Raw genomic sequence first — 56,511 nt, 5'->3', positions numbered from 1 at the left:
GGCGGATGTGGTGCTGGTGGCCGTGTCGCGCGCCGGCAAAACGCCCACCTGCGTGTATCTGGCGCTCCACCACGGCGTGCGCGCGGCGAACTATCCGCTGACCGAGGAAGACCTCGAGCACGACCGCCTGCCACCGCGCCTGCGCGCGCATCGCAACAAGCTGTTCGGCCTGACCATCGACCCGGTGCGTCTGGCGCAGATCCGCCAGGAGCGCCGGCCCAACTCGCGCTACGCGCAGCTGGAGACCTGCAGGCGCGAAGTCACCGCCGCCGAAGCGCTGTTCCGGGCCGAGCGTCTTCCGTCACTGAGCACCACGCACACCTCGATCGAGGAGATCTCCAGCAAGGTCATGTCGACGCTGGGCATCGAGCGGGTGATGTACTGAGGGCCTGCGGCTAGCGTTCTTTTCGGCTAGGCGGGGCAGGGCCGGGCCGGCCGCCCAGGATCGGTTGCCTGCAACAGGCAATTGCCGATTCCAGCCCCATGCGACTTGCCACAGATGGGGGCGTGGACCCGCGATCCCCATCCCCGGACCGCGTGGTGTCTGCTGCCCGATTCATCGCCGCGGATGTAGCATCGGTCCATGCAGAAAGTCCTGACCCGCCATGCCAGACCTCCCACACTGGGCCGCTTCGGCTGGCTGATGGCGCTGTATGCGGAAAACCACGAACGCGCGGTACGCATATTTGATCCGGCGAGCCTCGCGCCCGGTCGATACCGTTCCGACGTGCCGGGCACCTTGCCGGTGTTGCTGGACGTGATCGCGCAGCACCCGTACACGACCGAGTTGCGTCTGAGCTACGCGATGCTCGATCCGGTGACCGGCGAACCGGACCCGTCCGCGCATCTGCGTCTGTACCGCGATGCGGGCCAGGTCGAAGCGACGCATTGCTATGTCGGACGCCGCTGGCAGGACGTCATCGGCATGTTTCCGCCGCCGGTCGAGGTCGTCGATCACCGCCTGCGCATGAACACGTTTCTGGGCAAGTGGCTGCAATATCTCGAAGACCAGAAACACGGGCTTGCATCTTTGCGTCCAAATCCGGAAGATGCGCGCCTCGATTGCAGCGAGGCCGGCGCCACCGGCTGAGACGTCCTCACCGACGGCACGATGCGAACGGCGGGAATGCGAAATTCCTTGTTGACGTTTCTGAAACGCAACACTAGAATTCGCGCTCCCAAACGTGGGGCCATAGCTCAGCTGGGAGAGCGCCTGCATGGCATGCAGGAGGTCGGCGGTTCGATCCCGCCTGGCTCCACCAAAATTTGTCCGGTGGTCGTTTACGGCCTGACCATCGGGATGACGCAAGACGGTTTTCAGCGTCCCCATCGTCTAGAGGCCTAGGACACCACCCTTTCACGGTGGACACCGGGGTTCGAATCCCCGTGGGGACGCCACTTTACAAACAGACGGGCAGCTCGCGAGAGCTGCCCGTTCTGCTTTCGTCCGGTCGAAAAAGTCTGTGGATGCGAGGCGAGGGCGGGGCATCGGATCCGGCCTCTCACGTCTTGCGCTGACCGCACGTGTTCAATGCCGTGGTGTCCGGGCGAAGATGCGCTGGACGGTGCCGGTTCCAGAGCACAGGGGTCAATCCGCGTGATTGCACGCGTCGCGTGCTGCCGCCGGACTGCGCAATACAAGTCCACGGTCGACGGATCCGGATCATCCGCTAGACGAGCGTGGGATCGCAGCGTTCACCATCCGATGACCATGCGTTTCCCCGTTTCGAGATGACCACGCCTTCGCGACTGCCGCCTGCGATGGGCTGGCAGCGCTCATCCGATTCCAGGCGTCGTTGCATGCCCGGGCCCACTGCGGGCTCGGGCGTCCGATTGCGGTACTCGTAGATCACGCGTTGCACGGGCGGGCCTTGAACCTGTGCCGCACGCAATTGCGCCGCATGATCGTTCGCCGTCACTCTGCTGGACAGGAACCACGCAGCGTTCGTCAGCGCCAGGAGACCTGCGAGGATGTAGGTCCACGCCTGATACGCGTTGCTCTGATGCTTCCTTGCTGCCACCGATCTCTCCTTGCCGGTTCTGGTTGCGTTCGAGGGAAGGCAAACGCTTTCCACGTGCGACTAGCCTCATCATTGGATACGTCGCCGATGACCTGCGTGCCGATGTACATGCCGCGTCCTCGATCTTACGGGACCTCTCGAAATTTACATAATGTACATTATGCGAAGTCGTGATTTCATAGCACTGCCGCCCCCGTGCGGCTCTGGGTTGTCCAGCGGCTGCAACCGCTGGCAGTAATTGCCCGGATGTTGGTGCGAAAAGCCGGTCGGCAGAAAGCGGACATGCCTACTGCTGACCGGCCCCTAGCGCGGGTCCGACCGCTAGGAAGAAGCGGCGCATCCATGCGCCATAACCGCAGGGGCGCAGCCCCTGCACCCCAATCCTGACGCTTGACGAAATAGCCAGGTCGAACGGTCATTCCGGGCCACCTGTTGAACGCGATTGGGTGTCGCCGTCGAAGTCGATGCCGGGTCGCCCGCCTCGCGGCTGGCGCCCGGCAACGGCATCGGCGGCAGCGCCACGGACGCGGTGTCCATGCCCGCCGCGGCGAGCAACGATCGACAGTTCGGTGTGGAAATAATCAGCGAAAGCTTGAAGAGAACGCCGCGCATCGGCATAAGCAATGCGATCTTCAAGGGTCGGAGATTTGTTGTCGGCATGCACGCTATCGAGTGCGTCGACAACCTCAAGGGCCCGGAGGTAAGCAGCCCGGAGATACTCAGGGTTCGACTGCCGACGCCTCATCGCGGCTCTCCCGTCAGGTCCACTCCGGATGGCAAACCTTCGCCTTTTTGCCACTCATGCAAGGGCATGACTCGTTCCGACCAACCCGCCTTTGCAAGACGGGTTCGGCTTTTCGATGTGGCATTGCCGACTGCGCCTTTGTGGCTCGCGGGAGAGATGGCTTGGGTACGTTCTTCTCGAACTGCTCCACACCCTTCATCGCGTACGGCAGGTAATTCCGGATTGCCAGCAGGCATGCCGCATTGAGCGACACGCCCACGCTGTCCGCGTAAATCTGCAGCTGCTGTTTCAACTCGGGCGGAAGCCGGAGGTTGAGCTTGTGTATCTCTGGCTTGGGTGCGTTCATGGCCCCATTCTGGCCCCATAAATGGGCCAGTGCAATAGGAAGAATTCAAGCTAAACCACTGAACCGGAAAGGCGGTCAGAGAGCGCGGACCACTTGTTGAAGAATAGACAAGCCCAATGGGGCCAGCGGCCGTCGCGAGACCGTCGCTTCGCTCCGTTACCGCTCCGGCCTCGACCCCAGCGGCAGTCAGTTCGGCGATACGTGCACGCAGCTTCTGGACCTCTTTAGCCAGGTCAGCAGAGAGGTGAGCACGCGCGACGAGAAGGCCCAACCACTGGCCCTCATGAGGCCCAATAGCGCGCCCCTCAGGAGTCCAGAGCATGCCTCGGGAGATCTTCCATTCGGACCAAGCAGGGTCAATCAAATCGCCATGGCGAAGCACACGAAGAAGCTTGAAAGCCGAATAGGGAACGCGGGTTTTGCCGGTCTCCCAATGGCCTACGGTGCGAAGTCCGACGCAGAGAAATTCGGCGACCTCTTCGCGGGTGAAGCCACCGAACACACGCGCATCTCGGAATTGCTCAGCGGTAATGAGGGGCCGAACCGCCCTCTTCTTCAAGCCCTTGTTTTTCAAAGGCTTTTTGTACATTATGCGAAATTCTGGATGTCGTAATGTGGCCATCTGTGTCCTCCCATATCTCCGAAATGCTTCTGCATAAGGCCTGCCATCATCCGCTCCTGGAACGACTCGACATCCAGCCGATCATCCAGTCGCCCATGGCGGGTGTTTCCACGCCAGCGCTTGCGGCCGCGGTGTCGAACGCCGGCGGCCTGGGTTCGATTGCGATCGGCGCCAGCGATGTCGCAGCGGCGGGCCGCATGATCGAGCAGACCCGTGCGCTGACGGGGCGACCGTTCAACGTCAACGTGTTCGCGCATGCACCCGCTGTACGTGATGCCGCCCGCGAAGCCGCGTGGATCGAACGGCTCCGCCCGCTGTTCGAGGCATTCGGAACCGCACCGCCCGAGGCGCTCCACGAGATCTATCCGAGCTTTCTGGCCGACGAAACCGTGCTGTCGCTGCTGCTCGACGCGCGTCCGGCGGTCGTCAGCTTCCATTTCGGCGTGCCGCCGCGCAGCTGGGTGGACCGGTTGCGCGATGCCGGCATCCTGACGCTCGCGACGGCGACGTCGACCGGCGAAGCAGACCGCATCGCGGGAGCGGACATCGACGCGATCGTCGCCCAAGGCATCGAAGCTGGCGGACACCGCGGCATGTTCGACCCGCACTCGCCCGATGCGCAGCTGGGCACCGCCGTCCTGGTGCGGCTTCTGTGCGCGCATTCGCCGCTGCCGGTGATCGCGGCCGGCGGCATCATGGACGGTCAGGGCATCCGCGCAGCGCTCGGCCTGGGTGCGTGTGCCGCGCAGCTCGGCACGGCGTTCGTGCTGTGTCCCGAATCGGCCGCAGGGCCGGAGTACCGGGCCGCCCTGGCCAGCGAGCGCAGCCGGACCACGCGACTGACGCGCGTGCTGTCGGGACGACCCGCGCGCGGGCTGGTCAACCGGCTGATGGCACAGTTCGATGCGTCCGACAGTGCGGCCGCGCCCGACTATCCGGTCGCCTACGATGCAGCCAAACAGCTGCATACGGCGGCGGCGCGCCACGGCGTGTCCGACTTCGCGGCGCAATGGGCCGGACAAGGCGCACCGCTGGCGCGCGCACTGCCCGCTGCGGATCTGGTCGCGGTGCTGCTCGAGGAAATGCGCGGCGCGCCCTGAGCCCTCGAGCGTCCCGTCGCGCACCAGATCGATGCGACTGCGCGATGGACTTGAACACCCTGCCCCAAGTTCGTGATCTCGCGTCAGCCGGCAGGACCCCGCGTGTGATTGCAGTGCTCGGAGCGCAGCCGCGCGTCGCCGGCCAGCGACTCGATGTTGCGATGGCGGCGATTGCCGTTCGTGACCGCTCTCGCAATGTCGCAGGCCGCGTCGGATTTGTAGCTGCCGTCGCTGTTCTGCGGGCGCCCATAGCTGCGCGACAGACCTGGATCACGCGACGTCGTGCTCGGCACGAAGTTCCGGACCACGCGGCCGTCGATCTCGATCTCGCGATTGGTGTCGTAGACGCGGTCGATCCGGTCGCGGTCGCTGCAGCGCTCGGACTGGTAGGTCACAGCGCCCTGCCAGTTGACACGTTTATAGACGTGCTGGGCCGCCGCCGGGGCGGACCAAACGGCCGCGGCCGCCAGCAGCACGAGCTGCTTCGCTTTCGATTCCATTCGATGACGCTCCATCCCCTGTGCGTCGAAGTCTACGTCGCGGATCTGGTGTGTCGAGACGTGTGGTGCGACCCCTTCCAGAACCGGAACGGACGCCACAATGTCCCAATTGCGACAGCTGCTGTCGTGATCGCGCAGGACGGACCTGCCCGATCGGCCTAGCCTGCACGTCCCCACACTGCCTGCGGTCGCGGTGACGCTGTACGCCGCTGCTCCTTTCGATGTCGCACTCCCCTGCTCCGCCCCTCCCCGCTACCGACACGCCCACCGCTCCCCAGGGCTTCGCGATCCGCGTCGTCGGCGCGGCGGCGTTCGCGCATCTGCTCAACGATCTGATCCAGGCGATGCTGCCGGCGATCTTCCCGATGCTGAAGGCCGATTTCGAACTGAGTTTCGGCCAGATCGGTCTGATCGCACTGGTCTACCAGATCACCGCCTCGCTGCTGCAGCCCTGGATCGGGCTGTACACCGACAAGCATCCGATGCCCTATCTGCTGCCGGCCGGCATGGCCGTGACTTTCGCCGGCATCGCGACGCTGGCGCTGTCGCACAGCTATCCGATGCTGCTGGTGTCGGCGGCCATCGTCGGTGTCGGCTCGGCGACCTTCCATCCCGAAGCCTCGCGCGTGGCGCGCATGGGCTCGGGCGGCCGTTTCGGCACCGCGCAGTCGACGTTCCAGGTGGGCGGCAACACCGGCTCGGCGATCGGGCCGCTGCTGGCGGCCGCGATCGTGATTCCGTACGGCCAGCCGGCGATCGGCTGGTTCCTGCTGGTCGCGGCGCTGGCGATCTTCGTGCTGTTGCGGCTGACGAAGTGGTCGGTGCAGCACGGTCAGGCGCGGCTCGCGAATCTTGCCGGGCGTCATGGCGCCGGTCTGCCGAAGGCGAAAGTCGTGCAGGCGATCGCGGTGGTGTCGGTGCTGATGTTCGCGAAGTTCGTCTACATCGCCTCGTTCACCAACTACTTCACGTTCTATCTGATCCAGCGGTTCGGCGTGAGCGTGCAGCAGAGCCAGGTGCACCTCTTCGCCTTCCTCGGCGCGATTGCGCTCGGCACCTTCATGGGCGGTCCGGTCGGCGATCGCATCGGCCGCAAGGCGGTGATCTGGATTTCCTTCCTCGGCGTCGCGCCGTTCGCGCTCGCCCTGCCCCACGTGGGCCTCGTCGCGACGACCGTGCTGTCGATCCTGATCGGCCTGGTGATGTCGTCGGCGTTCGCCGCGCTCGTCGTCTACGCGCAGGAAGCGGTGCCGGGCCGGGTGGGCATGGTGTCGGGGGTGATGTTCGGCCTGATGTTCGGCATCGGCGGCATCGGCGCGGCCGCGCTCGGCGAGCTGGCCGACGTGCGCGGCATCCTGTGGGTCTACCAGGTCACCGCGTTCCTGCCGCTGCTCGGTCTGGCCACCGCGCTGTTGCCGCGCACCAGTGGCGGGAAGATGTAGGTCTTCGATCGCGCGCGCGTCGATCTTCGAGCGCGCACGCCATGCAGCCTTCGGATGGTGGAGCGCAGCGAGAATCCATTTCCCGTGCGCGGCAATGACCGGTTTGGCCGTGCTCTACTCACCCTGCGAAGCCGAATGTCCGGGACCGGCCTACCGGAAGAATTCGGTCGGCGTCTGTCCGAAGCGCCGTTTGAACATCGCAGTGAACGCGCTGGGACTTTCGTAGCCCAGCGACAGCGCGACATCGATGACCTTGCCGCCGACCGCCAGCTGCTCGAGCGCGCGCAGCAGACGGGTCTGCTGCCGCCAGCGCCCGAATGTCATGCCGAGTTCGCGCGCGCACAGACGCTGCACCGTGCGCGCATCGACTCCCAGGCGGGCGGCCCAGTCCTGCAGCGACATGCCGTCATCGGGCCGTTTGTCCCAGTAGCGCTCGATCGCGCGCAGACGCGGATCGTCCGGTTCGGGCAGATGCAGCGGCAGCGCCGGCAGCGTCGAGAGTTCGTCGAGGATCAGCTGCATCAGTCGACCGTCGCGCGACTCGCGGGCATACGGCGCCTGTACCGTCGATGCGGCCTGCAGCAATGCTGCCAGCAGCGGCGTGACCGACACTGCCGACGCGGTTGCCGGCGCATCGGCGATCGCCTCCGGGAGGATGTAGACGCTGCGCATCTGCACCGCACCGATGCAGCTGACCTGATGGGCGATGCCCATCGGCATCCAGATCGCGCGCGTGCTCGGCACGACCCAGCGCCCGGCCCCTGCCCGCACGACGAACACGCCGGACGCGGCGTAGACCAGCTGGTGCCGGTCCGGATGCCGGTGCAACGGAATCACGTGGTCGGGGGCGTAGTCGCGGGCCTGGCAATAGACCGGCGTCTCGGGGCCGGCAGGCAGCGGCACGTCGTGTCCGGCGGGTACGGGCGTGTCCGGTTTGCGACGGGGCATGCCGACATCATGCAATCCGGGCAGGCCGGACACCAGTGACTTGCCGACGTTGCCGGCAGGAATCAGATCGGCTCGGCGGCGATCACGTAGTCGTGTCCATGGCGCAGACCGCCGTGTTCGGCGATGTGCATGTGCGCGTGCATGCGCAACGCATCGACGTGCGTCTGCAGCGACGCGGCCAGGGCGCGATCGTCGAGACGTTCGAGCACGCGCGTGCACATGTCGAGCTGGCCGTCGACGAAGCGCGTGCCGAAGCGGATCGGCACCTGTTCTGCATGCAGCACGCGGAAGCCGGCGCGTTCGATCTGGCGCAGCGTCCACGGCGCCGGATACTCGCGATACGGCCGGTCGCCCGCCAGCAGCAGGCAGGCGTCGCGCAGGCGACCGATCCGCGTGACCAGGCTGCCGGCGGCATCGAGCGTATCGGGCAGCTGCGGCACATAGGGTTCCAGACCGACGACGTACAACCGCCCACCGGGCGCGACCAGTCCGTGCAGGCGTTCGAACAGGCGGTCCTGCCAGTACGGTGCGAAGCCCTCGATCGCGCCGAGCAGATAGTCGGCGAGCACGGTGTCGTAGCGTTCGCCGGCCAGCAGGTCCGGGTCGGTCCAGTTGCCGACGACCAGCCGGTCCGCGTCACGCGTGCGGGTGCCCAGTTCGGTCTCGACCTGACGCGCCATCGAAGCGGCGCCGGTCACGGCGGTCCAGCGTTCGGTCTCCAGCGACAGCAGCCAGCGCATCGAGTTGCGACCGGTGCCGGCGTCGAGCATGGCGCCCCAGGGGCGATCGCCCTGCAGATCGGCGATCCGTTGAAACAGCGACATCGGGCCCTGCGCGTGCGAATCCGGGACGCGAAAGTTACAACATAACAATCACCGCACCAAGCACCCGCCGCTTCAATGGAAATCGCGCGAGGGCAGCTGCATGCCGCCGAGCATCCCGCTGAGGTCTTCCAGATCGCCGGCGATCAGATGCGCCACGCCGTCGACGCGCTCCCAGCGGCCGCGCACCGCCATCAGCCGCGATTCCAGCAGCGCACGGCGGCGCCGCAACGCCAGATGCGGCCAGACGATGACGTTGATCATTCCGGTCTCGTCCTCCAGCGTGACGAAGATCGTGCCCTTGGCCGTTGCGGGGCGCTGCCGCTGCGTGACCAGCCCGGCGACATGCACGCCGCTGCCGTGGCGCCGCTGCTGCAGGTCCTGCAGGCCGATGATCCGCCGCTCGCGCATGCGCGGCCGCAGCAGCGACATCGGATGCGGTCCCAGCGTCAGGCCGGTACTGCGGTAGTCGGACAGGATCTCCTCCCCTGCCCGCGGCATCGGCAGTTCGATCGCATCCTCGTCCGGACTGCCCGGCAGCAGGGGCCGCTGCCGCTCGATGCCGGCCATCGCCCAGCGCGCCGCATTGCGATGCCCGGCCAGCGATGCCAGCGCGCCAGCTTCGGCGAGCACGCTGCGGGCCTTCTCGTCGAGTCCGGCCCGCAGACACAGGTCCTGGATGCTGGCGAAGGGACGCTGCGCGCGCGCGGCGACGATCGCCTCGGCGCAGTCCTTCGACAACCCGGCGATCAGGCGCAGGCCCAGGCGAATGTCGGGCTGCCTGCCCGGCGCGTCACCGCTGCGCCAGGGCACGCCGCCGACCAGCGTGCAGTCGCGGTCGCTGTGCATGACGTCGATCGGCAGCACCGTCACCGCATCGCGATGCAGGCTGCCGCGGCGCGCGTCCTGTACGATCTGGCTCGGCGAATAGAAGCCCATCGGCTGCGCGTTGAGCAGCCCGCAGGCGAAGGCCGCCGGTTCGTGGCGCTTGAGCCAGCAGCTGGCGTAGACGAGTTTGGCGAACGAGGCCGCGTGGCTCTGCGGAAAGCCGTAGGAGCCGAAGCCCTTGATCTGCTCGAAGATCTGTTCGATGAACTCCGGCGCGTAGTCCTTCTCTTCCATCAGCTTGCGGATGCGCGCGCGATGCGGCTCCATGTCGCCGCCGCGCCGCCAGGCGGCCATCGAGCGACGCAGGCCGTCGGCCTCGTCGGCGCTGTAGCCGGCGTGGATCACCAGCTCCATCACCTGTTCCTGGAACAGCGGCACGCCCAGTGTCGGGCCGAGAATCTCGCGCACGCCTTCGGACGGATACGTGACCGCTTCGTAGCCCTGCCGGCGCCGCAGGTAGGGATGCACCATGTCGCCCTGGATCGGGCCCGGCCGCACGATCGCGACCTCGACCACGAGGTCGTAGAACTCTCTGGGCTTGAGCCGCGGCAGCATCGCCATCTGCGCGCGCGATTCGATCTGGAACACGCCGACGGTATCGGCGATCTGGATCATCTCGTAGGTCTGCGCGTCCTCACGCGGCAGGGTCGCGATCTCGAACCGGCGCCCGCGATGGCCACGCACCAGATCGAGCGTCTTGCGGATGCAGGTCAGCATGCCCAGCGCGAGGCAGTCGACCTTGAGCAGCTTCATCGATTCCAGATCGTCCTTGTCCCACTGGATGATCGTGCGGTCGTCCATCGCCGCGTTCTCGATCGGCACCAGATGCGACAGCGGTTCGTTGGAGATCACGAAGCCGCCCACGTGCTGCGAGAGATGCCGCGGGTGGTCGCGCAGCATCTCGGTGACGACGAGGATCCGGCCGATCAGGGGATTGTCGAGATCGAAGCCGGCCTCGGTGATGCGCTGCTCCATCGGCGTGCCGCCATTGCCCCAGCCGTAGCAGCTGGCCAGCAGCGCGATCTGGTCGGGCGGCAGACCGAAGGCCTTGGCGACGTCGCGCACCGCGCTCTTGCCGCGATAGGCGATGACGGTCGCGGCCAGCGCGGCGCGTTCGCGGCCGTACTTGGCGTAGACGTACTGGATGACTTCCTCGCGCCGTTCGTGTTCGAAATCGACGTCGATGTCCGGCGGTTCGTTGCGGTTCTCCGACAGGAAGCGCGCCATCAGCAGGCGGGTGTCGTCGGGATTGACCGCAGTGATGCCGAGCGCGTAGCAGACCGCGGAATTGGCCGAGGACCCGCGGCCCTGGCACAGGATGCCCTCGCCCCGCGCGAAGCGGACGATGTCGGCGACGGTGAGGAAGAACGCCTCGTACTTGAGCTTGGCGATCAATGCCAGTTCGGTCTCGATCAGGTCACGCACCTTGGGCTGCGGACCGCCGGGCCAGCGCTCGCGGATGCCCGTTTCCGTCAGGGCACGCAGCCAGGTCGTCGGCGTGTGGCCCTCGGGCACCAGCTCGACCGGATAGTCGTAATGCAGTTCGCCCATCTCGAACGTGCAGCGCGCCGCGAGATCGACCGCCGCCTGCATCAGCGCAGCGCCGTAGATGTTGCCCAGCGCCCGGCGCGTACGCAGGTGCCGCTCGCCGTTGCGGAACAGGTGTGCGCCGCAGTCGGCGATCGGCGTGACGTGGCGGATCGCGGTCAGCGTGTCCTGCAGGATGCGCTCGCGTCGCGTGGCCATGTGCACGTCGCCGCTGGCCAGCGCCGGGATGTCGAGCGTGCGCGACAGTGACAGCAGCGTGGCCAGGCGTTCGGCATCGTCGCGCTCGCGGTGCAGTTCGACGGCCAGATGCGTGCGATCACCGAACACGCTGCGCAGCCAGGCGCCCGATTGCGCGTCGGGCGTTGCGCCGGGCAGCCACAGCGCGAAGACCCCGGGTGTTTTGCCGCGGAACATGGCCTCGACATCCGCACGCGACAGCCGGTACTGCCCCTTGGTGCCGGCACGCCGGCCGCGGGTGATCAATGCGCAGAGCTGGGTATAACCGGCGCGGCTTTCGACCAGCAGCACGAACCGCGTGTCGTCGAGCAGGCGGAACTCGCTGCCGACGATCAGCTTCAGGCCCGTCGCCCGGCTGGCGTCGTAGCCGCGCACGATGCCCGCCAGCGAACACTCGTCGGTGATCGCCAACGCGCCGTAACCGCAGTGCACGGCGCGCGCGAACAGCTGCTCCGCGCTGGATGCGCCGCGCAGGAACGAGAAATCCGACAGGCAATGCAGTTCGGCATACGGCGGCTGGTCGTCGTCGGCATCGTGGGAGACGTCATCGTTGGCGGCCGCGCGCATGCGCGTTGCCACGCGCACCGCACGCGGCACGTGCGCGCCCGGCGTGTCGCGGTCGACGCCGTCGATCGCATCGTCCCAGCTCATGCGAACCAGCCGTGCAGCATCCAGCCTTCATGGCGGCCCGGCGGCACGAAGGCCCAGCCGCGCTGGCCTGCGCGGGTCTCGACGACGTAGTAGTCGCGGCGCGCATCGTCGCCGTCCCACCAGCCGCTTTCCAGCCGTTCGGGGCCCGAGAGGATGCGCAGGCCGGTGTCCTGCAACGGCACCGGCTGCGGCAGCAGCCAGGCCGGACGCATCGGACGCGCAGGTGCGTCGGCGATCGTGCCGGTGTCCGCGCCGACCTGCCGGGTCCACGCATGTTCGGGCCGCGGATCGCCGGCCGGCACGACCCGGTAGACGGCCTCGTCGCCCAGCCGCGCGCGCAGGCGTTCGCGCAGATGCGGCCAGTCCAGCGCCTGCTGCGGACGCGTGTCGAACAGGTCGCGCGCAGCCGGTACGAACGGTGGCAGCTCGAAGGCCTGCAGACGCATCGCGACCACGGGTTTGTGTATCTCCGTGCGTTCGAGGCGGTTGCGCGCCAGTTCGAAGAGCATCGTCGCGGTACGTTCGGGCGCGAGCAGACCGACCTCGACATCGGTATGGCCGGCGTCATGTTCGAGTCGCACGACGAAGCGCTGCACGCCGCCGTCGCGCGCCGACAGATAGATGCACAGGTCGTTGATCAGACGCCGCAGCGGAAACAGCAGCGGCGGATGCGACTCGACTTCGTAGCCGAGCTCCACGCGCATGTCGAACCGGTCGGGCGGCGTGTAGCAGTCGACCGGATCGTCGGACTCGCCGTAGAGCCGGCGCAGGTGCGCCAGCACGTCGGCACCGAACCGCCGCTGCACCGACGCACCCGGCAGCGCACGCAGGGCACCGAGCGTGCGCACGCCCATGCGGTATAGACGTTCGCCGGCATCGTCGGGCAAGGCGGCGCGGCGCACCGGTACGCGATCGAGCAGGCTCGACAGTTCGTCCTGCGCCGTCACCGCGAAGCCGTCGCGCAGTCCCACCAGCACGCGGGCCGCGGTCGGCGATGGCGCCAGGGCGATGCGATGCCCGAATCCCATCGACCCGAGTTCGGCGCGCAAGGTGTGTTCGAACTGCGACCACGGCCCGAACAGCCGGAAGCTCGCCTGCACCTCCAGTACGATCGCCCGCGGCCATTGCCGGCTCACCAGCGAACTGTGCCGGTAGGCCCAGGCCGCGAGGAACCGGTGCTCGGCCGATTCGGCCAGGGGATCGTGTGCCTGCGTGCTCACGCCGGCGAGCAGGGCATGCGCCGCCGACAGACGCATGCCGGGCTTCAGGCCATGCGCCGCCGCAGCCGCGTTGACGCTGTGCAGGCGCCGCAGTTGCGCCGGTCCGTCGACCAGCGCGAACGGCGCGGCCTTCGCATCGGGCTGGCGACGGAGAACGGCGTCGAGCGCCAGTTGCGGCAGGAGAAGACAGGCCCAGAGCATGGCGGGATCATTCAGCTCGCCAGTCGCAAGGGCTGCGCCGGCACCTGTCCGCCGCGGCATTTGCGCACCTGCCAGGCCTGTGCCTCGGGCAGATACTCGATGCGCAGCGCGGCGGGCGAAGGATTGGCCGCATGGCGCCGGTCGCGCAATGCGAAGGCGTGACAGTCGCCGCTGTCGGCTGCGACCTGCAGACGGCGCATCAGGCGCGCATCGCCGGTGTCCGGCCAGCCCAGCACCGCCGCGCAGGCGCCGCTGCGCAGGCACTGCTCGAACGCCCACAGCGCATCGCCGGGCGCCGCGTCGACGATGTCCAGCACCTCCAGCCGCACACCCGCCGCCTGCCAGGCCGGCGCATAGGGAATGCATGGCGGTGCGACCAGCACCACGCGGCCGCCGGCAGCGGTGATGCGCGACAGCGCGGGGAACAGCAGCGAGATCTCGCCAACGCCATCGGACGGCAGCAGCAGCTCGGTCAGCGCCCGTGGCGGCCAGCCGCCACCCGGCAACGCCGCATCGAGCGCGGCATGTCCGGTCGGCTGGCCCGCATCCGCGCAGCGCGTGCCGCGACCGGCCGGCCACACCGTGCGTGCGGCCAGCAGCGCATCGAGCGATTGCGTGGCGGCGGCCATCTCAGCCCTGCCGCACCAGGCCGCAGTACAGGCCCTCGATCGCGAAGTCGGCATCGGCAGCGATCACGATGGGCGCATGTGCGGGATTGCGCGGCAGTAAGCGGATGCCGCCGTCGCGGTGTTCGAGCCGCTTGATGGTGATCGCATCGTCGAGGCGCGCGACCACGGTCTGGCCGTCTCGGGCATCACGGGCGCGGTGCACGCCGACCAGATCACCGTCGAGGATGCCGTCGTCGATCATCGAATCGCCCTCGACGCGCAGCAGGTAATCGGGGCGCAGCGAGAACAGGCCGCGATCCAGCCAGAGCGTCCGTTCGCTGCCGGTATCCGGCCCGATCGGCACACCCGCCGCCACCCGGCCGAGCACCGGCAATGCCGCCATGCGCTCGCCCTGCCCCGGCAGGCGCAGACCGCGTTTGCGGCCCGCCTTGAGTTCGACCAGTCCGGCACCGACCAGCGCCTGCACATGCTTGTGGGCCGCATTGCGCGAGGCGAAACCGAAGGCCTCGGCGATCTCGGCCAGACTCGGCGAGGCGCCTGCGGCGATGCGCTCGCGCAGGAAGGCGAGGACGGCGGCACGTTGGGGCGGCAGGTCGATCATGGGTGTACATTTGTACACCCTCGTGTGTGCAGATGCCATCACTTCGATCATGAGCCTGCAGGCGGTCCGGAACGGATCCAATCCGATGAAAGGCTTGCAGCCACTTCCTCAGAAAAGTTCTCACCCAGGCATATGACCGGCGCCTGTGACTCCGGTCGCTGGACCCGTCTGCAAGCCGGATCCGCAGCGCCGCGCCATCGGGTTTACCCCAGATGGTCCGCCTCCCATGGCGTCCCTAGCATCGGGAGCGGTCCGTCAGGACATCTTTCCGGAGGGCATCGTGGATCATCGACGCAAGGCGTTCCTGTCCCCTGCCCGCTGGGGCCGATCCACCTGGCAGGCGAGCGCCCTCGTACTGCTGGGTCTGCTGGTCGCGTCCAATGCGGCCTGGTTGCACGCCAGCCGCAGCGGCGCCGACAGCGCCGACAGCGCCGGGTTCGCGCGCGCGCCGGGGCATCTGCCATCGCCCGAACGTGTGATCTACGAATACCCCAGGCCCGTGGCCGCTGCCGCCGCCGAGCCGGTGCTGGTGACCTATCGCTCGACGCCGCTGGAAGCCGGCGAACGCTGCGCCGGCAACCAGGTCATCCGGCGTCTGCCGAACGGCTGGGAAGGTACCGGGCGTCCCTGCAATCCATGAGGTTCATTGCCGGCCGCGGTGATTGCAGACCGCCGACACGCGTTCGTTGAGTCGACGCAGGTCGTCGTAGCGCCGCTGGTTGCCGAGCTTCTGCAGTGCACTGTCGCGACTCGCACGGGCTGCCAGGCAGCGGGCGTGCTGGCTGTCGCGGCTGGCCGCCGGCCTGCGCGGTGCCGTGGCCGCCCGCTGCGACGCGGGCGTGGCCGTTCTGCGCGGTGCGCGAGGCTTCGGGACGGTCGCCGGCGTCGTGGATGGTGCATAGACGGGGATATCCCACGACTTCAGCGCCTCGCCTTGGGCGCAGGGTTGCGACTGGTAACTGTGTCCACCGCGGCTGTCGGCGCATTTGTGGACCGACTGCGCGGCGGCCGGCCAGGCCAGCATCAGCAATACAAACAGACAGATCCGCATCGGCGTTCCCTCCGTGGAAGAACCGCCTTCGACGCTGCGCCTGTCCCCTTCGACGCGCCATCGTGCAAGCGCGCAGTCGCGTCGATGCGATCTCCGACAAGCAGATCGGGAAACCCGAAACCCTTTGAACAGGCTCTCAGTCGTCGCCGGCCTCGCGGGCCTTGGCGATGGCCTCGGCCCGCGCCGCCCGCAATGCATCGAGCTTGTCCTTGAGCTTGATCTCCATGCCGCGGGCGACCGGCTCGTAATAGACCCGCTCGCCCATCGCATCCGGGAACGCGGTCTGGTCGAGCGCGATGCCGTCTTCGGCATCGTGGTCGTATTGGTAGCCGGTACCGTAGCCGAGCTCCTTCATCAGCTTGGTCGGCGCGTTGCGGAAGTGCATCGGCACGTCCTGCGTGCCGTATTCGCGCACGTCGCGCTTGGCCTGGTTGAAGGCCATGTAGCCGGCATTGGATTTCGCGGTGCTGGCCAGATAGATCACCAGCTGCGCGAGCGCGAGTTCGCCCTCGGGACTGCCGAGCCGATCGAAGGCCTCCCAGGCATCGATCGCCATCTGCAGCGCACGCGGATCGGCCAGACCCACGTCCTCGACCGCCATCCGCGTCATGCGCCGGGCGAGATAGCCCGGATCGCAGCCGCCGTCGAGCATGCGCGCCAGCCAGTACAACGCGCCGTCGGGATTGGAGCTGCGCACGCACTTGTGCAGTGCCGAGATCTGGTCGTAGAACTGCTCGCCGCCCTTGTCGAAGCGGCGCGTGCGGTCGGCCAACACCTGCTCGAGCGTGCCGGCGGTGACGTCCCCGCCCTCGCCCGCCAGTTCGGCGGCGATCTCCAGCAGCGTCAGCGCACGGCGCACGTCGCCATCGGCGGCGACGGCGATCATCCGCAGCAACGCGTCGTCGATGCGCAGGCCGCGATCGCCCAGGCCGCGTTCGCCATCGATCAGCGCCCGGCGCAGCGTATCGATGATGTCGTCCGGCGACACCGGCTCCATCACGTGCACGCGGCAGCGCGACAGCAGCGCGGAATTCAGTTCGAACGACGGGTTCTCCGTGGTCGCGCCGACGAACACGATCGTGCCGCGCTCGATGTGCGGCAGAAACGCGTCCTGCTGGGTCTTGTTGAAGCGGTGCACCTCGTCGACGAACAGCACCGTGCGGCGCCCACCGTCGAACCGGTGCGCGGCCTCGGCCAACACCTGCCGCACTTCCGGCAGTCCGGACAGCACCGCCGAGATCGCCTTGAACTCGGCATCGGCGTAGTGCGCCAGCAGCAGCGCCAGCGTGGTCTTGCCGCAGCCCGGCGGGCCCCACAGCACCATCGAATGGATCTTGCCGGCCTCGACCGCCGTGCGCAGCGCGGTGCCCTCGGCGACCAGCCGGCGCTGGCCGACCATCTCGTCGAGCCTGGCGGGGCGCATGCGCTCGGCCAGCGGACGCATGGCACTGCGGTCGACCTGCAGCAGGTCGCCGGTGCCGGCGCGGGAAGGTCGGGATCGTGGCACGCGTTAACCTGTGGGGACTCGATTGCAGGGATTGCGACATGTCGATATTGCGCCACCGGGACGTGATCACAAGCGCGACGCGCCAGCTCCAGCGGCTCGCACTCGGCATCGCGCTGAGTGCGCTGTCGGCGACGGCCGCCGCCGACTGGCGCGCAGATGCGGTCGACACGCTGACCCGGGCATCGGACGGGCATCGTCTGGTCGTGCTCGGCGAGATGCACGGCACGCGCGAGATTCCGTTGCTGGCCGGCGATCTGGTCGAACGCTGGAGCGACGCGTCGCCGGTGCTGCTGGCGCTTGAGATTCCCGCGCGTGAACACGATTCCCTGCGTGAAGCCGTGGCCAGCGGCGGCGCCGATGCGGCGATCGATCGGCTACGTCAGCGCGCCTGGTGGCAGGTGCCCGCCGATGAGAACGACGGGCGTCGCAGCGAGGATGTACTGGCGCTGGTCCGGCGCATCGGTCGACTGAAGGCGTCCGGACGCGATGTCGCGATCCTGCCGTTCGATCCACGCGACATCCGGTGCTACCAGCGCGGCACCTGCGAAGCGGCGATGGCGCATGTGCTGCGGCGCGCGCATGACGCGTTCCCGCACGGCCGGATGGTGGTCGTCACCGGCAACGTGCATGCGATGCGCTCGCGTCCGGCGGATGCGCCGGAAGGGTTTCCCCAACAGCCGATGACTGCGCTGCTGCAGGATCTGTTGCCCTACTCGGTCAATGTCACGGCCGCGCGCGGCGCGTACTGGGCCTGCGGCGAGACATGCGGGATCGTCGATGTCGCGCCATCGCGTGGCGGCGGTGTCGAAGGTGCGAGGTCGCCCTTCGATTACCGGCTGGTGCTGCCGGCGTTCACGCCGATCCGGCAGGTCGGCGAGTCGAAGGATTAATCCTGCGAGCAAGCATTTGAAGCCGTCGTCCCAGCGGAAGCTGGGACCCATCTTGATCTTGCTCTATCGCGAAAATGGGTCCCAGCTTTCGCTGGGACGACGGTCGATAGTGGTCCGGGCGACGACGGGGTACGCGAGCAGAGCCTGCACACTGACGTCTTACGCCTTACGCCTCACCGCTGACGCTCCAAATCCCACGCCTCACTCCTCGCCCACCACATCCACCCCCGCCGGCGGCGTGTAGCGGAAGGTATCCCGCGCGAACGTCGGGTTGCGCTTCCAGCCGCTGAAACCGATCGTGGTCTGCTGGCCCAGCGTGTCGTGGATTTCCATGCGCGTGGGCATGCCGGCGCTGTTGAAGCCCAGGCGTGCGCGTTCGAACGCGGCGTTCTCGGTGCGCTTGGGGCGCAGTTCCAGCCACGCCAGACCACCGGCATTGCCGGCCTCGGTCACGGTGAAGTCGCGGTCGAGCTTGGACGGGTCGATCAGCGCGGCCAGCGGGCTGTCCTGTTCCTGCGGGCCTTGCGAGCGGCGCGTGACCTGTTGCAGGTCGGGATCGAACACCCACACCGTGCGGCCGTCGGCGACGATCAGCTGCGGATACGGCTTCACGTATTCCCAGCGGAACAGACGCGGCGCCGACAGCGCCAGCGTGCCGCTGGAGCTCTCGCGCGCGCGGCCGTTGCCGTCGCTGACCTGCTGGGTGAACTGGCCTTCCAGACCGGTCAGGCCGCGGGTGAAGGTGTCGAGCTGGGCGCGTGCGCCCGAGGCCTGGGCGACACCTGCGACCAGCAGCACGGCGGCCGCGGCGAGCCAACGGGAATTGCGGAGCATCGTGCGCATCGGAAGAACCTCGGGGTGCGTCATTCGTTGGATCGGAGTGTGCGAAGCGCAAGCTGAATGCGCCGACGACAACGCGGGCGCATGCCCGGCCTCGTGCATCGACGATTCAGCGCGAGCGGGCGCCGGTGCGTCAGCGCGGCGGTGGCGGCGGCGCGAGCACGCTGCGGTCGCCGTTGTGCTCGGGCGGGCTGACGACGCCCGCCGCTTCCATCGCCTCGACCAGACGCGCGGCGCGGTTGTAGCCGATCTTCAGTCGGCGCTGCACGCCGGAGATCGATGCGCGACGGGTCTCGGTGACGATCTTCACCGCCTCGTCGTAGAGCGGATCGCTCTCGTCGCCGCCGCTGCTGCCTGCTTCCGGCAGCCCGGTCGCGCCGATGACGGTGCCGTCGCCCATCGTCTGCACTTCGTCCAGCACGCCGGAGATGTAGTCGGCCTTGCCGCTCTGCTTGAGGTGTTCGACGACGCGATGCACTTCCTCGTCGGATACGAAGGCGCCGTGCACGCGCTCGGGCATCGCGGTTCCCGGCGGCAGATACAGCATGTCGCCGTTGCCGAGCAGCGTTTCCGCACCGGACTGGTCGAGGATGGTGCGCGAGTCGATCTTGGAGCTGACCTGGAAGGCGATGCGGGTCGGGATGTTGGCCTTGATCAGGCCGGTGATCACGTCCACCGACGGCCGCTGCGTGGCCAGGATCAGATGGATGCCGGCCGCGCGCGCCTTCTGCGCCAGGCGCGCGATGAGCTCTTCGACCTTCTTGCCGACGATCATCATCATGTCGGCGAATTCGTCGATGAAGATGACGATGTAGGGCAGCGGTTCGAGCAGTTCGGCGACGTCGCTCGATTCGGGATTTGGCCGGAACAGCGGATCGGACAGCGGCTGCCCCGCGTCCTGCGCGTCCTTGACCTTCTTGTTGAAGCCGCCGAGGTTGCGCACGCCGACCGCGCTCATCAGCTTGTAGCGGCGCTCCATCTCGGCCACGCACCAGCGCAGGCCATTGGCGGCCTCCTTCATGTCGGTGACCACCGGCGCCAGCAGGTGCGGGATGCCCTCGTAGACGCTGAGCTCCAGCATCTTGGGGTCGATCATCAGCATGCGCAGGTCTTTGGGCGTGGCCTTGAACAGCAGGCTCAGCACCATCGAGTTGACCGCGACCGACTTGCCCGAACCGGTGGTACCGGCGACCAACAGATGCGGCATGCGCGCCAGATCGGCGACCACCGGCTGTCCGCTGATGCCCTTGCCCAGCGCGAGCGTCAGCGGGCTGGCGGACTTGTCGTATTCCTTGGAGTCGAGCAGCTCGGTGAGATAGATCATCTCCCGGCGCACGTTCGGGATTTCCAGGCCGATCACCGACTTGCCCGGAATCACGTCGACCACGCGCACGGATTTCACCGACAGGCCGCGGGCGATGTCCTTGTCGAGCGAGCTGATCTGGCTGACCTTCACACCCGGCGCGGGCTCCATCTCGAAGCGCGTGATCACCGGGCCCGGCTGGGCTTCCTTGACCTCGACATCGATGCGGAAGTCCTTGAGCTTGAACTCGATCTGCCGCGACAGCGTGTCCAGCGTGGCCTGGTCGTAGCCGCTGGGTTGCGGTTTGGGCGGGTCCAGCAGGGCCAGCGACGGCAGGCCGGTGCCGCCGGCATCGACGCCGGAGAACATCGGGATCTGCTGCTCGCGCTTGGCGCGCTCGCTCTTCTCGACCACCGGCGCCGGCGGCGGCTCGATCTTCACCGGCGCCCGCTTGGCGCGCAGTTCGGTCTCGATCTTGCGCGCCTCGGTCCGCTCCTCGCGGTGCACGCGCGCTTCCTTCCACTCGGTCGCCTGCTTGCTGCTGCGGCGGAACAGCTCGGGCAGACGCATCACCCAGGCGCCGATGCGGTCCATCACCGCGAACCACGACAGGCCCGTGGCCAGCGTCACCGACACCAGGAACAGTGCGAGCAGCAACAGGTTGCCGCCGAACGCACCGAAGGCGGCCTTGAGCGTGTTGCCGACCAGACGGCCGAGAATGCCGCCACCGCCGGCCGGATAGTTCAGCAGGTTCGGAAAGCGCAGCGCGAGCAGGCCCGCACCGGTGACCAGGAACCCGACGATGCCGGCCAGCCGCAGGGCCGGCCCGAAATCCGCGCGGCCGTCACCATCGCGATCCATGCCGAACAGCGCGATCCACGCGATCGCGCCGAGGATCAGCGGCAACGGATAGGCCATCAAGCCGAACAGCTGCAGCAGCACGTCGGCGATCCACGCACCGACCGGCCCGCCGACGTTGTGGATCTCGCTGGGCAGCACGCCGGTCTGCGAGGACCAGCTGGGATCGGTGTGCGAATGCGTGACCAGACAGGCCAGCAGATACAGCAGCAAGGGCGCGATCAGGATCAGTGCGATGTCGCGGACCAGTCGCTGGCGGCGCGGATTCGGCGCCGCCTTCTCGGACGCCGCCGGAGCGGCGTCCTTCGCGCTGGCACGCGAACGCTTGGGTCGATCTGAGAGCGGGCGTGCCACCGTGCGTCTTTACCTGAGAAAGTCGATACAGGCCTTTGATCTTACGTCAAAGTTTCATGCCCTGCAGTGCGGGATGCACGAGCTCGCCGCCTTCGACGTTGATGCCGCGGACCAGTGCAGCGTTGTCGCGCCAATTGCCCGAGGCCAGCTTGTTGACCCACGGCAGGATCGCCGCGCAGATGGCCTGCGACGAGGTCTGCGGCACGGCGCCGGGCATGTTGGTCACGCAGAAGTGGGTCACGCCCTCCTCCACGTAGATCGGCTCCTTCCAGGTGGTGCCGCGCGAAGTCTCGAAGCAGCCGCCCTGGTCGATCGAAATGTCGACGAGCACGCTGCCGTTCTCCATCGACTTGATCATCTCGCGCGAGACCACGTGCGGCGCGACCGCGCCGGTGACCAGCACCGCGCCGATGACCAGATCCGCCGAGGCGACCTCGCGGGCGACCACGTCGTCGTAGGGATACAGCGCGGTGACGTTGTTGCCCAGGCGCATCATCTGTTCCATGCGGTCCTGGCGCTTCTCGAACACCACCACGTTCGCGCCGCCGGCTGCAGCCAGCGCCGCCGAGGCGCCACCGGCCACGCCGGCGCCGAACACCACGACCTTGCCGCGCTCGGTCGACGGCAGGCCGCCGAGCAGCTTGCCCTTGCCGCCCAGTGGCTGGTGCAGGTAATGCGTGCCGACCTGCACGGCGATCTTGCCGGCGATCACCGACATCGGCGCCAGCAGCGGCAGCTCGCCGTTGTCGAGTTCGACGGTCTCGAACGCGACGCCGGTCAGGCCGATGTCGAGCAGACGCTTGGTCAGCTCGGGCAGCGGCGCCAGATGCAGGTAGCAGAACAACAGGTGGTCCTTGCGCAGCAGCGCCAGGTCGCCCTCGATCGGCTCCTTGACCTTGACGATCAGTTCGCCCTTTTCGTACAGCGCGGCCGCGTCCGGCGCGATCTTCACGCCCAGACGGGTGTAGGCCTCGTCGCTGAAACCCGACTTCAGGCCTGCGCCCTGCTGCACCCACACTTCGTGGCCACGGTTGACCAGGTCGCCTGCCGCTTCCGGCACCAGGGCCACGCGGCCTTCGAGGGTCTTGGTCTCACTCGGAATACCGATACGCATGTCGCCGAACTCCTGCACAAAAAAACGCCGCTTTCGGCGGCGTGTCGCGGATGGATTGTTCCGGTCGGCTGACGTGGCCGAACCTTGTTTTGCGGGGGGCGCACCGCCAAGCTATGGGTCACGTCAGGCCGCAGTGCCGTAGTCCGCGAGTATACATGAGCGTCTCCAACAGCCCCCGCCACATCCGTCTGCTGATCCTCGGTTCCGGCCCCGCCGGCTGGACCGCCGCGGTCTACGCCGCGCGCGCCAACCTCAAGCCCGTGGTCATCACCGGCATGCAGATGGGCGGCCAGCTGATGACCACCACCGAGGTCGACAACTGGCCGGGCGATGCGCACGGGTTGATGGGCCCGGACCTCATGGCGCGCATGCAGGCGCACGCGGAGCGTTTCGATACCGAGACCATCTTCGACCACATCCATACCGCCGATCTGTCGCAGCGCCCGTTCCGCCTCAAGGGCGACAATGGCGAGTACACCTGCGATGCGCTGATCATCTCGACCGGCGCGACCGCGAAGTACCTCGGCCTGCCGTCGGAAGAGGCGTACAAGGGCCGCGGCGTGTCCGCCTGCGCCACCTGCGACGGCTTCTTCTACAAGGACCAGGACGTGGCCGTAGTCGGCGGCGGCAACACCGCGGTCGAGGAAGCGCTGTACCTGTCGAACATCGCAAAGACCGTCTATCTCGTCCATCGCCGCGACACCCTGCGGGCCGAGAAGATCATGCAGGACAAGCTCAACGCCAAGATCCAGGCCGGCAAGATCGTGCCGGTGTGGCATCACACCGTCGACGAGGTGTTGGGCAACGAGGCCGGCGTGACCGGCTTGCGCCTCAAATCTGTGCAGGACGACAGCACCCGCGAGATCGCCGTGCACGGCTTCTTCGTCGCGATCGGCCACACGCCCAACACCACGCTGTTCGAGGGCCAGCTGGCGATGAATAACGGCTACCTCGAGATCCGTTCGGGCATCGACGGCAATGCGACGTCGACCAACGTGGCGGGCGTGTTCGCCGCCGGCGACGTGACCGACCAGCACTACCGCCAGGCCATCACCTCGGCCGGTTTCGGCTGCATGGCCGCGCTCGACGCCGAACGCTTCCTCGACCAGCAGGGCTGATCGTCCGATGACGGCCGCAGCGGACGCACGCGACGCGCTCGGCCGCCACCCGTGACCCTGGAACAGCTGCGTCTCTTCCTGCGCAGGCACGCCCGGCGCATGTGGGTGCGCGCGACCGTCTACTGCGCGCTGGCCGTCGTAACGGCGCTCGTCGGCGCGCTGGTCAAGACCTGGATTCCCGAAACGCTGGCCGGGCGGATTGGTGCCGATTCGGTCGGCAACCTGCTTGGCATCCTCGCCGCTTCGATGCTCGCGGTGACGACGTTCTCGCTGTCGACGATGGTGTCGGCCTACAGCTCGGCCTCAACGGGCGCCACCCCGCGTGCGACGCGCCTGCTCATCGCCGACAGCGCCGCGCAGAGCGCCCTGGCCACGTTCATCGGCGCCTTCCTGTTTTCGGTGGTCGGGCTCATCGCGCTCAGCACCGGCCTGTACGGCGACAGCGGCCGTGTCGTGCTGTTCGCGGCCACGGTGCTGGTGATCGTGCTGATCACGCTGACGCTGCTGCGCTGGATCGAACAGCTGTCGAGCTTCGGACGTCTGGGCGCGACGATCAACCTGGTCGAAACCGCGACACGCCGTGCCATCGAAGCGCATCTGCGCGACCCGCACCTGGGCGCGGCACCGGGCATCGGTGCGCCTGCGGACGGACACCCCGTGGACACCGACCGGATCGGCTACGTGGAGCACGTCGACGTCGCGCACCTGTCGGAGATCGCGCAGACGGCAGGCGTCACGGTGCACGTCCAGTCGCGTTCGGGCAGCTTCGCTGTGCCGGGGCGTCCGCTGCTGGTCGTGGATGGCGCGCCGCCCGACGCCGACACCGTGGCCGCCCTGCGGGCCGCCTTCACGATCGGCGACGAACGCAGCTTCGATCAGGACCCGCGTTACGGACTGGTGGTCCTGACCGAGATCGGCTCACGGGCCCTGTCGCCCGCGACCAACGACAGCGGCACGGCGATCGACGTGATCGGCACGGTCACGCGTCTGCTGTGCGAATGGGCGCTGGCGGCGCCCGCGCCGATCGAGGTGCGCCACGCCCGGGTCTTCGTGCCGGCCATCGACGTCGATGACCTCTTCGGGGATGTGTTCCCCTTGCTCGCCCGCGACGGCGCGGGCCTGCTCGAGGTCGGCGTGCGCCTGCAGAAGGGCCTGGCGGCGATCGCGGCCACCGGCCATGCCGGTTTTGAGGCGGCCGCACGGCGCCATGCCGGCGATGCGCTCGCGCGGGCGGACGCGGCGATGTCCTTCGAAGGCGACCGCCGCGCCCTGCGCGACGCAGTGGTGGGCCTGCGCACGTCGGCATGAGCGAGGTCCGGATCCTCAGCACGCTCGATGCCGTGTCCGCGGCGGACTGGGACGCGCTGTGCGTGGACGACAATCCCTTCGTCGCGCACGCCTTCCTGAGCGGACTCGAGGAAGCGGGCTGCCTGCGCGAGGACTGGGGGTGGACGCCGCGACACCTGACCCTGTGGCGCGATGGCGTGCTCGTCGCCGCAGCGCCGGCGTATCTGAAGACCAATTCGCATGGCGAGTTCGTGTTCGACCATGCCTGGGCCAACGCCTACGCGCGCTACGGGCACGACTACTTTCCGAAGTGGCTGTGCGCGGTGCCCTATTCCCCGGTCACCGGCCCGCGCCTGCTGGCGCGCACGGCGGAAGACCGCCGGGCACTGCTGCAACAGCTGCAGACGATGACCGTCGCGGACGGCCTGTCGTCCGCGCACGTGAACTTCCATACCGGTGCGGAAGCCGCGGACTTCGATGCCGACTGGCTCGCGCGCATCGACGTGCAGTATCACTGGCGCAATCCCGGCGACTGGTCGACGTTCGACGATTACCTCGCTGCGATGGACCACAAGCACCGCAAGAACATCCGCCAGGAACGCGCCAAGGTGGCACGCGCCGGTGTGACCTTCCGCGTGCTGCACGGCGACGAAGCGGGCGACGAGGACCTCGTCACCATGTACCGCTTCTACCTGCAGACCTTCGCCGAGTACGGCAACTCCCCGGCGCTGACGCTGGATTTCCTGCGGCATCTCGTCGCCACCATGCCGCGCCAGCTGGTGCTGGTCTTCGCCGACCTCGGCGATGTCCCGGTCGCCGGGGCGCTGTGCCTGCGCGGTGGGGATACGCTCTACGGGCGCTACTGGGGCGCGATCGCCACCCTGCCCGGCCTGCATTTCGAGACCTGCTACTACCAGGGCATCGACTACTGCCTGCGCGAAGGCCTGCGGCATTTCGAACCCGGCGCGCAGGGCGAACACAAACTCGCGCGCGGCTTCCTGCCGACGATCGTGCACAGCCGGCACTGGATTGCCGATCCCGAATTCCGGCGTGCACTGCGTGACTGGTGCGCGCAGGAGGCGCAGTCGATCCGGGGTTACGCCGCGACGCTCGCGGCCAGCAGCCCGTTCAAACCGGCGACGCCGTGAGCCTGCATCTGCCCAAGCTGGACACTGACCCGCAGGCGCCGTTCCCACCGGTGGAGACCGCCCTGCAGCGCCCCGACGGCCTCCTCGCCTTCGGCGGCGATCTCTCGGTGCCGCGCCTGTGCAATGCCTATCGCCACGGCGTGTTCCCGTGGTTCTCGGAAGGCCAGCCGATCCTGTGGTGGTCGCCCGATCCCCGCACCGTCTTCGAGACCGCGCAGCTGCGGCCCAACCGCCGGTTAGCCCGGGCATTGCGTGGCAGTCACTGGACGCTGCGCGCCGACACCGCATTCGCCGAGGTCGTCGCCGCCTGCGCGGTCGCGCCGCGCCCCGGACAGGACGGCACCTGGATCACCGCCGACATGCAGGCCGCTTACGTCGGCATGCATGCAGCCGGGCACGCGCACAGCGTCGAGGTCTTCGACGGCACGCGGCTGGTCGGCGGCATCTACGGGGTCGCGATCGGCCGGATGTTCTTCGGCGAGAGCATGTTCAGCGGCACAACCGGCGGTTCCAAGGCCGCGCTGCTGGGGCTTGCCGCGCAGATGCGGGACTGGGACATGCCGCTGATCGACGCGCAGGTGGAGAATCCGCACCTGTCGCGCTTGGGCGCCACCAACTGGCCGCGTCCGCGGTTCATCGAGGCGGTGCAGGCGCTGGTCGACCGGCCGCCGCCGGTGACCGGCTCGTGGTCAGAGGGATTCGGCAGTCGACCCGCTTCGGACCTGGGCAGCGCCCGCTGAATCCGTGCAAGGCGGCGTTTTGCATCGCCCGCGGCCGCGTGCGACAATGCCCCGCTTTGCTGGCGCCACGTCCGCGCGCCGCATCCCTCAACAACGGATATTCCAGACGAATGGCGAAAGATGACGTCATCGAGTTCGAAGGCGCGGTCTCCGAGACCCTCCCGAACACCATGTTCCGGGTGAAGCTCGAGAACGGCCACGAAATCATTGCGCACATCTCGGGCCGCATGCGGAAGAACTACATCCGCATCCTGACCGGCGACCGGGTCAAGGTCGAGATGACGCCCTACGATCTCACGAAGGGTCGCATCACCTACCGCATGAAGTAAGCACTTCTGCGGCACCTGCGAAGGCGGCCCCGGGCCGCCTTCGTCGTTTCCGGCGCGCGGGCGATGTAGGCTCGGTCTTCTCGACCGACAGGATGCGCCCGTATGCCCAGGTTTCCCGCCGTCGCCGCGCTGACGTTCGCGCTGGCGCTCGCCCTGCCCGCTCACGCGCAGACGGCCGCGCCGCCTGCGGCCGCGCCCGCGGCGATGACGCAGGCGCCGCCGTCATCCGAAACCGCGCGCCTCAATGTCTGGCTCGACGCGCAGTACGAGACCTCGCTGCAGTTCAGTCCGATCGGCCTGACCTTCCTCGGCCGCAAGGATCTCTACGATCGCCTCGACGACGTGTCCGACGCGGCCGTGCAGAAGCAGATCGACTGGCAGCGCGCCAGCGTCGCCGAAATGGAAACCACGTTCGACCGCGACGCGCTCGATCTCGAAGGGCGCCTGTCCTACGACCTGTGGGCGCAGCAGGCGCGCGAGGCGGCGGAGCAGTTCGAATTCCGTCGCAACGGCTATGCCTTCACCCAGATGATGGGGCCGCAGGCGATGCTGCCGACGCTGCTGATCAACTTCCATAAGGTCGACACCGAAGCCGATTACCTTGCGTACGTGGCGCGTCTGCGCGCCCTGCCGACGATGTTCGACACCCTGCTTGAACACACGCAGGCCAGTGCGCAGGCCGGCATCCGTGCGCCGAAGTTCGCCTACACCGGCGTCATCACCCAGTCGCGCAACGTGATCACCGGTGCGCCGTTCACCGATGGCGACGACACCGCCCTGTGGGCCGATCTGGTCAAGAAGGCCGACGCCCTGCGCGAGGCCGGCACGGTCGACGCCGCACGCGCCGATGCGCTCAAGGCGCAGGCGCGCGAGGCGTTGCTGACATCGGTCGGTCCGGCCTACCAGCGCGTGATCGCCTGGCACGAGGGCGACATCGGCAACGCGCTGGAGAACCCGGCGGGTGTCGGCACCACCCAGAAGAACGGCGCCGCGTACTACGCCATGCAGCTGCGTCGCAACACCAGCACCGATCTGAGCGCCGAGCAGATCCACGACATCGGCCTGAAGGATGTCGCGCGCCTGCACGCCGACATGGAAGCGATCAAGACCGCGGTCGGTTTCGACGGCGATCTGAAGGCCTTCTTCCGCTTCATCGCGACCGACCCGCAGTTCAAGTTTCCCGATACCGATGCCGGCCGCCAGGCCTACCTCGACGAATCGACGCGCCTGCTCGACAACATCAAGCGGCAGCTGCCGCAGTTCTACGGCCTGATGCCCAAGGCCGACCTCGTGGTGCGCCGCGTCGAATCCTTCCGCGAGGAGCCGGGCGCCGCCCAGCACTATTTCCCGAGCAGCCCCGACGGTACGCGACCGGGCATCTACTACGCGCATCTGTCGGACATGAACGCGATGCCCAAGCCCGAGCTCGAGGTCATCGCGTATCACGAGGGCCTACCCGGCCACCACATGCAGATCGCGATCGCGCAGGAACTCACCGGCATGCCGCAGTTCCGCACCCAGGCGCAGGTCACCGCGTACGCCGAAGGCTGGGGCCTGTATTCGGAGTGGCAGGCCAAGGAGATTCCGGGGACCTATGCCGACCCCTACTCGCGCTACGGCCAGCTGAGCTCCGAGCTGTGGCGGGCGATCCGCCTGGTCGTCGACACCGGCATGCATGCCAAGGGCTGGACCGAGCAGCAGGCCGTCGACTACTTCAACGCCAACAGCGGCTTTCCCGAGGCGACGGTCCGCTCGGAGGTGCAGCGCTACCTGTCGTGGCCCGGCCAGGCGACGGCCTACAAGATCGGCATGATCCGCATCCAGGAATTGCGGGCGGAAGCGGAACAGGCGCTCGGCGACCGCTTCGACGTGCGCGGCTTCCACGATGCGGTGCTGGGCGGCGGCGCGCTGCCGCTGGACCTGCTCGAGCAGCGTGTGGACGCGTGGGTGGAATCGGCCTCGGCGGCGCGCTGACCGTCCGCACGAGTTAAAAAAGAAGGCGCCCGAGGGCGCCTTCTTCATGCCTGCGATGTCCGCCGGTCAGTCGACCGTCGCGGTCAGCAGACGCTCCGGCTCGGCCCAGGTCTCGACCGTCAGCTCGCCATCCTTGACGTCGATCGACACGCGGCCGCCATTGGCCAGCTTGCCGAACAGCAGCTCGTCGGCCAGACGACGCTTGACCTTGTCCTGGATCACACGCGACATCGGACGCGCACCCATCTGCGGATCGAAGCCGTGCTGCGCCATCCAGTCGCGTGCAGCCGGCGTCGCCGACAGCGAGACGTTCTTGTCGTGCAGCTGCGCTTCGAGTTCGATCATGAACTTGTCGACCACGCGCAGGATGTGCTCGAAACCCAGCGACTGGAACTGCACCACCGCGTCGAGACGGTTGCGGAATTCCGGCGTGAAGCTCTTGCGGATCACTTCCATGGCGTCGGTGCTGTGGTCCTGCTTGGTGAAGCCGATCGAGCGACGCGAGGCCTGGGTGGCACCGGCGTTCGTCGTCATCACCAGGATCACGTTGCGGAAGTTCGCCTCGCGACCGTTGGTGTCGGTCAGCACGCCGCGGTCCATGACCTGCAGCAGGATGTTGAAGATGTCCGGGTGCGCCTTCTCGACCTCGTCGAGCAGCAGCACGCAGTGCGGCGTCTTGACGATCTTCTCGGTCAGCAGACCGCCCTGGTCGAAGCCGACATAGCCCGGAGGCGCACCGATCAGGCGGCTGACCGAATGCGATTCCATGTACTCGGACATGTCGAAGCGCACCAGCTCGATGCCGAGCTGCAGCGCCAGCTGGCGCGTGACCTCGGTCTTGCCGACGCCCGTGGGACCGGCGAAGAGGAAGTTGCCGATCGGCTTGTCCGGACTGCCCAGACCCGAGCGCGAGAGCTTGATGGCGGACGTGAGCATTTCGATTGCCGGGTCCTGCCCGAAGATCACCATCTTGAGATTGCGCTCCAGATGCTCGAGCACGTCCTTGTCGGTCGCGCTGACCTGCTTGGCCGGAATGCGCGCCATCTTGGCGACGATGGTCTCGACTTCCTCGACGTCGATCAGCGCCTTGCGCACGCCCTCGGGCAGCAGGCGCTGACGCGCACCGGCCTCGTCGATGACGTCGATGGCCTTGTCGGGCAGCAGGCGGTCGGCGATGTGCTTGACCGACAGATCGACCGCGGCCTGCAGCGCCTCGTCGGCGTAGGTCACGTCGTGGTGCGCCTCGTAGCGCGGCTTGAGGCCCTGCAGGATCTGGTAGGCCTCGCTGACCGTCGGCTCGACGATGTCGATCTTCTGGAAGCGCCGCGCGAGCGCACGGTCCTTCTCGAAGATGCCGCGGTACTCCTGGAACGTGGTCGAGCCGATGCAGCGCAGCTCGCCCGACGACAGCGCGGGCTTGATCAGGTTCGATGCATCCATCGTGCCGCCCGAAGCCGAACCGGCACCGATGATGGTGTGGATCTCGTCGATGAAGAGGATCGCGCCCGGATGCTTCTTGATCGCCGACAGCACGGCCTTCAGGCGCTTCTCGAAATCGCCGCGGTACTTCGTGCCCGCGACCAGCGCACCGAGGTCGAGCGAGTAGATCGTCGCCTCGCTCAGCACTTCGGGCACTTCGCCATCGACGATGCGCTTGGCCAGGCCCTCGGCGATCGCGGTCTTGCCCACGCCGGCCTCGCCGACGTAGAGCGGATTGTTCTTGCGACGGCGGCACAGCACCTGGATCGTCCGCTCGACTTCCTCGGCGCGGCCGACCAGCGGATCAATGCGACCGTCGCGCGCGGCGGCGTTGAGGTCGCTGGCGTACTCGGCCAGTGCATCGCCCTTGGCCTCGCCCTCGCCGCCTTCGCCGCGGCCCTGGGTCGCGTCCTCAGGCGTGCCCTCGCCGTCCTCGCCACCGCTCTTGGCGATGCCGTGGGACAGGTAATTGACCACGTCCAGCCGGGTCACGTCCTGCTGGTTGAGGTAGTAGACCGCGTGCGAGTCCTTCTCGCCGAAGATCGCCACCAGTACGTTGGCGCCGGTGACCTCCTTCTTGCCCGAGGACTGCACGTGGTAGACGGCGCGCTGAAGTACGCGCTGGAACCCGAGCGTGGGCTGGGTGTCGCGGGTGTCGTCTTCGGCCAGCTTGGTGACCGAGGTCAGGATGGCCTGTTCCAGGTCGCCGCGCAGGCGCTCGAAATCGGCGCCGGTGGCCTTGAGGACACCTTCCGCGGACGGATTTTCGAGCAGGGCCAGCAGCAGGTGTTCGACGGTCATGTACTCGTCGCGGGCCTCGCGGGCGCGCTTGTAGCACTGGCCGATCGTGAACTCGAGATCTTTGCTGAACATGGGGCGGTCGCCTCCGGCTTCACTGACACCCTAAATGGGGCCCGATTCCGGCATTCAAACCCTGCCCCGTCGGGCCTTATTAGGCCTTTTCCATCGTGCAGAGCAAGGGGTGAAGATTCAGTCGGGCGCATTCGTTCACCTGCGCGACTTTCGACTCCGCCACTTCGCGGCTGTAGACCCCGCAGACGCCGCGACCGCGGGTGTGGACGTGCAGCATCACCTGGGTGGCGCGCTCGATGTCCAGCGCGAAGAAGCGCACCAGGATCTCGACCACGAAATCCATCGGGGTGTAGTCGTCGTTGAGCAGCAGCACCGAATACAGCGGCGGCGGCGCCACTTCCGGGCGGCCGGTCGCGACCGCGGTGCCATGTTCGTGCTCGTGTTCGTGTTTGCGGCTCATGCGCCGATTATACCGTCCGCCCGCGGATGGACGCCCCGGAGCCCGGTCGTCAGAATGACCGCATTCCCCCGCTCCGGTGCCTCGATGCATCCCGATCGTCGCTGCGTTCTCCTCGCCCCGCCTGCTGCTGCTGCGCCCGTCGCGCGCGGAGCGCTGCGCTGATGCCTGCGACCGCCGATCCGCGTTTCTGGCAGCCCGATGTCACCGTGGCCACGGTGGTGATGGACCGTGGCCGGGTGCTGTGCATCGAGGAGCGCATCGAAGGCCGCCTGGTCATCAACCAGCCGGCCGGACATCTGGAGCCGGACGAGTCGCTGGTCCACGCGGCGGTGCGCGAGACGCTGGAGGAATCGGGCTGGACGGTCGAACTGACCGGCTTCATCGGCAGCTACCTGTGGAAGGCGCCGCCGCGTCCCGGCGAGGACGGCGGCCGGCATTTCCTGCGCTTCGCCTTCGCGGCGCGTCCGGTGTCGCACGACCCGGCGCGCGTGCTCGACGACGGCATCGAGCAGGCCACGTGGTTCACGCCGGCCGAACTCCAGGCCCAGGCGGCGCGCCACCGCAGCCCGCTGGTCTGGCAGGTCGTCGCCGATTGCCTGGCCGGCCAGCGCTTTCCGCTGTCGGCCGTGCGCCAGATGCCATGAGCGCGCCCGAGGTCATCGTCGGCATGTCCGGCGGCGTGGACTCGTCGGTCGCCGCCTTGTTGCTGCGCGACTCGGGCGTGTCGCTGGCCGGTCTGTTCATGCAGAACTGGGCCGACGACGGCTCCGGCGATTGCCGCGCCGAGGACGACCGTCGCGATGCGGTCGCGGTCTCGGGCCGCCTCGGCCTGCCGATCCATTTCCGCGATTTCTCCGGCGAGTACTGGGCCGGCGTGTTCGAGCACTTCATCGCCGAGTACGCGGCCGGACGCACGCCCAATCCCGACGTGCTGTGCAACCGCGAGATCAAGTTCAAGCACTTCCTGGACGCCGCGCGCGATCTGGGCGCGGCGAAGATCGCGACGGGCCATTACGCGCGCGTCGATGCAGTCGACGGCCGCTGGCGCCTGCTGCGGGCGCGTGACCGCAACAAGGACCAGAGCTATTTCCTGCACCAGCTCGGCCAGGCGCAGCTCGCCGCGACGCTGTTTCCGCTCGGCGAACTGCCCAAGACCGACGTGCGCGACCTCGCCCGCGCAGCCGGCCTGCCGACCGCGGAGAAGAAGGATTCGACCGGCATCTGCTTCATCGGCGAACGCGACTTCCGCAGCTTCCTCGGCCAGTACCTGCCGGCCCGCGAAGGCGAGATGCGCACGCCCGACGGCCACCGCGTCGGCACGCATCCGGGCGTGTTCTATTTCACCCTCGGTCAGCGCGAAGGCCTGCAGATCGGCGGCGTGCGCGGCTTCGACGCGGCGCCTTGGTATGTGGTGGGCAAGGATGTGGGCGACAATGTGCTCTACGTCGCGCAGGGCGCCGACACGCCCTGGCTGCAGTCGACCTGGCTGCGCAGCGAGCCCGCGCACTGGATCGCGGGCGATCCGCCGGCGCCGCGCTTCCGCTGCACCGCCCAGACCCGTTACCGGCAACACGAGGAATCCTGCGAAGTGACCATCGACGCGAACACTGGCCAACTCGACGTGCGGTTCGACCGCCCCCAGCGCGCCGTCACGCCCGGCCAGTCCTTGGTGCTCTACGACGGCGACGTGTGCCTCGGCGGTGCGGTCATCGCGGCCACGGATGCGCCATTGGAGCTGCGCGCACGCGGGGTGGCGGCATGATGGAAGACCGCGTGCTCGCGCTGGCCGGCATGGCCCAGGCGCTCAAGCAGGTCCGCCGCATCGCCGAGACCGGCCAGGCCGACGCCGCCGTGCTGTCGACCTCGCTCGACAGCGTGTTCCGCATCGATGCGTCCTCGCCCGAAGCCGTCTACGGTGGACGCGACGCGGTCGTGCCGGGCCTGATGTTGCTGCGCGATTACTTCGGCAACCAGGGCAGCGACCCGCTGCTGCCCAAGCTGGGCCTTGCGGTCGCGCAGCTCGAACGCCGCTTCATCCAGGATCGCGCCGTCAGCGGCGAAGTGCATCACGGCATCCTCGAGATCAAACCCAAGGCCGAACAGCTCGGACACACGCATCCCGAAGTGCTGGCCGCGCTCGGCGCGCTGTATGCCGACACGGTCAGCCACCTGCGTCCGAAGGTGATGGTCCAGGGCAATCCGCATTACCTCGGCCAGGCCAACGTGGTCGCCGAGATCCGCGCGGTGCTGTTGGCTTCGTTGCGTTCGGCGGTGTTGTGGCGGCAGATGGGCGGCAGCCTGTGGGACTTCCTGCTGCGCCGCCAGCAGATGCTGCGCGCGATCTGACGCGCGCGTGGCGCGTCTGACCTTCGTCCGCCACGCGCAGAGCGTGGCCAATGCTGGCGGCCGGACCCTCCCGCACCCGACCATTCCGCTGTCGTCGACCGGCCAAGCACAGGCGGCGTGGATCGCCACGCAGTTGCCGGTGGACGCGGGCGCGGTACACGTGTCGAAGTTCGATCGCGCGCGCGCGACCGCAGGGCCGTACTGCGCGCGCATCGGCATCGATGCGCAGGTGCATCGGCTCATGCACGAGTTCTCGGCCATCGATCCGGCGCGGATCGAGGGCCTGACCGGCGAGCAGCGACGCCCCTTGACCGAGGCCTACTGGGCGCGCGGCGATCGCGACGCACGCATGGGCGACGCGGCCGATACCTTCGGCGAGTTCGTGGCCTGCGTGGACGGCTTCATCGACGGCATGGAGGCGCTGGCCGAGGGCAGCGTGCTGTTCGGCCACGGGATCTGGTTCGGCCTGCTGGCCTGGCGGCTGATGGGCTTCGAGGCCGACACGCCCGACGACATGCGCGCGTTCCGCGCATTCCAGGTGGCGCTGCCGATGCCGAATTGCGCGGTGTACGAACTGACCGGCACGGGCGGGCAGTGGCATCTGCGCTATCGCGCGGATCTCGCGCGCGGAATTGCGCACTTGGCGACGGACTGAGCCCTCCTCCGCGTGCGGGGTAGGGTTGGGTGGGGCAAACGGCCCGATCGTGCTGCCGATGAACTCGTGCGGATCCAGGGTCGAGATCGCGCAGGAGGCATTCGTTCCGGTCTTCCTGCTCGCCCCCATCCCAACCTTCCCCCGCAGGCGGGGGAAGGGGCGGCCTCTCGCGATGGCGGCTCAACCGTGACGTAGCAAGAATCGGATCGAAACGTACAGGACCCCTGATACAAAACACCCGGCGCGAGGCCGGGTGTTTCGTGTCCGCAAACCGTTGCCGTCAGGCAGCGGTCTTCTCGCCCGCTTCCACGTACTCCGGAATCTGGTCGAAGTTCATGTAGCGGTAGATGTCGTTCGCCGAGGCGTCCAGCACGCCGACGTCGGCCATGTACTCGGCCTTGGTCGGAATGCGGCCCAGGCGCGAGCAGATCGCCGCGAGTTCGGCCGAGCCCAGGTAGACGTTCGAGTTGCGGCCCAGACGGTTCGGGAAGTTGCGGGTGGACGTGGAGAACACCGTCGCGCCTTCGCGCACCTGCGCCTGGTTGCCCATGCACAGCGAGCAGCCCGGCATTTCCATGCGCGCGCCGGCCGCGCCGAAGGTGCCGTAGTGGCCTTCCTTGGTCAGCTCGGCGGCGTCCATCTTGGTCGGCGGGGCGACCCACAGCTTGGTCGGGATATCGCGCTTGCCTTCCAGCAGCTTCGATGCCGCGCGGAAGTGGCCGATGTTGGTCATGCAGGAACCGATGAACACCTCGTCAATCTCGACGCCGGCGACTTCGGACAGGAACTTCACGTCGTCCGGATCGTTCGGGCAAGCCAGGATCGGCTCGTGCACGTCGGCCAGATCGATCTCGATGACCGCGGCGTACTCGGCATCGTCGTCGCCCTTGAGCAGCTGCGGATCGGCCAGCCAGGCTTCCATCTTCTCGATGCGGCGCTGGATCGAACGTGGATCCTGGTAGCCCTCGGCGATCATCCAGCGCAGCAACGCGATATTGCTGTTGATGTACTCGATGATCGGTTCCTTGTTGAGGTGCACCGAGCACCCGGCGGCCGAACGCTCGGCCGAGGCGTCGGACAGCTCGAACGCCTGCTCGACCTTGAGATCCGGCAGACCTTCGATCTCGAGGATGCGACCGGAGAAGATGTTCTTCTTGCCGGCCTTGGCCACGGTCAGCAGGCCCTGCTTGATCGCGTAGAGCGGGATCGCGTTGACCAGGTCGCGCAGGGTCACGCCGGGCTGCATCTTGCCCTTGAAGCGCACCAGCACCGACTCGGGCATGTCGAGCGGCATGACGCCGGTCGCGGCCGCGAATGCGACCAGACCCGAACCCGCCGGGAACGAGATACCGACCGGGAAACGCGTGTGCGAGTCGCCGCCGGTGCCGACGGTATCGGGCAGCAGCATGCGGTTGAGCCAGCTGTGGATCACGCCGTCACCCGGACGCAGCGAGATGCCGCCACGCGTGGAGATGAACTCCGGCAGCGTGTGATGGGTCTTGACGTCGACCGGCTTCGGATACGCCGCGGTGTGGCAGAACGACTGCATGACGAGGTCCGCCGAGAAGCCCAGGCACGCCAGGTCCTTCAGCTCGTCGCGGGTCATCGGACCGGTGGTGTCCTGGGAACCGACCGAGGTCATCTTCGGTTCGCAGTAGGTACCCGGGCGCACGCCCTGGCCTTCCGGCAGACCGATCGCGCGGCCGACCATCTTCTGCGCCAGCGAGAAGCCCTTGCCGGTGTCGGCCGGCTGCTGCGGCAGGCGGAACAGGTCGGTCGCCGGCAAGCCCAGCGACTCGCGCGCCTTGGCGGTCAGGCCGCGGCCGACGATCAGCGGAATGCGGCCACCGGCGCGCACTTCGTCGAACAGCACGTCCGACTTGACCTGGAACTCGGCGATCACGGCGCCGTTCTTGAGCGCCTTGCCTTCGAAGGGACGCAACTCGATGACGTCGCCCTGCTCCATCTGCGACACGTCGAGTTCGATCGGCAGCGCGCCGGCGTCCTCCATCGTGTTGTAGAAGATCGGCGCGATCTTCGAACCCAGGCACACGCCGCCGGCGCGCTTGTTCGGGATGTAGGGAATGTCGTCGCCGGTCCACCACAGCACGCTGTTGGTCGCCGACTTGCGGCTCGAACCGGTACCCACCACGTCACCGACGTAGGCGACGAGGTTGCCCTTCTTCTTGAGATCGAGGATGGCCTGGATCGGGCCGCGCTTGCCGTCTTCTTCCGGCACGAACGGCGCGTCGTCGCGCTTGTTCTTGAGCATCGCCAGCGCGTGCATCGGGATGTCCGGACGCGTGGTCGCGTCGGGCGCCGGCGACAGGTCGTCGGTATTGGTCTCGCCCGGCACCTTGAACACCGTCAGTGTCATCGACTGCGGCACTTCCGGCTTGCTGGTGAACCACTCGGCGTCGGCCCAGCTCTGCAGCACGCCCTTGGCGTTCGCGTTGCCGGCCTTGGCCTTCTCTTCGACGTCGTGGAAGGCATCGAACACCAGCAGCGTGTGCTTGAGCGCGTCGGCGGCGATGGTGCCGACCTCGGCATCGTCGAGCAGGTCGACCAGCGGCTGCACGTTGTAGCCGCCGAGCATGGTGCCCAGCAGTTCGGTGGCGCGCGCGCGGGTGATCAGCGCGTTGCGTTCGCTGCCGAAGGCGATCGCGGCGAGGTACGAGGCCTTGACCTTGGCGGCGTCGTCGACGCCGGCCGGCACGCGGTGGGTCAGCAGGTCGAGCAGGAACTCCGCTTCACCCGCGGGCGGGTTCTTCAGCAGTTCGATGACGTCCGCGGTCTGCTGCGCATTGAGCGGCAGCGGCGGGATTCCCAGCGCTTCGCGCTCGGCAACGTGGTGGCGATAGGCTTCCAACATGACGGGCAACTCCAGATTCGTGCAGTACCGGGATAACCGGTCTCAGGCCGACGGTACGATCAGCTTGAGACCCTTGAAGTAGGTGCGGAAAAACGCGTCGTCGCGGGTGATCAGGCCATTGCACTGCAACAGCGCATGCGCCCCGACGAGGAAATCGCGCGCGGCGCGACCGGACTTGTCGCCACGCTGCCAGGAGCGCCGCTGCATCTCGCCGGCCCGCAGCGCGGACTTGGCTTCGATCGCCGAGAACCGCACGCCCATGTCCTCGAGCACGGCCATGGTCTCGGCGCCGTCGTGCAGCGCGCCGCAGATCTCGGCCAGGGCCACATCGCAGACCACGACCGGGCCGGCGCTCAGGTACTGGCGCAGGCAGGCTTCAGCGGCGTCGGCCTGCGGGCCGTCGGCCAGCAGGTCCACCAGCACGGGCGCGTCGACGGCGATCACGCGTCGGCGTCTCCCGCCGCGTCGCCCTGCCCGCGCACGGCGCGCATCGCGGAATCGGTGCCGTCGAAGCCCTCCAGCCTGAAGCGACCGCGGGCCCGGGACACGGCGTCATCGACGCTCTTGCGCAGCACGATGCGGCTGCCTTCCAGCTCGACCTTGAGGATCGTGCCCTTGCTCAGGCCCAGCGCATCGCGCACGGCCTTGGGCAGGGTGATCTGGCCGCGCTCGGCGACGGTGGCTTCCATCGGAGCGCTCCCGAAAAAGTATGCGCGCATTATACATACCTGAGCACGCATACCCCAGCCACCATACTGCACATGCGATGGGCCGGGTCATGCCGACCCGGCCCATCGTGTGCGCCCTCGATGACGGTCGCGCGTCAGAAGGCCAGCTGGAAGCGCGCGTTGAGCGTGGTGCCGCGATCAAGGCCCTGATAGGCGCCGCTGCGGTTGTCGGTTTCCCAGCGCACCGCGTCGAACAGCACCCGGCTGAAGTCGTTGAGATACCAGTTCACGCCGACCGTCCAGGCGTTGCCGGTGCCGCCGGTCGGCAGCTCGCTGTAGTCGGCGTCCTCGTATCGGGCCTTGAGTTCCCAGGCGCCGGGGCCGCCGGCGGTGACCGGACGCGCCACCTTGACCCGGCTCCAGGTGCCGGTCCTGCTCGCGAACGACGGGCTGGCACCGGAGAGGAACCAGCCGGCCGAGACCGCCCAGGCGTCGTGGGTGACCTCGTAGCGACCGGCGCCGCCAAAGCCGGCGACGTCGCGGGTGCCCCATTCGCCGTAGCCCCAGAACGGGCCGCGCACGCCGAGCACCTCGACGCCGTAGCCTTCGCCGCGGGTCGCGCCGGTCAACGCGCCGGGGGCGATCTTGACCAGATCGTTGAGGTGGCCCGAAATCGCCGAGCTGCGGAACACCCCGCTGCTGCCTGGCGCGATGTCCTCGTAGAAACCCCAGGCGCCGAGGTGCAGCAGGCCGCCCTCGCCCTTCACCGGGTTCCAGTGCGCGCGACCGGCGACGGTCTTCGAATCGTCGCTGTCGCCGACATTGTTGAGGTCGTTACCGGCCAGCGACAGGCTGGCATGCCAGTTCTCGCCGTAGACGCGCTCGGTCAGGCCGACGCCGAACAGGCCGCGCTGCGGCACGATCTGGGTGCCGACCACATTGCGGTCCTGGAAGGGCGTATTGCCGGTGCCACTGGACCCGTCGATGCCGCGGTCGTTGAGGCGGTTGCCGATCGTCAGTTCGGCCTCGCGGCCGAAGAGCGTGTGGTCGACCGTCGCATAGGCCGACTTCCAGGCCACGCCGTTGTCGGCGAAATCGCCCTCGACCGCGTAGCCGAGAATGCCGTAGCTGCCCTCGAAACCCAGACGCACCGAACGGATCTCGGTACCGGTGATGTTGCGGGCCTCGAAGTCCGAGCCGCTGGTGCTGGACGTGTCGACGAACACGCGGCCGCGCGGACGGAAGGTGATCTGGCCGTCGCTGCTGGTGAACTGCGGCGCGCCCTTGGCCCAGCTGACGGTGGGCGCCTTGGCCTGCGCGGCCTCGACCTTGGCGATGCGCTCGACGAGCGCTGGATCGGCGGCGGGCGCAACCGGCGCGGCGGCAGTGGCCGGCGCCTGGCCGGTTTCGAGGGCCGACAGGCGCGCCTCGAGCAGGCGGATCTGCGCGGCCTGCTGGCGGACCAGCGCCTCGAGCTCGGGCGACGCGGTCTGGGCGAAGGCGCCGGACGAGGCCAGCAGCAGACCGACGGCGAGTGCCGTGGGACGGGGACGGAACGACATGCGCATGGTGCGATCTCCGGACGCGGCGCGCCCTTCGACGGACGGCCGCAGACAGGCCCGCCGCGATGCGACGGGCAGAGCATTCGAAAAGGAGGCGCCGGACCGACGAGGGGTTCCGGCGCGAGCAGCGCACCCGGACGTGGGGAACGGGTGTCGATGCGTCCCGGCGCTATGCGCGCCGGGACGCGGCACGGTCAGCTCGTGGCTTCGCGAGAGGCGTTGGGACGCCAGGTGATCAGGCGGTTCTCGGCGATGTCGAGAAAGAAGTCGATGATCAGCACGAAACCCGCGAGGATGATGATGCCGGCGAACACGCCGACCGCATTGAAGTTGCCTTCGGCCTGCGCGATCAGATAGCCCAGGCCCGCCGAGGCGCCGAGGTATTCGCCGATGATCGCGCCGACCACGGCGAAGCCCACCGAGGTGCGCAGCGAGGACAGGATCCAGCTTGCGGCCGCCGGGAAGTACACATGGCGCAGCAGGTCGCGACGGCTCGCGCCGAGGATGCGTGCATTGGCCAGCACCACCGGGTTCACCTCGCGCACGCCCTGCATGGCGTTGAAGAAGGTGATGAAGAACACCAGCGTCACCGCCAGTGCGACCTTCGACCACAGGCCTAGGCCCAACCAGAGCACGAAGATCGGCGCCAGCACCACGCGCGGAATCGCATTGAAGCCCTTGATGAAGGGATCGAGGATGCGCGCCGAGCGCGGGCTCAAGCCCAGCCAGACACCGCCGGTGACGCCGAGCACGGTACCGATCACGTAGCCCAGGACGGTCTCGGTCAGGGTGATGTAGACGTGGCTGTAGAAGCTGGTGTCCATCAGCCAGGTCACCATCTGCCGGACGATGTCCCACGGCGCCGGGAAGAAGAACGGGTCGATCAGCCCGGCCGTGACGCCGGCCTGCCAGCCGCCGAACACGGCGACGACGAGCATGATCTGGATGGCACGGTCAGTCTTGGCGTGCATAGCTCTTCTCCACTTCGCCGCGCAGGCAGGCCCAGATGTCGCGATAGAGGTCGGTGAACCGTTGGTCGAGCTTGATTTCGGCCACGTTGCGCGGCCGCTCCAGATTCACCGGGAAACTTTCGACCACCCGGCTCGACGGGCCCGAGGACAGCACCACGACGCGGTCGCCGAGCGCGATCGCTTCCTCGAGGTCGTGGGTGATCAGGATCACCGCACGGCGGTCTTCCTGCCACAGGCGCAGCAGTTCGTTCTGCATCAGGTGGCGGGTGTGGATGTCGAGCGCCGAGAACGGCTCGTCCATCAGCATCACCTTCGGCTCGACGATCAGTGCCTGCGCCATCTGCACGCGCTTGCGCTGGCCGCCCGAGAGCTGGTGCGGGTAACGATGCTCGAAGCCCTTCAGGCCCACCTTGGTCAGCCAGTCGCGGGCGCGCTTCTCGCGCTCGTCGCTGCCGACACCGCGGAACCGCAGGCCCAGTTCGACGTTCTGCAGCGCGGTCTTCCACGGCAGCAGCGCGTCCTGCTGGAACAGGTAGCCCACCGAGTCCTGCACGCCGCTGACCGCCTTGTCGTCGATGCGGATGCCGCCTTTCGTCGGCTTCAACAGGCCGGCGACGGCGTTGAGGATGGTGCTCTTGCCGCAACCGGTAGGGCCGACGATGGCGAGGAACTCGCCGTCACCGACTTCGATGTTGACGTCGCGCACGGCGGTGAAATCGCCGAAGGACATCGTGACGTCGTGCACCGACACCATCGGGCGCGACTGGATCGGCATCGGGGCTTCTTCCCGGATGCGGGCAACGCTGGCGACAGCCATGGAACCTCCTTACTGCTTCGCGTCCGCGGCGACGCGGTCGACGAATGCGTTGGTGTAGGTCTTCTCGAGATCGATGTCGGCATTGGCGACATCGGTATTGAACTCGCGCAGCACGATCAGCGGCGTTTCCAGGTCCTTGGGCTCGAAGCGGCCGTCGCGGGTGAAGATGGCGCGGGCCTGCTCGACCGCCTTGGCATAGGTCTCGCGGTCACCGGAGACGTACTTGTCCGGCAGCGCGGCGACGATTTCGGCCGCGGTGTGGTCGGCGATGAACTCCAGCGCCATGCGCTCGGCGCGGACGATCTTCTCCACCGCTTCGGGGCGCTGGTCGAGGAAGGACTGCTGCGCGTACATGACCGAGGTCGGATAGATGCCGCCGTAGACCTCGCGGGCGCCCTCGTCGCTGCGCGCGTCGATCAGGATCTTGCCCACGCCGCGCTCGACCAGCAGCGTGCCGGCCGGGTCGTAGTTCACCAGCAGGTCGATCTTGTCCTGCTGCAGCGCCGCGACCGCCGCCGCGCCCGAACCGACGCCGATAATCGAGATGTCGTCGACCGGAATGTTGTTGCGCGCGAGGTAATGCCGCACGAAGAAGTCCGACGACGAGCCGGGCGCGGTGATGCCGACCTTCATGCCGCGGATCGACGCCGGGTTGGCCGGATCGAACGCGCTGTCGGGACGACCGGCCAACACCAGGCCCGAGTTGCGCGACAGCAGCACGAACGCCACGACGTCCTTCTGCTTGGCCTGCATCTGGATGGTGTGGTCGTAGAAGCCGACCGCGACGTCGGTCGAGCCGGCGACCAGCGCCTGCAGCACCTTGGAACCGCCCTGGGCGAAGTTCTCGGTCTGGACCTTCAGGCCCACGTCGTCGAAGTAGCCGTTCGCATCGGCGATGAAGAACGGCAGGTTGTTGAGGTTGTACGAGCCGACGCTGATGCGCACGGACTCGCCGCCGGCGCCGCCGCCGCTGCGGCTGCCGCCGCAACCGGCGACGCAGACCATGGCCGCCGCGAGCACGGCGGTGATGAGACGCTTGTACATCGATCCCTCCCAGGATTGTGTGGCTTGGACCGGGCGTGGGCCCGGAGAGTTCGGATCACTCCGTCTGTGTCAGGCCGCCGAGCTCCAGGCCGCGGCGCTGCGCGACGGTGCGGTGCTGGCGAAGACGCGGCCCTCGAACAGTCGCCGTGCGGTCCGCACGACGCTGGCGACGATCGGGGCATCCATGTCGGGTTTGTGCAGGGCCACGTCCAGGCAGCCGCTGGGATGTTCCAGCCGCACGCTGCCCGGCAGCGTCAGGCTGCCGACCATGCGCTGCGCCACCGTGCCGGGGGTCACGCAGGCGGTCGAGATGCCGACCGCGCCGGTGATCGCCAGCGCGCTGTGGCACTGGTGCGGCATGAAGTAGCGCACCTGCAGCGCACCGCCCGCGCGGGGCGGCAGCAGCAGCACGGGCTTGGGGATGACGCGATCGCCCGCATCGGGGATGCCCATCCGGCGCCCGGCCTCGATGCGGATGCGCTCCAGGCGCGCCAGCATCGCGGCGTTTCCATTGAGTTCGGCCGCGCTTTCCGCACCGGTCACGCCCAGGGCCGCACCCTCGAGCATCACCATCGGCATCGCGCAGTCGATGCAGCTCACCTCGACATCATCGATCCATTCGCTGGCCTCGCCGGTGGGCAACAGTTTGCCAGTCCGCGCCCCCGCCGCGTCGAGGAAGGCCAGCGAGATCGGCGCGGCAGTGCCCGGGGCCCCGGCGATCGCGGTGTCGCCGCGGTAGTGCACCTCGCCCCTGGGCGTCTGCACCGTGGCCAGGATCACCTTGCCGGTGTTGACGTTGTGGATGCGCACGTGGGTCACCGGATCGCCGGCGGGCACGAGGCCCGATTCGATCGCGAACGGGCCGACGGCGGCCAGCATGTTCCCGCAGTTGGGCGTGGTGTCGACCAGTTGCCGGTCGATCCGCACCTGGGCGAACAGATAGTCGATGTCCGCATCGGCGCGGCTGGCCGGTCCGACGATGGCGACCTTGCTCGACAGCGCGTTGCCGCCCCCGATGCCATCGATCTGCAGCGGATGGCCGGCGCCCATGATCTCCAGCAGCAGACGGTCCCGCTCGGCGGGATCGGCCGGCAGGTCCGAGGCGCGGAAAAACGGCCCTTTCGAGCTGCCGCCGCGCATCAGGACACAGGGAACGCTGTAGAGATCGTTGGACATGGGGATCGCAGATTGATATGAATATCGAATCAATTGATCGATTCGTTGCGATACTGGCATGACCCCAATTGATCTGTTAATTGCTGATTTCAGGAGAATTGATCCGTTATGAGCATCAATTGCGAGATTCTGGACCTGCGCGCATTCCTGCTGGTGGCCGATACGCGCAGCTTCCATCGCGCGGCGGAAGCGCTGCACGTCTCGCAGCCGGCCCTGAGCCGGCGCATCCAGAAACTCGAGAGCGCGGTCGGTGCGCCCCTGCTCGAACGCACCACGCGCAGCGTGGCGCCGACCGCCGTGGGCCAGAACCTTCTGCCGCTGGTGCGGCGCATGATCGACGAGTTCGACGGCTCGCTGTTCGCCTCGCGCGGCGTCGACGACGGCCGCGGCAGCCAGGTCACGATCGCCTGCCTGCCGACCGCGGCGTTCTATTTCCTGCCGAGCGTCATCGCGCGTTTCCACGAAGACCACCCGAACGTGCGCTTCCGCATCCTCGACATTCCCGCGACCGAAGGCCTGCAGGCCGTCGAGCGCGGCGAAGTGGAATTCGGCGTCAATTTCATGGGCGCCTCCGATCCGGAGCTCGAATTCGACGCACTGGTCGAAGACCCGTTCGTGCTCGCCTGCCGGCGCGACCATCCGCTGGCGACCAAGCGCCGCGTGACCTGGAGCGACATCGCCCAGCACCCGCTGATCACCGTGCACCGCACCAGCGGCAACCGCACCCTGCTCGACGGCGCGCTCGCGCGCGAGAACCTGAAACTGAGCTGGTTCTACGAGGTGACGCACCTCTCCACGTCGCTGGGCCTGGTCGAAGCCGGCGTCGGCATTTCGGTGCTGCCACGCATGGCCACGCCGCAGCAGGAACACTCCATTCTGGTGACCCGCGAGATCGCGCCCCCCGTGGTGTCACGTACGATCGGCATCGTCCGCAGGCGCGGTGCGGTGCTGTCGCCGGCCGCCGAGCGGTTCCTGCAGATGCTCAAGAACACCTGGCAGAAACCGTGAGCCACCGCCGATGACGCGTCCGCCACGCCGCGCTGCCTACACTGGCGGTCTTCGAACGGTGACACGCGTCGAATGGCGCCGATGACGTTCCACCCCGGACGCGACCGCGTCCACGCATGCCCGCCACGACCAGCCCGGCTGCGTCACCGCCAGCAACCCGCGACAGGAGCACCCGCATGACCGATACCTTTTCCACGCGCGCCGAACTCGACGTCGGCGGCCGTCGCTACGCCTATGCCAGCCTGGCCACGCTGGGCAAGCAGTTCGACATCGCCCGCCTGCCCTACTCGATGAAGATCCTGCTGGAGAACCTGCTGCGCCACGAGGATGGCGAAACGGTGGCCGCGCATCACATCGAGGCGGTGGCCAAGTGGAACCCGAAGGCCGAACCGGACACCGAGATCGCCTTCATGCCCGCGCGCGTGGTGCTGCAGGACTTCACCGGCGTGCCCTGCGTGGTCGATCTGGCCGCGATGCGCGACGCGGTGGTGCGCCTGGGCGGTCGCCCCGAGCAGATCAATCCGCAGATTCCGTCCGAACTGGTCATCGACCACTCGGTGCAGGTCGACGTGTTCGGCCGTCCGGATGCGCTGGACCTCAACGGCAAGATCGAATTCGATCGCAACAAGGAACGCTACGGCTTCCTGCGCTGGGGCCAGAAGGCGTTCGACAACTTCAAGGTGGTGCCGCCCAACACCGGCATCGTCCACCAGGTGAACCTGGAGCACCTGGCCCGTGTGGTGATGACCGCCGAGCGCGAGGACGGCACGCAGTGGGCGTATCCCGACACCGTGTTCGGCACCGACTCGCACACCACGATGATCAACGGCATCGGCGTGCTGGGCTGGGGCGTGGGCGGCATCGAAGCCGAGGCCGCGATGCTCGGCCAGCCGTCTTCGATGCTGATTCCGCAGGTCGTCGGCTTCAAGCTCACCGGACGCCTGCCCGAGGGCGCGACCGCGACCGATCTGGTGCTGACCGTCACCGAGATGCTGCGCAAGCATGGCGTGGTCGGCAAGTTCGTCGAGTTCTTCGGCGATGGTCTGCAACACCTGCCGCTGGCCGACCGCGCGACGATCGGCAACATGGCGCCCGAGTACGGCGCGACCTGCGGCATCTTCCCGATCGATGCCGAATCGCTGAACTATCTGCGCCTGTCGGGCCGCAGCGAAGAGCAGATCGCGCTGGTCGAGGCCTATGCGAAGGCGCAGCAGCTGTGGCACGAGCCCGGGTCACCGGAAGCCGAGTACAGCGCCGTGCTCGAACTCGACATGGGCGAAGTGCGTCCGTCGCTGGCCGGGCCGAAGCGCCCGCAGGACCGCGTGCTGCTGGAGAACGTACAGCAGAATTTCGTCGACAACGTCGGCGCGCTCACCGCGCGTCGCGACGCGGCGAACGACAAGCAGGTCGAACGCTTCGAGAAGGAAGGCGGCAACCAGCCGCAGGCCGAGCGCCTGGCGGCCAAGCCGATCTCGAAGATCACCCTCGATGACGGCGAGCACGAACTGACTGACGGCTCGGTGGTCATCGCCGCGATCACGTCCTGCACCAACACCTCGAACCCGGCGGTGATGCTCGGCGCCGGCCTGCTCGCGCGCAACGCCGCGGCCAAGGGCCTCAAAGCGGCCCCATGGGTCAAGACCTCACTCGGACCGGGCTCGCTGGTGGTCACCGACTACCTCGAGAAGGCCGGTGTGATGGACGATCTGCAGAAGCTCGGCTTCTATGTCGTCGGCTACGGTTGCACCACCTGTATCGGCAATTCCGGCCCGCTGCCGGATGCCGTGTCGCAGGGCATCGCCGCGAACGATCTCGCGGTGGCGTCGGTGCTGTCGGGCAACCGCAACTTCGAAGGCCGCGTGCACCCCGAAGTGAAGATGAACTACCTCGCCTCGCCGCCGCTGGTCGTCGCCTATGCGATCGCCGGCACCGTCGACATCGACCTGACCACCGAACCGCTGGGCAAGGACCCGGACGGCAATCCGGTCTATCTGCGCGATATCTGGCCCACGAACAAGGAAATCGGCGACTTCATCGCCAGGACCATCGGGCCGGAGATGTTCGCCAAGAACTACGCCGACGTGTTCAAGGGCGACACCCGCTGGAACGCCATTGAATCGCCCGACGGCAATCTCTACGAGTGGGACGAGGCTTCGACCTACATCAAGAACCCGCCCTACTTCGACGGCATGACGATGGAGGTCGGCAGCATCGACGACATCCACGGCGCGCGCGTCATGGGTCTGTTCGGCGATTCGATCACCACCGACCACATCTCGCCGGCCGGCAACATCAAGAAGGATTCGCCCGCGGGCCGCTTCCTGCAGGACCGCGGCGTGCAGCCGGCCGACTTCAACAGCTACGGCTCGCGCCGCGGCAATGATGACGTCATGGTGCGCGGCACCTTCGCCAACATCCGCATCAAGAACCTGTTCTTCGGAGGCGAGGAAGGCGGCAACACGCTGTACCGCACGAAGGGCGCCGAACCGGAGAAGCTGGCGATCTACGACGCCGCACAGAAGTACAAGGCCGACGGCGTGCCGCTGGTGGTGTTCGCCGGCAAGGAATACGGCACCGGCTCCTCGCGCGACTGGGCGGCCAAGGGCACCAATCTGCTGGGCGTCAAGGCGGTCATCGCCGAGAGCTTCGAGCGCATCCACCGCTCCAACCTCGTCGGCATGGGCGTGCTGCCCTGCAGCTTCCGCGACGGCCAGAACGCGCAAAGCCTCGGTCTGGATGGCTCGGAAACGATCGACCTGACGGGCCTGCAGAACGGCAAGTCGAAGACCGCACAGGTCGTCGCCACGCGCGACAACGGCACCGAGATCCGCTTCGAGGTCGACGTGCTGTTGCTGACGCCTAAGGAAGTGGAGTACTTCCGCCATGGCGGTCTGCTGCACTACGTGTTGCGACAGCTCGCTGCGAAGAAGGCGGCCTGATCCAAAGCGAGTTGTTCCAAGGCCGCGCGTGACGCACCCCTTCCCCCGCTCGCGGGGGAAGGCCGGGATGGGGGCGAACCGTCAGATCGCGCCGGCGCAAGGCTGCCGCGACCGAATGGAGGTTCGATCGCGACCTGCCGACCGCTGGGCTGATAGCTCGCCCCCACCCAACCCTCCACCGCAGGCGCAGGAGGACTCAGAGCAGCAGGGCGTGCGCGATCGTTCCGCTCTAGCTCCCCGGGCAACGCGGCAATCCATCTCCCACGCTGCACTCCACGCAGCATGGCGCGGTCTGCGGCCGCGGTGTCACCTGCCCCGGCTGCGATGGATCCGGCGTCACCGGCATCGGCGGCGGCGCGACATACAGGCCCGGCGACGGCGCCAACGCTGCGAGTTCCGCGGCTGGTCGCAGCTGCAGCAACACCGCCCAGTCCTGCCGGTTGGCACTGCAGGCTTCCGGGGTGTCCGGCGTGCACAGCGGATCGTCGAGGCTGCGCTGCGAGAGATTCGCGAACTGGCCGCCCGCGGTCAGCGGCATCAGACGCATGGTCACGGCGTCGAGCACGTTGCCGCCGACCAGATACGCCTGGCCGCGTTCGGCACCGACCACGATGTCGCAATGCATGCCCAGCCCACCGTCCTCGCTGCTCAACAGCGACGCCAGCCCGGCGAAGCCGAACACCCGGTTCGCCGCGCGCACATAGCAGAGCATGTCGCCACGCGCGGTCCGCGTGGTCCGTGGATCGGCGACCCGATACGCGCTCGTTTCCGGATTGCGATACGCATCGCGCACGTAGTCGACATGGCTCGGCGAGCCGTTGAAGCCCGGCAGCGTCGCGCGCCGCGCGACCCATGAAATGAACGCCGCCGACCAGGGCACGTCGACGACGAAGCTGCGGCAGGCCGACGACGGCTGTGCGCTCTGCGGCGCGAACATGCAGTCGTAGGCACCGGGCCTATGTTGCAGGCGCGACAGTTGATCCGCGCCACGCCAGTACCCGGCGACACGGCGCCAGGCCTGCTCGCCATTGGTCAGCAACGTCGTCTCGGCCTCGCGCACCGTCGAACTGGCGTATCGGCCCTCATTGTCGATGAAGGGCCGATCCCAGAGCTGGTGTTCCTCGCAGGCCGCAGCCGCGAGTCGCGTCGCCGGATCGGGCGCATCGACCTGGGCGCGCAGCCACGGACAGGGATCGGCTGCGAGCGCCGACAGCGGCGCGGACAGCAACAGAGTGGCGAGCAGCATCAGGCGGCGCGTCGATCGCATCGGGGCTTCCATTCCGCGCGGGGGAACGCGGTCGCGCCATCCTGCCCCAGTCCCGCGTGAAGAGCCGGTCCGCTTGCCGCGTCAGCCCGCGCAGAACGCTGCGTAATCGATGTAGCCGGGGAACGCGCGACCGGGCGCGCAGACCGGACAATCCGGGTCCGGCGCCAAGCGCGTTTCGCGGAACTGCATGCGCAGCGCGTCGAACTGCAGCAGGCGACCCGACAACGGTGTGCCGATACCCAGCAGGATCTTCAGCGCCTCGGTCGCCTGCAGCAGGCCGACCACACCGGGCAGCACGCCCAGCACGCCGACTTCCGAGCAGTTCGGCGCGGCCTCGGGCGGTGGCGGTTCGGGGAACAGGCAGCGGTAGCACGGGCACACACCTCGCTGGCGCCCGGCATCGAAGACACTGACCTGTCCGTCGAAGCGGTGCACCGCGCCGTAGACCAGCGGCACGCCGTGCTGCACGCAGGCGTCGTTGAGCAGATAGCGCACCGGAAAATTGTCGGCGCCGTCGAGCACCAGATCGACGCCCTCGAGCAGCCGGTCGACGTTCGCGCTGGTCACGCGTTCGGCGACCGCCTCGATGCGTGTACGCGGGTTGAGCGCGTACAGCGTCGTGGCCGCGGATTGCACCTTGGGCTGCCCGATGCGGTCCTCGGCGTGCAGGATCTGCCGTTGCAGATTACTGCGGTCGACGACGTCGTCATCGGCGATGCGCAGCGTGCCGACGCCGGCCGCGGCGAGGTAGTACGCCGCCGGCGAGCCCAGGCCACCGGCGCCGATGACCAGCACCGTGGCTTCGGCGAGTCGCTGCTGACCGGCAAGGCCGATCTCCGGCAGCTTGAGATGCCGTGAATACCGCTCGTGGAAATCGAGGTCGATGTCGCCGTCCGGCAACACCGTCGGCAGACCCGCGGCCTGCCAGCCACTGGTGCCGCCGGCGACCGACGCGATGTCGGTGTAGCCGAGCGCGGCCAGTGTCTCGGCGGCCTGCATCGAGCGTCGCCCGCTCTGGCAGATCAGCAGCAGCGGCGCCTGCAGATCCGGCGCATGCGCCAAGGGTGCGGCTTCGAGCACGGCGCGGTCGACGCCGAGCGCGCCCTCGGCCATGCCAGTGACACGCTCGTGCGCGTCGCGCACATCGATCAGGCGCACGCCTTGCTGCTGGCGTTGCCGGGCCTGCGCCGGCGTGAGTTCGATGACGGCCATGGCGCGATTATCGCGCGGACGCATGTGTCGCGCCCGGGACACTGCGTGATGCCGGCGGCTTTTCTGGGTGCGCGCTCGCGCGCTCAGCCAATCGCTCAGTAGGGCAACACGTCGACCGGCGTGCCGACCGCATAGTCGCGAGGTCCCGCCGCGAGCACGATCAGCGCGTCCGAATCGGCCGCGGCCTGCATGCGGTGCGAACCGTCGGCCGGATTCGGCTCGACCCACGAGATACCCGTCTCGTCGATCCACCAGCGTCCGCGCAGGAATTCCAGACGCTCGTGCTTTTTTCCCCAATCCGAGGCCAGTCGCGCGCGACGCAGCGGGCGCGGCTGGCGCCCCTGCAGGCCGTCGACGAGTCGCCGGCCCAGTACCAGCCACGTGGCCAGCACCGAGACCGGATTGCCCGGCAGGCACAGGAACAGCGCGGGCCCCAGCGTGTCGCCTTCTGCCAGCAGCAGCGGCATGCCCGGCTTCATCATCACCTTCCACATGCGCACGCGGCCGCGACGCTGCAGCAGTTCGGGCAGCAAGTCCTTCTCGCCGGCCGACACGCCGCCACAGGTCAGCACCAGATCGAAAGCTTCGCCGGCGTGGCGCAGCGCGGAGGTCACCTGCGCGGCGTCGTCGGGCAGTGTCGGGAACGCGACCGGCTCCAGCCCTTCGGCGCGCAGCAGCGCCATCAGCTGGTCGCGGTTGGAGTTGTAGATCTGTCCGGGGCCGAGCGCCGTGCCCGGCTCGACCAGCTCGTCGCCGGTCGCGAACACGGCGACCGTCGGTTTGCGCACCACATCCAGCTGCGCCAGCCCCTGCGACGCGGCCAGACCGATCCGCGCAGGGGTGAGCAGGTCGCCCGCGCGCAGCAGCACGTCGCCGATGTTCGAATCCTCGCCGGCGCGGCGCACGTGCTGGCCGGGCTTCGGTGCGACCTGCACGACGACGCTGTCGCCGTCGAGCGTTGTGTTCTCCTTCATCACCACCGTGTCGGCACCGGCCGGCAGCGGTGCGCCGGTGGTGATGCGCACGCAGTGACCCGCTTCGACGGTCAGCGCGGCATCGGGTCCGGCGAACTGCTCGCCCGACAGCACCAGTCGTGTCGGCGATCCGTCGGCCGCGAGATCGGCATGGCGGAAGGCGAAGCCGTCCATCGCCGAGTTGTCGAACGGCGGCTGCGCCAGCGTGGCGACGACATCGCGCGCGAGAATGTGCCCGTGCGCGCGCGACAGCGAGACCGTCTGCGGTTGCAGGCGGCGTTCGGCGGCGACGGCATCGACGATCCCGACCGCCTCCTCGAACGCGATCCGGAAGGGAAATCCGGGCGCCTGCGGCTCAGTCGCGGTCGATGCCGGCATCGTCGAGATCCTGTGGGGTATTGAGGTTGCCGAAGCGTACACCGTCGAAATCGACGGCCTGCATGCCCAGTGCGTGCTGCAGGGCACGCACCGCGTAATCGCCCGACGCGAGTGCGGCTGCGCTGACATCGCGCAAGGCGGCGACCGGCCACAGCGCGACCAGCGGCTGTACGCCGTCGGCGTCGCGCGCGTACGCGCCTTGCGTGCCGGCGTGGTGCACCAGCGTACGCAGCAGGCAGTCGTTGATCTCGATCAGGTCGACCGGCAGCGTCAGCAGCCACGGTGTCGTCGTCGCATGCGCAAGTGCATCGAGGCCCGACAGCGGACCGGCATCGGCGATGCGGTCGGGCACCGCGACCAGTCCATGCGCGTCGTATCGCGGCAGATCACGGTTCGCGCTGACCAGAAACGCCCCGCCCTGCGCGGCCAGCCGACGCTGCCAGCGCAGCACCTGCGGCACACCACCGCGCACCAGCCAGGCCTTGTCGCGCCCGCCGATCCGCGACGCACGGCCACCGGCCAGGATTCCGATCGTGACCTCGGGAAACACGGGCGCAAGGGGCGGCGCGGACATCACGCGAACCGGGCGACGCGCGCCCGGCTCACTTGCGCTTGACGTGCCGGATCAGCCGCTTCTTCTTCGCCAGCTGGCGGTCGCTCAGCACGTTCTTCTTGTCCTTGAAGGGGTTGTCGCCCTCGCGGAACAGGAAGCGGATCGGCGTGCCGACGAGCTTGAAACGCTTGCGGAAGAAGTTTTCCAGATAGCGCTTGTAGCTCTCGGGCAGCGTGCGCAGACGATTGCCGTGGATGATGATCGTCGGCGGGTTCTCGCCACCCGGATGGGCGAACCGCATCTTCGGCGCATGCCCGCGCACGACCGGCGGCGGGTTGGTTTCGTAGGCGATCTCGACCGCCTTGGTGACTTCGGCGGTGCTGAACTTGTGGTTGGCCGACCGGTGCGCGCGATGGATCGCGGCGAACAGCTCGCGCAGACCCGAGCCGTGCTTGGCCGAGATGCGCACCGCCTCGGCCCAGGGCACGAAGGCGAGCTTGCGCGACAGCAGCGCCTCGGTCTGCTCGCGCTGGTAGTCGGTCAGGCCGTCCCACTTGTTGACCGCGACCACGAGCGCACGGCCCGAGTCGAGCACCGCGCCGAGCACGCTGGCGTCCTGGTCGGTCACGCCTTCGCTGGCGTCGATCATCACCACCGAGACCTGGGTGTGTTCGATCGACTGCAGGGTCTTGATGATCGAGAAGGTTTCGACCGCCTCGTCTACCTTGGACTTGCGACGGATGCCGGCGGTATCGACCAGACGGTACTTGCGGCCGTCGCGTTCGAGATCGACCTCGATCGAATCGCGCGTGGTGCCGGCGACGTCGGACGCGATCATCCGCTCCTCGCCGAGGATGCGGTTGACCAAGGTCGACTTGCCGACGTTCGGGCGGCCGACGAAGGTCACGCGGATGCGTTCGGGATCGGCGTCGAGCTGCTCGGCGGTGCCGGTCTCGGGCAAGCGCGCGAAGACCTCGTCGACCAGCTCGTCGATGCCATGCCGGTGCGAGGACGAGATCGCATGCACGTCGGTGAAGCCGTAGCGCGAGAAATCGGCCTCCGCCGCGCGCGCGTCGAGGCCGTCGGTCTTGTTGATGACGAGGAACGTGGGTTTGTCGATCTTGCGCAGCCAGCGCAGGATCTCGTCGTCGAGCGCCGACGCGCCCTCGCGCCCGTCGACAACGAACAGCACCAGGTCGGCCTCGGCCGCGGCGGCGCGCGACTGCTTGGCGGTCGGCCCAGCCAGGCCTTCGGCTTCGAGATGCACGTTCTCGCCGGCGATGCCGCCCGTGTCGACCAGCGCGAACGGGCGATCGGGATCGAGGCGGCACACGCCGTAGTGGCGGTCGCGGGTGACGCCCGGCTCGTCGTGGACGAGCGCGTCGCGGGTGCGGGTCAGCGCGTTGAACAGCGTCGACTTGCCGACGTTGGGGCGGCCCACGAGGGCGACGAGGGGAAGCATGCGGCGGATTCCGTTCGGATGGGGCTGGAGATGCGCCTCCGTCGAACCGGAAAACGCACGGCCCCGGACAGTGCTGCCCGGGGCCGTCATTGTCGCACTTTGCGGGCGCGTTACTGCGCCAGGCGCCAGGCGGTCACGCGGCCGTCGGTGTTCTGCACCACCAGCACCCCGTCGGCGACGACCATCGCGCCGCGGATCGGGTCGCGACCGGCGCGTTCGCGGGCGACGAATTCGCCGTCGTCCAGACGCAGCCAGTGCAGGTAGCCCTCGTAGTCGCCGACCACGGCGTAGTCGCCCTGGATCGCGGCACCACTGAGGTTGCGGCGGGCCAGCGCCGGCTGCTGCCAGGCCGCCGTGCCGCTGTACTTGTCGAGGCCCCAGACGGTGCCGTTGGCGTCGGTGACGACCAGACGCTGCGGCGACAGCGCCGGACGGTTCGCGCCGCCGTGCTCGCTGACCCACAGCGGACGGCCGCTCGGGCCTTCGAGGGCCATCGTGCGGTGCTTGTAGCTGCTGGCGAACAGCACGGCCTCGTCCAGCACCGGGCTGCCGTCGACGTCGGCCATGCGCTCGAGTTCAGTGCGGCCGTCGGGCTGGGCCACAGCCTGTTCCCAGAGCGTGCGGCCGTCGGTCAGCGACAGTGCGGCCAGCGTGCCGTCGTCGTTGCCGACGAACACGAAGCCCGGGCCGAGCACCGGCGCGTCGTTGCCGCGCACGGTCAGCGACGGCAGCTCGCGCACCCAGAACCAGCGGCGTTCACCGCTGGCGACGTCGAACGCGGTCACGCGACCGTCGTTGGACCGCACCAGCACCACGCCCTGGCCGATCGTCGGCTGGGCGATGACTTCGTTGGAGACCTTCGCGGTCCAGCGCTCCGCGCCGGTCGCGGCGTCGAGGGCAATCACCTCGCCGTCGAGACTGCCGGCGACGACCAGGCCTTCACCGACGCCCGGGCCACCGCTCAGGCGCAGGTCGGAGTCGTGCGACCACACCGAGGCGCCGGTCTGCAGATCGAACGCACGCACGCCGCCCTTGATCGCGGCCACGTAGACGCGGCCATCGGCCACGGCCGGGCCCTGACGCACGCCCAGACGGTCTTCGCCCTTGCCGGCATTGGCCGACCACAGACGGGTCACGCCGACCGATTCGGTGATGTCGACCAGCGGCGCCGGTTCGGTCAGTGCCTTGGCCTGCGCCTTCTCGCTGTTGCCGAACCAGCCGCGCACCGTGCTGCAGCCAGTGACGGTCATCACGCACAGCGCGATCGCCGCGATGCGCACGACGCGCGCCGGGGCATGGGAAGACGCGACGCGCGCGGTCTGCTCGGTCATCAGGATTCAACCTCGGATTCGTCCGGCGTACCGCCGACTTCGGAAAGCTTGAGTTCGACCAGGCCACGCTGCGGCGCGGCACTGTCGAGCTGGCGCAGGGCCTGCGCGTAATCGGCGCGGGCCTGCTCGGTCTGCTGGAGTGCGAAGTGCGCGTCGCCACGGGCTTCGAGCGACACCGCATCCTCGGCGCCGGCGAGCAGCTTGATCGCGTCTTCGCCACGGCCGGCATCGGTCAGCAGGCGCGCCAGACGCTGCTGGACGACAGCGGCGACGCCCGGCTCGGCGCCCTGCACCGCTTCGAGCGTCTTGATCGCGGCGTCGCGGTCGCCCTTGTCGACCTGCGCCTTGGCCAGCTGCAGGGCGGCCAGTTCGCTGTAGGCGGTGTCGGGCAGGCCGGCGACGGACGCCTGGGCCTTGTCGAGCTCGCCCGACCTGATGTCGAGCAGCGCCGATTGGTAGGCCGAATGCTGGGCCACCGACTCGCTGTGCGTCTTGCGCTGCCAGTACTGCCAGCCGCCGATCAGCGCCGCACCGACCACCACGCCACCCACCAGTCCCAGAGCGTTGTCGCGAAGCCAGGCCTTGACCCGCTCCCCCTGCTCGCGTTCGTCCAGCAACTCGTCAATCGCCATATGGTCTCTACGCCCACCCCGTAAGGCGGGTCAATCGGATGGAAGAAGATGGTGCCCGGGACTGCGCATCCGGCAGTCCGGCACGTGCTGCAGGCGGCCTGCGATTACTCGGAAACCGGCGCCAGCGCGCCGTCGGAGGATACCGTAAAGCGCGCCACGTTGGCCCGCTGGAACCGGGACAGATCCTGAACGTCGCCACCACGCAGTACTTCGACCACACCGGCATTGCCGAGCTTGACGCGGCCCACGCTCCCCGCCGCGAATCGGCGCTCCTGACCGGCCTGCACGAGCGCCTGCTCGACCTGGCTGCCATCGGGTGCCAGCACCTCGATCCAGCTGTCACCGCTGAATCGCAGCACCAGATCGGACGCGTTGACCGGGGGCGCAGCGACGTCAGCGACCGGCATCTCACCGGGCATGCGCTTGGGAATCGCGCCGAGCGAGGCAGTCACCGGCGTCGGACGCGCAGGACGTGCGGCCTCGACAGGCTGGGCAGCGGCGCCGCCATCCAGACCCAGCGATGCGGTCTCGACCGGACGGCTGTTGTCGACATGCGAACGCGTGGCGACCCACACCGGCACCGCGATCAGCGCGGTGATCACCACGTACACCGCCCGGCCCATGGCCTTGTCGAGCATGCGCTGCATCGGCGGGGTGTAAGTGCGCGGGGTCAGGTCCATCGGACGCGTGGACAGCGCATCGGGCACGGTGTCGGCCAGCGATTCGGGCAGCTTGAGCAGGCGCAGATAGCTGCGCAGCTGGCCGCGCACGAAGACCGGCGCGCCCAGGCGCGCCCAGTTGCCGGCTTCCAGCGCCTCGACCACGCGGATCTGCATGCGCAGGCGTGAGGCCACCTCGG

At 68.1% G+C, this 56,511-nt stretch carries 51 protein-coding genes, 2 tRNA genes and 1 pseudogene (2 of these 54 only partly in view); 20 read left to right on the top strand and 34 right to left on the bottom strand.

What is annotated here, in order from left to right; genetic code table 11:
- The 4 genes from ppsR to E2F49_RS03860 form a co-directional block, all read left to right on the top strand.
- Positions 1-385, top strand: partial view of a posphoenolpyruvate synthetase regulatory kinase/phosphorylase PpsR gene (ppsR, locus tag E2F49_RS03875; protein WP_055248122.1) — the end only. 437 nt of this gene lie to the left of the window's left edge; only the last 385 of its 822 coding nucleotides appear in the window; its start codon lies off the left edge, out of view; it ends in the stop codon at positions 383-385.
- A 198-nt stretch (positions 386-583) separates the two neighbouring features.
- Complete coding sequence (locus E2F49_RS03870; RefSeq protein WP_133392685.1) at positions 584-1,090, top strand: DUF1249 domain-containing protein; 507 nt, start codon at positions 584-586, stop codon at positions 1,088-1,090.
- Between the two features lie 96 nt (positions 1,091-1,186).
- Positions 1,187-1,262 (top strand) — tRNA-Ala (locus E2F49_RS03865).
- 60 nt (positions 1,263-1,322) lie between these two features.
- A tRNA-Glu gene (locus E2F49_RS03860) sits at positions 1,323-1,398 on the top strand.
- A 272-nt stretch (positions 1,399-1,670) separates the two neighbouring features.
- On the opposite strand, the gene E2F49_RS03855 is transcribed toward E2F49_RS03860, so the two are convergent.
- From E2F49_RS03855 to E2F49_RS16780, 4 genes and pseudogenes are all read right to left on the bottom strand, one after another.
- Complete coding sequence (locus E2F49_RS03855) at positions 1,671-2,021, bottom strand: hypothetical protein (protein ID WP_133392684.1); 351 nt, start codon at positions 2,019-2,021, stop codon at positions 1,671-1,673.
- A gap of 415 nt (positions 2,022-2,436) precedes the next feature.
- Entirely contained in the window at positions 2,437-2,766 is a 330-nt protein-coding gene (locus E2F49_RS03850) for a hypothetical protein (protein WP_133392683.1), read from the bottom strand.
- A gap of 13 nt (positions 2,767-2,779) precedes the next feature.
- Positions 2,780-3,112, bottom strand: coding sequence for a toxin-antitoxin system HicB family antitoxin (locus E2F49_RS03845; RefSeq protein ID WP_133392682.1), 333 nt, complete (start codon positions 3,110-3,112; stop codon positions 2,780-2,782).
- 277 nt (positions 3,113-3,389) lie between these two features.
- Positions 3,390-3,701: pseudogene (locus E2F49_RS16780) on the bottom strand (VC1465 family Xer recombination activation factor); the annotation flags it as partial.
- A gap of 56 nt (positions 3,702-3,757) precedes the next feature.
- Here E2F49_RS16780 and E2F49_RS03835 point away from each other — a divergent pair.
- Complete coding sequence (locus E2F49_RS03835) at positions 3,758-4,834, top strand: NAD(P)H-dependent flavin oxidoreductase (protein ID WP_133392680.1); 1,077 nt, start codon at positions 3,758-3,760, stop codon at positions 4,832-4,834.
- Between the two features lie 83 nt (positions 4,835-4,917).
- Here E2F49_RS03835 and E2F49_RS03830 read toward each other — a convergent pair whose 3' ends face one another.
- Positions 4,918-5,433, bottom strand: a complete 516-nt coding sequence (locus tag E2F49_RS03830) for a hypothetical protein (RefSeq protein WP_133392679.1) — start codon at positions 5,431-5,433, stop codon at positions 4,918-4,920.
- 122 nt (positions 5,434-5,555) lie between these two features.
- On the opposite strand from E2F49_RS03830, the gene E2F49_RS03825 reads away from it, so the two are divergent.
- Positions 5,556-6,776 (top strand): MFS transporter, encoded by a 1,221-nt coding sequence (locus E2F49_RS03825; RefSeq protein ID WP_133392678.1) that lies wholly within the window; start codon positions 5,556-5,558, stop codon positions 6,774-6,776.
- Positions 6,777-6,926: 150 nt separating this feature from the next.
- On the opposite strand, the gene E2F49_RS03820 is transcribed toward E2F49_RS03825, so the two are convergent.
- The 6 genes from E2F49_RS03820 to lexA form a co-directional block, all read right to left on the bottom strand.
- Positions 6,927-7,724, bottom strand: a complete 798-nt coding sequence (locus tag E2F49_RS03820; RefSeq protein WP_133392677.1) for an AraC family transcriptional regulator — start codon at positions 7,722-7,724, stop codon at positions 6,927-6,929.
- 62 nt (positions 7,725-7,786) lie between these two features.
- The gene (locus E2F49_RS03815; protein WP_133392676.1) at positions 7,787-8,548 is read right to left on the bottom strand and encodes a class I SAM-dependent methyltransferase; all 762 of its coding nucleotides are present in this window, start codon (positions 8,546-8,548) and stop codon (positions 7,787-7,789) included.
- Between the two features lie 72 nt (positions 8,549-8,620).
- Positions 8,621-11,869 carry an error-prone DNA polymerase gene (locus E2F49_RS03810; protein ID WP_165971112.1) on the bottom strand — a complete coding sequence of 1,083 codons (3,249 nt, stop codon included), beginning with the start codon at positions 11,867-11,869 and terminating at the stop codon, positions 8,621-8,623.
- Complete coding sequence (locus E2F49_RS03805) at positions 11,866-13,290, bottom strand: Y-family DNA polymerase (RefSeq protein WP_133392675.1); 1,425 nt, start codon at positions 13,288-13,290, stop codon at positions 11,866-11,868. Before E2F49_RS03805 ends, E2F49_RS03810 begins: the two co-directional genes overlap by 4 nt.
- 11 nt (positions 13,291-13,301) lie before the next feature.
- Positions 13,302-13,919 carry a translesion DNA synthesis-associated protein ImuA gene (gene imuA, locus E2F49_RS03800; protein WP_133392674.1) on the bottom strand — a complete coding sequence of 206 codons (618 nt, stop codon included), beginning with the start codon at positions 13,917-13,919 and terminating at the stop codon, positions 13,302-13,304.
- 1 nt (position 13,920) lies between these two features.
- Positions 13,921-14,520, bottom strand: coding sequence for a transcriptional repressor LexA (gene lexA, locus E2F49_RS03795; RefSeq protein WP_133392673.1), 600 nt, complete (start codon positions 14,518-14,520; stop codon positions 13,921-13,923).
- A gap of 280 nt (positions 14,521-14,800) precedes the next feature.
- On the opposite strand from lexA, the gene E2F49_RS03790 reads away from it, so the two are divergent.
- Positions 14,801-15,160, top strand: a complete 360-nt coding sequence (locus E2F49_RS03790; RefSeq protein ID WP_133392672.1) for a hypothetical protein — start codon at positions 14,801-14,803, stop codon at positions 15,158-15,160.
- A 3-nt stretch (positions 15,161-15,163) separates the two neighbouring features.
- Here E2F49_RS03790 and E2F49_RS03785 read toward each other — a convergent pair whose 3' ends face one another.
- Positions 15,164-15,571: a hypothetical protein gene (locus E2F49_RS03785; RefSeq protein ID WP_133392671.1), complete on the bottom strand. Its 408-nt coding sequence runs from the start codon at positions 15,569-15,571 to the stop codon at positions 15,164-15,166.
- A 136-nt stretch (positions 15,572-15,707) separates the two neighbouring features.
- On the bottom strand, positions 15,708-17,015 hold the full coding sequence (locus E2F49_RS03780) for a replication-associated recombination protein A (RefSeq protein ID WP_425481354.1): 1,308 nt from the start codon (positions 17,013-17,015) through the stop codon (positions 15,708-15,710).
- Between the two features lie 101 nt (positions 17,016-17,116).
- Here E2F49_RS03780 and E2F49_RS03775 point away from each other — a divergent pair, with 101 nt between their 5' ends.
- Complete coding sequence (locus E2F49_RS03775) at positions 17,117-17,968, top strand: TraB/GumN family protein (protein WP_133392669.1); 852 nt, start codon at positions 17,117-17,119, stop codon at positions 17,966-17,968.
- Between the two features lie 201 nt (positions 17,969-18,169).
- Here E2F49_RS03775 and lolA read toward each other — a convergent pair whose 3' ends face one another.
- From lolA to E2F49_RS03760, 3 genes are all read right to left on the bottom strand, one after another.
- Entirely contained in the window at positions 18,170-18,802 is a 633-nt protein-coding gene (lolA, locus tag E2F49_RS03770; RefSeq protein ID WP_133393438.1) for an outer membrane lipoprotein periplasmic chaperone LolA, read from the bottom strand.
- 139 nt (positions 18,803-18,941) lie between these two features.
- Entirely contained in the window at positions 18,942-21,323 is a 2,382-nt protein-coding gene (locus tag E2F49_RS03765) for a DNA translocase FtsK (RefSeq protein ID WP_133392668.1), read from the bottom strand.
- A gap of 46 nt (positions 21,324-21,369) precedes the next feature.
- On the bottom strand, positions 21,370-22,437 hold the full coding sequence (locus tag E2F49_RS03760; RefSeq protein WP_133392667.1) for an alanine dehydrogenase: 1,068 nt from the start codon (positions 22,435-22,437) through the stop codon (positions 21,370-21,372).
- A 155-nt stretch (positions 22,438-22,592) separates the two neighbouring features.
- Here E2F49_RS03760 and trxB point away from each other — a divergent pair, with 155 nt between their 5' ends.
- The 6 genes from trxB to E2F49_RS03730 all read left to right on the top strand — a co-directional run bounded on the left by trxB (position 22,593) and on the right by E2F49_RS03730 (position 29,033).
- Entirely contained in the window at positions 22,593-23,555 is a 963-nt protein-coding gene (gene trxB / locus E2F49_RS03755) for a thioredoxin-disulfide reductase (RefSeq protein ID WP_133392666.1), read from the top strand.
- A 51-nt stretch (positions 23,556-23,606) separates the two neighbouring features.
- A complete protein-coding gene (locus tag E2F49_RS03750) occupies positions 23,607-24,863 on the top strand; it encodes a DUF2254 domain-containing protein (RefSeq protein WP_243713396.1) in 1,257 nt (418 codons plus the stop codon).
- Entirely contained in the window at positions 24,860-25,990 is a 1,131-nt protein-coding gene (locus tag E2F49_RS03745) for a GNAT family N-acetyltransferase (RefSeq protein ID WP_133392665.1), read from the top strand. The genes E2F49_RS03750 and E2F49_RS03745 overlap by 4 nt, the downstream gene beginning before the upstream one ends.
- Complete coding sequence (gene aat / locus E2F49_RS03740) at positions 25,987-26,730, top strand: leucyl/phenylalanyl-tRNA--protein transferase (RefSeq protein WP_133392664.1); 744 nt, start codon at positions 25,987-25,989, stop codon at positions 26,728-26,730. Before E2F49_RS03745 ends, aat begins: the two co-directional genes overlap by 4 nt.
- A gap of 110 nt (positions 26,731-26,840) precedes the next feature.
- The gene (gene infA, locus E2F49_RS03735; protein WP_055248081.1) at positions 26,841-27,059 is read left to right on the top strand and encodes a translation initiation factor IF-1; all 219 of its coding nucleotides are present in this window, start codon (positions 26,841-26,843) and stop codon (positions 27,057-27,059) included.
- Positions 27,060-27,161: 102 nt separating this feature from the next.
- Positions 27,162-29,033 carry a DUF885 domain-containing protein gene (locus E2F49_RS03730; protein ID WP_133392663.1) on the top strand — a complete coding sequence of 624 codons (1,872 nt, stop codon included), beginning with the start codon at positions 27,162-27,164 and terminating at the stop codon, positions 29,031-29,033.
- A gap of 66 nt (positions 29,034-29,099) precedes the next feature.
- On the opposite strand, the gene clpA is transcribed toward E2F49_RS03730, so the two are convergent.
- Together clpA and clpS are read right to left on the bottom strand one after the other, a co-directional pair.
- Complete coding sequence (clpA, locus tag E2F49_RS03725) at positions 29,100-31,385, bottom strand: ATP-dependent Clp protease ATP-binding subunit ClpA (protein WP_133392662.1); 2,286 nt, start codon at positions 31,383-31,385, stop codon at positions 29,100-29,102.
- A gap of 79 nt (positions 31,386-31,464) precedes the next feature.
- Complete coding sequence (gene clpS, locus E2F49_RS03720; RefSeq protein ID WP_133392661.1) at positions 31,465-31,785, bottom strand: ATP-dependent Clp protease adapter ClpS; 321 nt, start codon at positions 31,783-31,785, stop codon at positions 31,465-31,467.
- A gap of 161 nt (positions 31,786-31,946) precedes the next feature.
- Between clpS and E2F49_RS03715 the strand changes: the two genes are divergently transcribed.
- The 4 genes from E2F49_RS03715 to E2F49_RS03700 are packed head-to-tail and all read left to right on the top strand — an operon-like array spanning position 31,947 to position 34,786.
- Positions 31,947-32,429 (top strand): NUDIX hydrolase, encoded by a 483-nt coding sequence (locus E2F49_RS03715; protein WP_133392660.1) that lies wholly within the window; start codon positions 31,947-31,949, stop codon positions 32,427-32,429.
- Positions 32,426-33,547 carry a tRNA 2-thiouridine(34) synthase MnmA gene (mnmA, locus tag E2F49_RS03710; RefSeq protein WP_133392659.1) on the top strand — a complete coding sequence of 374 codons (1,122 nt, stop codon included), beginning with the start codon at positions 32,426-32,428 and terminating at the stop codon, positions 33,545-33,547. The genes E2F49_RS03715 and mnmA overlap by 4 nt, the downstream gene beginning before the upstream one ends.
- Complete coding sequence (gene hflD, locus E2F49_RS03705; RefSeq protein WP_055249818.1) at positions 33,547-34,131, top strand: high frequency lysogenization protein HflD; 585 nt, start codon at positions 33,547-33,549, stop codon at positions 34,129-34,131. Before mnmA ends, hflD begins: the two co-directional genes overlap by 1 nt.
- A gap of 7 nt (positions 34,132-34,138) precedes the next feature.
- Positions 34,139-34,786 (top strand): histidine phosphatase family protein, encoded by a 648-nt coding sequence (locus tag E2F49_RS03700; RefSeq protein WP_133392658.1) that lies wholly within the window; start codon positions 34,139-34,141, stop codon positions 34,784-34,786.
- 280 nt (positions 34,787-35,066) lie between these two features.
- Here E2F49_RS03700 and acnB read toward each other — a convergent pair whose 3' ends face one another.
- From acnB to E2F49_RS03660, 8 genes are all read right to left on the bottom strand, one after another.
- Positions 35,067-37,658, bottom strand: a complete 2,592-nt coding sequence (gene acnB / locus E2F49_RS03695) for a bifunctional aconitate hydratase 2/2-methylisocitrate dehydratase (protein ID WP_133392657.1) — start codon at positions 37,656-37,658, stop codon at positions 35,067-35,069.
- 42 nt (positions 37,659-37,700) lie between these two features.
- On the bottom strand, positions 37,701-38,102 hold the full coding sequence (locus E2F49_RS03690) for a type II toxin-antitoxin system VapC family toxin (RefSeq protein ID WP_133392656.1): 402 nt from the start codon (positions 38,100-38,102) through the stop codon (positions 37,701-37,703).
- Complete coding sequence (locus tag E2F49_RS03685; protein ID WP_055248063.1) at positions 38,099-38,347, bottom strand: AbrB/MazE/SpoVT family DNA-binding domain-containing protein; 249 nt, start codon at positions 38,345-38,347, stop codon at positions 38,099-38,101. Before E2F49_RS03685 ends, E2F49_RS03690 begins: the two co-directional genes overlap by 4 nt.
- A gap of 134 nt (positions 38,348-38,481) precedes the next feature.
- The gene (locus E2F49_RS03680; RefSeq protein WP_133392655.1) at positions 38,482-39,894 is read right to left on the bottom strand and encodes an OprO/OprP family phosphate-selective porin; all 1,413 of its coding nucleotides are present in this window, start codon (positions 39,892-39,894) and stop codon (positions 38,482-38,484) included.
- Positions 39,895-40,082: 188 nt separating this feature from the next.
- A complete protein-coding gene (locus E2F49_RS03675; RefSeq protein ID WP_055248058.1) occupies positions 40,083-40,859 on the bottom strand; it encodes an ABC transporter permease in 777 nt (258 codons plus the stop codon).
- Positions 40,843-41,634: an ABC transporter ATP-binding protein gene (locus tag E2F49_RS03670; protein WP_133393436.1), complete on the bottom strand. Its 792-nt coding sequence runs from the start codon at positions 41,632-41,634 to the stop codon at positions 40,843-40,845. Before E2F49_RS03670 ends, E2F49_RS03675 begins: the two co-directional genes overlap by 17 nt.
- Before the next feature lie 51 nt (positions 41,635-41,685).
- Positions 41,686-42,720 (bottom strand): ABC transporter substrate-binding protein, encoded by a 1,035-nt coding sequence (locus tag E2F49_RS03665; RefSeq protein WP_133392654.1) that lies wholly within the window; start codon positions 42,718-42,720, stop codon positions 41,686-41,688.
- Positions 42,721-42,789: 69 nt separating this feature from the next.
- On the bottom strand, positions 42,790-43,896 hold the full coding sequence (locus E2F49_RS03660) for a 4-oxalomesaconate tautomerase (RefSeq protein ID WP_133392653.1): 1,107 nt from the start codon (positions 43,894-43,896) through the stop codon (positions 42,790-42,792).
- A gap of 108 nt (positions 43,897-44,004) precedes the next feature.
- Between E2F49_RS03660 and E2F49_RS03655 the strand changes: the two genes are divergently transcribed.
- Together E2F49_RS03655 and acnA are read left to right on the top strand one after the other, a co-directional pair.
- A complete protein-coding gene (locus tag E2F49_RS03655) occupies positions 44,005-44,904 on the top strand; it encodes a LysR family transcriptional regulator (protein WP_133392652.1) in 900 nt (299 codons plus the stop codon).
- Positions 44,905-45,080: 176 nt separating this feature from the next.
- Positions 45,081-47,843, top strand: coding sequence for an aconitate hydratase AcnA (acnA, locus tag E2F49_RS03650; protein ID WP_133392651.1), 2,763 nt, complete (start codon positions 45,081-45,083; stop codon positions 47,841-47,843).
- A gap of 229 nt (positions 47,844-48,072) precedes the next feature.
- Here acnA and E2F49_RS03645 read toward each other — a convergent pair whose 3' ends face one another.
- The 8 genes from E2F49_RS03645 to E2F49_RS03610 form a co-directional block, all read right to left on the bottom strand.
- On the bottom strand, positions 48,073-49,110 hold the full coding sequence (locus tag E2F49_RS03645) for a DUF2272 domain-containing protein (protein WP_165971110.1): 1,038 nt from the start codon (positions 49,108-49,110) through the stop codon (positions 48,073-48,075).
- Between the two features lie 81 nt (positions 49,111-49,191).
- Positions 49,192-50,322, bottom strand: coding sequence for a molybdopterin-synthase adenylyltransferase MoeB (moeB, locus tag E2F49_RS03640; RefSeq protein ID WP_133392649.1), 1,131 nt, complete (start codon positions 50,320-50,322; stop codon positions 49,192-49,194).
- A gap of 95 nt (positions 50,323-50,417) precedes the next feature.
- Positions 50,418-51,674, bottom strand: a complete 1,257-nt coding sequence (locus tag E2F49_RS03635; protein WP_133392648.1) for a molybdopterin molybdotransferase MoeA — start codon at positions 51,672-51,674, stop codon at positions 50,418-50,420.
- Positions 51,652-52,248: a molybdenum cofactor guanylyltransferase gene (gene mobA / locus E2F49_RS03630; RefSeq protein WP_133392647.1), complete on the bottom strand. Its 597-nt coding sequence runs from the start codon at positions 52,246-52,248 to the stop codon at positions 51,652-51,654. The genes E2F49_RS03635 and mobA overlap by 23 nt, the downstream gene beginning before the upstream one ends.
- A 28-nt stretch (positions 52,249-52,276) precedes the next feature.
- Positions 52,277-53,689 (bottom strand): ribosome biogenesis GTPase Der, encoded by a 1,413-nt coding sequence (der, locus tag E2F49_RS03625; protein WP_133392646.1) that lies wholly within the window; start codon positions 53,687-53,689, stop codon positions 52,277-52,279.
- 110 nt (positions 53,690-53,799) lie between these two features.
- Positions 53,800-55,020 carry an outer membrane protein assembly factor BamB gene (bamB, locus tag E2F49_RS03620; RefSeq protein ID WP_133392645.1) on the bottom strand — a complete coding sequence of 407 codons (1,221 nt, stop codon included), beginning with the start codon at positions 55,018-55,020 and terminating at the stop codon, positions 53,800-53,802.
- Entirely contained in the window at positions 55,020-55,652 is a 633-nt protein-coding gene (locus E2F49_RS03615; protein WP_055248041.1) for a YfgM family protein, read from the bottom strand. The genes bamB and E2F49_RS03615 overlap by 1 nt, the downstream gene beginning before the upstream one ends.
- Before the next feature lie 104 nt (positions 55,653-55,756).
- Positions 55,757-56,511: the 3' portion of a helix-turn-helix domain-containing protein gene (locus E2F49_RS03610; RefSeq protein ID WP_133392644.1), read on the bottom strand. Its footprint extends 91 nt past the window's final position; 755 of the gene's 846 nt are visible here — the last part of the coding sequence; the start codon falls outside the window, past its right edge; the stop codon is at positions 55,757-55,759.

This window comes from Luteimonas terrae, from assembly GCF_004358165.1.
Taxonomy (GTDB): Bacteria; Pseudomonadota; Gammaproteobacteria; order Xanthomonadales; family Xanthomonadaceae; genus Luteimonas; species Luteimonas terrae.
Note: the sequence above shows the minus strand (reverse complement) of the source record. Positions and strands in the feature narration are given on the sequence as shown.

What these genes read in the sequence shown, in the direction of transcription:
- E2F49_RS03845 (WP_133392682.1), bottom strand. Translation starts at nt 3,112, where the DNA reads ATGAACGCACCCAAGCCAGAGATACACAAGCTCAACCTCCGGCTTCCG.
- E2F49_RS03815 (WP_133392676.1), bottom strand. Translation starts at nt 8,548, where the DNA reads ATGTCGCTGTTTCAACGGATCGCCGATCTGCAGGGCGATCGCCCCTGG.
- E2F49_RS03810 (WP_165971112.1), bottom strand. Translation starts at nt 11,869, where the DNA reads ATGAGCTGGGACGATGCGATCGACGGCGTCGACCGCGACACGCCGGGC.
- E2F49_RS03825 (WP_133392678.1), top strand. Translation starts at nt 5,556, where the DNA reads ATGTCGCACTCCCCTGCTCCGCCCCTCCCCGCTACCGACACGCCCACC.
- E2F49_RS03615 (WP_055248041.1), bottom strand. Translation starts at nt 55,652, where the DNA reads ATGGCGATTGACGAGTTGCTGGACGAACGCGAGCAGGGGGAGCGGGTC.
- E2F49_RS03665 (WP_133392654.1), bottom strand. Translation starts at nt 42,720, where the DNA reads ATGTACAAGCGTCTCATCACCGCCGTGCTCGCGGCGGCCATGGTCTGC.
- clpS (WP_133392661.1), bottom strand. Translation starts at nt 31,785, where the DNA reads ATGAGCCGCAAACACGAACACGAGCACGAACATGGCACCGCGGTCGCG.
- acnB (WP_133392657.1), bottom strand. Translation starts at nt 37,658, where the DNA reads ATGTTGGAAGCCTATCGCCACCACGTTGCCGAGCGCGAAGCGCTGGGA.
- E2F49_RS03730 (WP_133392663.1), top strand. Translation starts at nt 27,162, where the DNA reads ATGCCCAGGTTTCCCGCCGTCGCCGCGCTGACGTTCGCGCTGGCGCTC.
- E2F49_RS03785 (WP_133392671.1), bottom strand. Translation starts at nt 15,571, where the DNA reads ATGCGGATCTGTCTGTTTGTATTGCTGATGCTGGCCTGGCCGGCCGCC.
- infA (WP_055248081.1), top strand. Translation starts at nt 26,841, where the DNA reads ATGGCGAAAGATGACGTCATCGAGTTCGAAGGCGCGGTCTCCGAGACC.
- acnA (WP_133392651.1), top strand. Translation starts at nt 45,081, where the DNA reads ATGACCGATACCTTTTCCACGCGCGCCGAACTCGACGTCGGCGGCCGT.
- E2F49_RS03820 (WP_133392677.1), bottom strand. Translation starts at nt 7,724, where the DNA reads ATGCCCCGTCGCAAACCGGACACGCCCGTACCCGCCGGACACGACGTG.
- lexA (WP_133392673.1), bottom strand. Translation starts at nt 14,520, where the DNA reads ATGATCGACCTGCCGCCCCAACGTGCCGCCGTCCTCGCCTTCCTGCGC.
- mnmA (WP_133392659.1), top strand. Translation starts at nt 32,426, where the DNA reads ATGAGCGCGCCCGAGGTCATCGTCGGCATGTCCGGCGGCGTGGACTCG.
- E2F49_RS03655 (WP_133392652.1), top strand. Translation starts at nt 44,005, where the DNA reads ATGAGCATCAATTGCGAGATTCTGGACCTGCGCGCATTCCTGCTGGTG.
- E2F49_RS03645 (WP_165971110.1), bottom strand. Translation starts at nt 49,110, where the DNA reads ATGCGATCGACGCGCCGCCTGATGCTGCTCGCCACTCTGTTGCTGTCC.
- E2F49_RS03760 (WP_133392667.1), bottom strand. Translation starts at nt 22,437, where the DNA reads ATGCGTATCGGTATTCCGAGTGAGACCAAGACCCTCGAAGGCCGCGTG.
- E2F49_RS03660 (WP_133392653.1), bottom strand. Translation starts at nt 43,896, where the DNA reads ATGTCCAACGATCTCTACAGCGTTCCCTGTGTCCTGATGCGCGGCGGC.
- imuA (WP_133392674.1), bottom strand. Translation starts at nt 13,919, where the DNA reads ATGGCCGCCGCCACGCAATCGCTCGATGCGCTGCTGGCCGCACGCACG.
- trxB (WP_133392666.1), top strand. Translation starts at nt 22,593, where the DNA reads ATGAGCGTCTCCAACAGCCCCCGCCACATCCGTCTGCTGATCCTCGGT.
- mobA (WP_133392647.1), bottom strand. Translation starts at nt 52,248, where the DNA reads ATGTCCGCGCCGCCCCTTGCGCCCGTGTTTCCCGAGGTCACGATCGGA.
- clpA (WP_133392662.1), bottom strand. Translation starts at nt 31,385, where the DNA reads ATGTTCAGCAAAGATCTCGAGTTCACGATCGGCCAGTGCTACAAGCGC.
- E2F49_RS03745 (WP_133392665.1), top strand. Translation starts at nt 24,860, where the DNA reads ATGAGCGAGGTCCGGATCCTCAGCACGCTCGATGCCGTGTCCGCGGCG.
- lolA (WP_133393438.1), bottom strand. Translation starts at nt 18,802, where the DNA reads ATGCTCCGCAATTCCCGTTGGCTCGCCGCGGCCGCCGTGCTGCTGGTC.
- bamB (WP_133392645.1), bottom strand. Translation starts at nt 55,020, where the DNA reads ATGACCGAGCAGACCGCGCGCGTCGCGTCTTCCCATGCCCCGGCGCGC.
- E2F49_RS03680 (WP_133392655.1), bottom strand. Translation starts at nt 39,894, where the DNA reads ATGCGCATGTCGTTCCGTCCCCGTCCCACGGCACTCGCCGTCGGTCTG.
- E2F49_RS03775 (WP_133392669.1), top strand. Translation starts at nt 17,117, where the DNA reads ATGTCGATATTGCGCCACCGGGACGTGATCACAAGCGCGACGCGCCAG.
- hflD (WP_055249818.1), top strand. Translation starts at nt 33,547, where the DNA reads ATGGAAGACCGCGTGCTCGCGCTGGCCGGCATGGCCCAGGCGCTCAAG.
- E2F49_RS03685 (WP_055248063.1), bottom strand. Translation starts at nt 38,347, where the DNA reads ATGGAAGCCACCGTCGCCGAGCGCGGCCAGATCACCCTGCCCAAGGCC.
- der (WP_133392646.1), bottom strand. Translation starts at nt 53,689, where the DNA reads ATGCTTCCCCTCGTCGCCCTCGTGGGCCGCCCCAACGTCGGCAAGTCG.
- E2F49_RS03850 (WP_133392683.1), bottom strand. Translation starts at nt 2,766, where the DNA reads ATGAGGCGTCGGCAGTCGAACCCTGAGTATCTCCGGGCTGCTTACCTC.
- E2F49_RS03870 (WP_133392685.1), top strand. Translation starts at nt 584, where the DNA reads ATGCAGAAAGTCCTGACCCGCCATGCCAGACCTCCCACACTGGGCCGC.
- E2F49_RS03635 (WP_133392648.1), bottom strand. Translation starts at nt 51,674, where the DNA reads ATGCCGGCATCGACCGCGACTGAGCCGCAGGCGCCCGGATTTCCCTTC.
- E2F49_RS03670 (WP_133393436.1), bottom strand. Translation starts at nt 41,634, where the DNA reads ATGCCGATCCAGTCGCGCCCGATGGTGTCGGTGCACGACGTCACGATG.
- E2F49_RS03780 (WP_425481354.1), bottom strand. Translation starts at nt 17,015, where the DNA reads ATGCGTCCGCTGGCCGAGCGCATGCGCCCCGCCAGGCTCGACGAGATG.
- E2F49_RS03805 (WP_133392675.1), bottom strand. Translation starts at nt 13,290, where the DNA reads ATGCTCTGGGCCTGTCTTCTCCTGCCGCAACTGGCGCTCGACGCCGTT.
- E2F49_RS03675 (WP_055248058.1), bottom strand. Translation starts at nt 40,859, where the DNA reads ATGCACGCCAAGACTGACCGTGCCATCCAGATCATGCTCGTCGTCGCC.
- E2F49_RS03835 (WP_133392680.1), top strand. Translation starts at nt 3,758, where the DNA reads ATGCTTCTGCATAAGGCCTGCCATCATCCGCTCCTGGAACGACTCGAC.
- moeB (WP_133392649.1), bottom strand. Translation starts at nt 50,322, where the DNA reads ATGGCCGTCATCGAACTCACGCCGGCGCAGGCCCGGCAACGCCAGCAG.
- E2F49_RS03715 (WP_133392660.1), top strand. Translation starts at nt 31,947, where the DNA reads ATGCCTGCGACCGCCGATCCGCGTTTCTGGCAGCCCGATGTCACCGTG.